At 59.1% G+C, this 57096-nt stretch carries 54 protein-coding genes and 1 pseudogene (1 of these 55 only partly in view); 26 read left to right on the forward strand and 29 right to left on the reverse strand.

Annotated elements, in window-relative coordinates; translation table 11 throughout:
- From thiC to thiH, 6 genes are all read left to right on the forward strand, one after another.
- Positions 1-1849: phosphomethylpyrimidine synthase ThiC (gene thiC / locus AACR14_RS03650; RefSeq protein WP_026034910.1), on the forward strand; the 1849-nt coding region annotated here is incomplete at its 5' end.
- Positions 1846-3453 (forward strand): thiamine phosphate synthase, encoded by a 1608-nt coding sequence (thiE, locus tag AACR14_RS03655; protein ID WP_019445159.1) that lies wholly within the window; start codon positions 1846-1848, stop codon positions 3451-3453. The genes thiC and thiE, both read left to right, overlap by 4 nt.
- Positions 3443-4219: a HesA/MoeB/ThiF family protein gene (locus AACR14_RS03660; protein WP_019445160.1), complete on the forward strand. Its 777-nt coding sequence runs from the start codon at positions 3443-3445 to the stop codon at positions 4217-4219. Before thiE ends, AACR14_RS03660 begins: the two co-directional genes overlap by 11 nt.
- Complete coding sequence (thiS, locus tag AACR14_RS03665) at positions 4216-4422, forward strand: sulfur carrier protein ThiS (RefSeq protein ID WP_005357774.1); 207 nt, start codon at positions 4216-4218, stop codon at positions 4420-4422. Before AACR14_RS03660 ends, thiS begins: the two co-directional genes overlap by 4 nt.
- A 1-nt stretch (position 4423) precedes the next feature.
- A complete protein-coding gene (locus AACR14_RS03670) occupies positions 4424-5191 on the forward strand; it encodes a thiazole synthase (RefSeq protein WP_019445161.1) in 768 nt (255 codons plus the stop codon).
- 35 nt (positions 5192-5226) lie between these two features.
- Positions 5227-6444 carry a 2-iminoacetate synthase ThiH gene (gene thiH / locus AACR14_RS03675; protein WP_026034911.1) on the forward strand — a complete coding sequence of 406 codons (1218 nt, stop codon included), beginning with the start codon at positions 5227-5229 and terminating at the stop codon, positions 6442-6444.
- Positions 6445-7125: 681 nt separating this feature from the next.
- Here the strand turns inward: thiH and AACR14_RS03680 are convergent.
- The 5 genes and pseudogenes from AACR14_RS03680 to AACR14_RS03700 all read right to left on the reverse strand — a co-directional run bounded on the left by AACR14_RS03680 (position 7126) and on the right by AACR14_RS03700 (position 10725).
- Positions 7126-8523 (reverse strand): AAA family ATPase, encoded by a 1398-nt coding sequence (locus AACR14_RS03680; RefSeq protein ID WP_237714689.1) that lies wholly within the window; start codon positions 8521-8523, stop codon positions 7126-7128.
- A 226-nt stretch (positions 8524-8749) separates the two neighbouring features.
- Positions 8750-9292 (reverse strand): annotated as a pseudogene (locus tag AACR14_RS03685) (GNAT family N-acetyltransferase).
- The gene (locus AACR14_RS03690; protein WP_019445165.1) at positions 9292-9720 is read right to left on the reverse strand and encodes a GNAT family N-acetyltransferase; all 429 of its coding nucleotides are present in this window, start codon (positions 9718-9720) and stop codon (positions 9292-9294) included. The pseudogene AACR14_RS03685 and the gene AACR14_RS03690 overlap by 1 nt, the downstream one beginning before the upstream one ends.
- Before the next feature lie 28 nt (positions 9721-9748).
- Positions 9749-10384, reverse strand: coding sequence for a Vat family streptogramin A O-acetyltransferase (locus AACR14_RS03695; protein ID WP_019445166.1), 636 nt, complete (start codon positions 10382-10384; stop codon positions 9749-9751).
- 23 nt (positions 10385-10407) lie between these two features.
- Complete coding sequence (locus AACR14_RS03700; protein WP_019445167.1) at positions 10408-10725, reverse strand: DUF6968 family protein; 318 nt, start codon at positions 10723-10725, stop codon at positions 10408-10410.
- 348 nt (positions 10726-11073) lie between these two features.
- Between AACR14_RS03700 and AACR14_RS03705 the strand changes: the two genes are divergently transcribed.
- A complete protein-coding gene (locus AACR14_RS03705; RefSeq protein WP_019445168.1) occupies positions 11074-11964 on the forward strand; it encodes a sensor domain-containing diguanylate cyclase in 891 nt (296 codons plus the stop codon).
- A gap of 471 nt (positions 11965-12435) precedes the next feature.
- Positions 12436-13710: an amino acid permease gene (locus AACR14_RS03710; RefSeq protein ID WP_019445169.1), complete on the forward strand. Its 1275-nt coding sequence runs from the start codon at positions 12436-12438 to the stop codon at positions 13708-13710.
- Positions 13711-13776: 66 nt separating this feature from the next.
- On the opposite strand, the gene AACR14_RS03715 is transcribed toward AACR14_RS03710, so the two are convergent.
- On the reverse strand, positions 13777-14415 hold the full coding sequence (locus AACR14_RS03715; RefSeq protein ID WP_019445170.1) for an exopolysaccharide biosynthesis protein: 639 nt from the start codon (positions 14413-14415) through the stop codon (positions 13777-13779).
- 249 nt (positions 14416-14664) lie between these two features.
- Between AACR14_RS03715 and AACR14_RS03720 the strand changes: the two genes are divergently transcribed.
- On the forward strand, positions 14665-15288 hold the full coding sequence (locus AACR14_RS03720) for an outer membrane beta-barrel protein (RefSeq protein ID WP_026034912.1): 624 nt from the start codon (positions 14665-14667) through the stop codon (positions 15286-15288).
- A 90-nt stretch (positions 15289-15378) separates the two neighbouring features.
- Here the strand turns inward: AACR14_RS03720 and AACR14_RS03725 are convergent, their stop codons facing one another.
- Entirely contained in the window at positions 15379-16302 is a 924-nt protein-coding gene (locus AACR14_RS03725) for a GGDEF domain-containing protein (protein ID WP_019445172.1), read from the reverse strand.
- 505 nt (positions 16303-16807) lie between these two features.
- Between AACR14_RS03725 and amt the strand changes: the two genes are divergently transcribed.
- Positions 16808-18235 carry an ammonium transporter gene (gene amt, locus AACR14_RS03730; RefSeq protein WP_005355035.1) on the forward strand — a complete coding sequence of 476 codons (1428 nt, stop codon included), beginning with the start codon at positions 16808-16810 and terminating at the stop codon, positions 18233-18235.
- Positions 18236-18317: 82 nt separating this feature from the next.
- Here amt and AACR14_RS03735 read toward each other — a convergent pair whose 3' ends face one another.
- The 9 genes from AACR14_RS03735 to AACR14_RS03775 all read right to left on the reverse strand — a co-directional run bounded on the left by AACR14_RS03735 (position 18318) and on the right by AACR14_RS03775 (position 26452).
- The gene (locus AACR14_RS03735; protein ID WP_005340126.1) at positions 18318-18785 is read right to left on the reverse strand and encodes an outer membrane lipoprotein; all 468 of its coding nucleotides are present in this window, start codon (positions 18783-18785) and stop codon (positions 18318-18320) included.
- A gap of 97 nt (positions 18786-18882) precedes the next feature.
- Positions 18883-19380 (reverse strand): GNAT family N-acetyltransferase, encoded by a 498-nt coding sequence (locus AACR14_RS03740; RefSeq protein WP_019445173.1) that lies wholly within the window; start codon positions 19378-19380, stop codon positions 18883-18885.
- A 112-nt stretch (positions 19381-19492) separates the two neighbouring features.
- Positions 19493-19897 carry a nitrous oxide-stimulated promoter family protein gene (locus AACR14_RS03745; protein ID WP_026034913.1) on the reverse strand — a complete coding sequence of 135 codons (405 nt, stop codon included), beginning with the start codon at positions 19895-19897 and terminating at the stop codon, positions 19493-19495.
- An 87-nt stretch (positions 19898-19984) separates the two neighbouring features.
- Entirely contained in the window at positions 19985-21787 is a 1803-nt protein-coding gene (locus tag AACR14_RS03750; protein WP_019445175.1) for an aminopeptidase P family protein, read from the reverse strand.
- Positions 21788-21820: 33 nt separating this feature from the next.
- Positions 21821-22486: a GntR family transcriptional regulator gene (locus tag AACR14_RS03755; protein ID WP_019445176.1), complete on the reverse strand. Its 666-nt coding sequence runs from the start codon at positions 22484-22486 to the stop codon at positions 21821-21823.
- Between the two features lie 193 nt (positions 22487-22679).
- A complete protein-coding gene (pckA, locus tag AACR14_RS03760) occupies positions 22680-24305 on the reverse strand; it encodes a phosphoenolpyruvate carboxykinase (ATP) (RefSeq protein WP_005340139.1) in 1626 nt (541 codons plus the stop codon).
- Between the two features lie 149 nt (positions 24306-24454).
- A complete protein-coding gene (gene hslO / locus AACR14_RS03765) occupies positions 24455-25339 on the reverse strand; it encodes an Hsp33 family molecular chaperone HslO (RefSeq protein ID WP_019445177.1) in 885 nt (294 codons plus the stop codon).
- A 77-nt stretch (positions 25340-25416) separates the two neighbouring features.
- Positions 25417-25815, reverse strand: coding sequence for a ribosome-associated heat shock protein Hsp15 (gene hslR, locus AACR14_RS03770; RefSeq protein ID WP_005340141.1), 399 nt, complete (start codon positions 25813-25815; stop codon positions 25417-25419).
- Between the two features lie 256 nt (positions 25816-26071).
- Positions 26072-26452 (reverse strand): hypothetical protein, encoded by a 381-nt coding sequence (locus AACR14_RS03775; RefSeq protein WP_005340143.1) that lies wholly within the window; start codon positions 26450-26452, stop codon positions 26072-26074.
- A 185-nt stretch (positions 26453-26637) separates the two neighbouring features.
- Between AACR14_RS03775 and AACR14_RS03780 the strand changes: the two genes are divergently transcribed.
- Both AACR14_RS03780 and ydiK read left to right on the forward strand, forming a co-directional pair.
- Positions 26638-28026 (forward strand): bifunctional NUDIX hydrolase/phosphatase PAP2 family protein, encoded by a 1389-nt coding sequence (locus AACR14_RS03780; RefSeq protein ID WP_019445180.1) that lies wholly within the window; start codon positions 26638-26640, stop codon positions 28024-28026.
- Complete coding sequence (gene ydiK, locus AACR14_RS03785; protein WP_005356525.1) at positions 28023-29108, forward strand: AI-2E family transporter YdiK; 1086 nt, start codon at positions 28023-28025, stop codon at positions 29106-29108. The genes AACR14_RS03780 and ydiK overlap by 4 nt, the downstream gene beginning before the upstream one ends.
- A gap of 380 nt (positions 29109-29488) precedes the next feature.
- Here ydiK and AACR14_RS03790 read toward each other — a convergent pair whose 3' ends face one another.
- Positions 29489-29836: a DUF7674 family protein gene (locus AACR14_RS03790; protein ID WP_019445181.1), complete on the reverse strand. Its 348-nt coding sequence runs from the start codon at positions 29834-29836 to the stop codon at positions 29489-29491.
- A gap of 98 nt (positions 29837-29934) precedes the next feature.
- Positions 29935-30189: a hypothetical protein gene (locus AACR14_RS03795; RefSeq protein ID WP_019445182.1), complete on the reverse strand. Its 255-nt coding sequence runs from the start codon at positions 30187-30189 to the stop codon at positions 29935-29937.
- A 575-nt stretch (positions 30190-30764) separates the two neighbouring features.
- On the opposite strand from AACR14_RS03795, the gene dhaR reads away from it, so the two are divergent.
- Entirely contained in the window at positions 30765-32666 is a 1902-nt protein-coding gene (gene dhaR / locus AACR14_RS03800; protein WP_026034914.1) for a dihydroxyacetone kinase operon transcriptional regulator DhaR, read from the forward strand.
- Between the two features lie 95 nt (positions 32667-32761).
- Here the strand turns inward: dhaR and AACR14_RS03805 are convergent, their stop codons facing one another.
- The 8 genes from AACR14_RS03805 to AACR14_RS03840 all read right to left on the reverse strand — a co-directional run bounded on the left by AACR14_RS03805 (position 32762) and on the right by AACR14_RS03840 (position 40463).
- Complete coding sequence (locus tag AACR14_RS03805; RefSeq protein WP_019445184.1) at positions 32762-33844, reverse strand: glycerol dehydrogenase; 1083 nt, start codon at positions 33842-33844, stop codon at positions 32762-32764.
- 144 nt (positions 33845-33988) lie between these two features.
- The gene (gene dhaM / locus AACR14_RS03810) at positions 33989-34705 is read right to left on the reverse strand and encodes a dihydroxyacetone kinase phosphoryl donor subunit DhaM (protein ID WP_019445185.1); all 717 of its coding nucleotides are present in this window, start codon (positions 34703-34705) and stop codon (positions 33989-33991) included.
- A gap of 1 nt (position 34706) precedes the next feature.
- Complete coding sequence (gene dhaL / locus AACR14_RS03815) at positions 34707-35336, reverse strand: dihydroxyacetone kinase subunit DhaL (RefSeq protein WP_019445186.1); 630 nt, start codon at positions 35334-35336, stop codon at positions 34707-34709.
- A gap of 15 nt (positions 35337-35351) precedes the next feature.
- Positions 35352-36422, reverse strand: a complete 1071-nt coding sequence (dhaK, locus tag AACR14_RS03820; RefSeq protein ID WP_019445187.1) for a dihydroxyacetone kinase subunit DhaK — start codon at positions 36420-36422, stop codon at positions 35352-35354.
- A gap of 238 nt (positions 36423-36660) precedes the next feature.
- Positions 36661-38019 (reverse strand): NCS2 family permease, encoded by a 1359-nt coding sequence (locus AACR14_RS03825; protein ID WP_019445188.1) that lies wholly within the window; start codon positions 38017-38019, stop codon positions 36661-36663.
- A 305-nt stretch (positions 38020-38324) separates the two neighbouring features.
- On the reverse strand, positions 38325-38537 hold the full coding sequence (gene cspE / locus AACR14_RS03830) for a transcription antiterminator/RNA stability regulator CspE (protein ID WP_005316548.1): 213 nt from the start codon (positions 38535-38537) through the stop codon (positions 38325-38327).
- Between the two features lie 592 nt (positions 38538-39129).
- Complete coding sequence (yjbD, locus tag AACR14_RS03835) at positions 39130-39414, reverse strand: DUF3811 domain-containing protein (protein ID WP_005340165.1); 285 nt, start codon at positions 39412-39414, stop codon at positions 39130-39132.
- Between the two features lie 146 nt (positions 39415-39560).
- Positions 39561-40463 (reverse strand): cation diffusion facilitator family transporter, encoded by a 903-nt coding sequence (locus AACR14_RS03840; RefSeq protein ID WP_019445189.1) that lies wholly within the window; start codon positions 40461-40463, stop codon positions 39561-39563.
- A 460-nt stretch (positions 40464-40923) separates the two neighbouring features.
- Between AACR14_RS03840 and AACR14_RS03845 the strand changes: the two genes are divergently transcribed.
- On the forward strand, positions 40924-41049 hold the full coding sequence (locus tag AACR14_RS03845; protein ID WP_019445191.1) for a hypothetical protein: 126 nt from the start codon (positions 40924-40926) through the stop codon (positions 41047-41049).
- A gap of 72 nt (positions 41050-41121) precedes the next feature.
- Here AACR14_RS03845 and AACR14_RS03850 read toward each other — a convergent pair whose 3' ends face one another.
- Positions 41122-41865: a substrate-binding periplasmic protein gene (locus tag AACR14_RS03850; RefSeq protein WP_026034915.1), complete on the reverse strand. Its 744-nt coding sequence runs from the start codon at positions 41863-41865 to the stop codon at positions 41122-41124.
- Between the two features lie 149 nt (positions 41866-42014).
- Positions 42015-42602 (reverse strand): single-stranded DNA-binding protein, encoded by a 588-nt coding sequence (locus AACR14_RS03855; RefSeq protein WP_005340181.1) that lies wholly within the window; start codon positions 42600-42602, stop codon positions 42015-42017.
- Between the two features lie 426 nt (positions 42603-43028).
- Between AACR14_RS03855 and AACR14_RS03860 the strand changes: the two genes are divergently transcribed.
- The 9 genes from AACR14_RS03860 to AACR14_RS03900 all read left to right on the forward strand — a co-directional run bounded on the left by AACR14_RS03860 (position 43029) and on the right by AACR14_RS03900 (position 52849).
- Positions 43029-43676 (forward strand): LuxR C-terminal-related transcriptional regulator, encoded by a 648-nt coding sequence (locus AACR14_RS03860; protein WP_019445193.1) that lies wholly within the window; start codon positions 43029-43031, stop codon positions 43674-43676.
- On the forward strand, positions 43676-44119 hold the full coding sequence (locus AACR14_RS03865; protein WP_019445194.1) for a curli production assembly/transport protein CsgE: 444 nt from the start codon (positions 43676-43678) through the stop codon (positions 44117-44119). Before AACR14_RS03860 ends, AACR14_RS03865 begins: the two co-directional genes overlap by 1 nt.
- An 11-nt stretch (positions 44120-44130) precedes the next feature.
- Positions 44131-44532 carry a curli assembly protein CsgF gene (locus tag AACR14_RS03870; RefSeq protein WP_019445195.1) on the forward strand — a complete coding sequence of 134 codons (402 nt, stop codon included), beginning with the start codon at positions 44131-44133 and terminating at the stop codon, positions 44530-44532.
- A 7-nt stretch (positions 44533-44539) separates the two neighbouring features.
- Entirely contained in the window at positions 44540-45379 is an 840-nt protein-coding gene (locus AACR14_RS03875) for a CsgG/HfaB family protein (protein WP_005355003.1), read from the forward strand.
- Positions 45380-45565: 186 nt separating this feature from the next.
- Positions 45566-46087 (forward strand): curlin, encoded by a 522-nt coding sequence (locus AACR14_RS03880; protein WP_019445196.1) that lies wholly within the window; start codon positions 45566-45568, stop codon positions 46085-46087.
- A gap of 34 nt (positions 46088-46121) precedes the next feature.
- Positions 46122-47711, forward strand: coding sequence for a curlin (locus AACR14_RS03885; RefSeq protein ID WP_019445197.1), 1590 nt, complete (start codon positions 46122-46124; stop codon positions 47709-47711).
- Between the two features lie 110 nt (positions 47712-47821).
- Positions 47822-48136 (forward strand): hypothetical protein, encoded by a 315-nt coding sequence (locus tag AACR14_RS03890; protein WP_236285060.1) that lies wholly within the window; start codon positions 47822-47824, stop codon positions 48134-48136.
- A gap of 89 nt (positions 48137-48225) precedes the next feature.
- Positions 48226-51054 (forward strand): excinuclease ABC subunit UvrA, encoded by a 2829-nt coding sequence (uvrA, locus tag AACR14_RS03895; protein WP_019445199.1) that lies wholly within the window; start codon positions 48226-48228, stop codon positions 51052-51054.
- A gap of 121 nt (positions 51055-51175) precedes the next feature.
- On the forward strand, positions 51176-52849 hold the full coding sequence (locus AACR14_RS03900) for a diguanylate cyclase (RefSeq protein WP_019445200.1): 1674 nt from the start codon (positions 51176-51178) through the stop codon (positions 52847-52849).
- On the opposite strand, the gene AACR14_RS03905 is transcribed toward AACR14_RS03900, so the two are convergent.
- Entirely contained in the window at positions 52846-52977 is a 132-nt protein-coding gene (locus tag AACR14_RS03905) for a hypothetical protein (protein ID WP_019445201.1), read from the reverse strand. The genes AACR14_RS03900 and AACR14_RS03905 overlap by 4 nt on opposite strands.
- A 329-nt stretch (positions 52978-53306) precedes the next feature.
- On the opposite strand from AACR14_RS03905, the gene AACR14_RS03910 reads away from it, so the two are divergent.
- The 3 genes from AACR14_RS03910 to AACR14_RS03920 all read left to right on the forward strand — a co-directional run.
- Positions 53307-53900: an OmpW family outer membrane protein gene (locus AACR14_RS03910; protein WP_019445202.1), complete on the forward strand. Its 594-nt coding sequence runs from the start codon at positions 53307-53309 to the stop codon at positions 53898-53900.
- Positions 53901-54122: 222 nt separating this feature from the next.
- Entirely contained in the window at positions 54123-56102 is a 1980-nt protein-coding gene (locus AACR14_RS03915; protein WP_005341553.1) for a HAMP domain-containing methyl-accepting chemotaxis protein, read from the forward strand.
- Positions 56103-56110: 8 nt separating this feature from the next.
- Positions 56111-57096, forward strand: the 5' portion of a protein-coding gene (locus AACR14_RS03920) for an ABC transporter substrate-binding protein (RefSeq protein ID WP_019445203.1). It continues 484 nt past the right edge of the window; the window shows 986 of its 1470 coding nt (coding positions 1-986); it begins with the start codon at positions 56111-56113; the stop codon falls past the right edge of the window.

The following is a 57096-nucleotide window of genomic DNA, read 5'->3' on the forward strand; positions in this document are numbered from 1 at the left end:
GGTGCCGCTGAGGGAGATCCAGCTGGCCGACACCTTCGTCGGCGGCACCAAAGAAGATCCCAAATTCGAACCCAACGAGCCGATCCCGGTCTACGACACCTCGGGCCGTTACGGGGAGGAGGGGGTCGCCATCGATGTGCGCTGCGGTCTGCCGCGCCTGCGGGAGAACTGGGTGCTGGAGCGGGATGACACCGACGAACTGCCGGGGCTCAGCTCCACTTTCACTCAGGAGCGTCTGGCGGACGAGGGGCTCGACCACCTGCGCTTCGAACATCTGCCAAAGCCGCGCCGTGCCAAGCCGGGCCGCCGGGTCACCCAGCTCCACTACGCCCGTGCCGGTATCGTCACTCCCGAGATGGAATTTATCGCCATTCGCGAGAACATGGGGCGCGAGCAGGTGCGCTCTGAACTGTTGCGTACCCAGCATCCGGGCCGCGATTTCGGTGCCCGTTTGCCCCTGAACATCACCCCCGAATTTGTGCGCGATGAGGTGGCCGCCGGTCGCGCCATCATCCCCAGCAACATCAACCACCCGGAAGCGGAGCCGATGATCATCGGCCGCAATTTCCTGGTGAAGATCAACGCCAACATCGGCAACTCGGCGGTCACCTCCAGCATCGAAGAGGAGGTGGAGAAGCTGGTCTGGTCGACCCGCTGGGGCGCCGACACCGTGATGGATCTCTCCACCGGCCGCTACATCCACGAGACCCGCGAGTGGATCCTGCGCAACAGCCCGGTGCCCATCGGTACCGTGCCCATCTATCAGGCGCTGGAGAAGACCAACGGCATCGCCGAAGAGCTCACCTGGGAGCTGTTCCGCGACACCCTGCTGGAGCAGGCCGAGCAGGGGGTGGACTACTTCACCATCCATGCCGGCGTCCTGCTGCGTTTCGTGCCGATGACAGCCAAGCGCCTCACCGGCATCGTCTCGCGCGGCGGCAGCATCATGGCCAAGTGGTGCCTCTCCCACCACAAGGAGAACTTCCTCTACCAGCACTTCCGAGAAATTTGCGAGATCTGCGCCGCTTATGACGTGGCGCTGTCGCTGGGCGACGGTCTGCGTCCGGGCTCAATCTATGACGCCAACGACGAGGCTCAGTTCGCCGAGCTGCGCACCCTGGGTGAGCTGACCAAGATCGCGTGGGAGTATGACGTTCAGGTGATGATAGAGGGCCCCGGCCACGTGCCGATGCACATGATCGAGCGCAACATGACCGAGCAGCTGGAGCACTGCCACGAGGCGCCTTTCTATACCCTGGGCCCGCTCACCACCGACATTGCACCGGGTTACGATCACTTCACCTCCGGCATCGGTGCCGCGCTCATCGGCTGGTACGGCTGCGCCATGCTCTGCTACGTCACTCCCAAGGAGCATCTGGGGCTGCCCAACAAGGAGGATGTGAAACAGGGGCTGATTACCTACAAGATCGCCGCCCACGCTGCTGACCTTGCCAAGGGCCACCCGGGCGCTCAGATCCGCGATAACGCCATGTCCAAGGCGCGTTTCGAGTTCCGCTGGGAGGATCAGTTCAATCTTGCGCTCGACCCCGACACAGCCCGCGCCTACCACGACGAGACCCTGCCGCAGGAGTCCGGCAAGGTGGCCCACTTCTGCTCCATGTGCGGGCCCAAGTTCTGCTCCATGAAGATCACTCAGGATGTGCGTGACTATGCCGCAAAGCTTGAAGCGGTGGAGATCAAGCTGGTCGGCATGGATGGCCAGCAGGAGCAGGTAGTGGCCGAGGTGGAGAGCGGCATGGCCCGCATGGCAGAGACCTTCAAGGAGACCGGTGGCGAGATCTACCATCAGGCGGCGGTGCTGAAACAGGCCGCAGGGGAGGAGGCGTGAGCAGCGCAAGCGGGGCTGTCAGCCCCGCCGATCTGCTGCCTGTGACGGACTCCCGCCCAGTTGTCTGGACCATCGCCGGTTCCGACTCCGGCGGTGGCGCCGGCATTCAGGCCGACTTGCACACATTGCACGACCTTGGCGTGCACGGCTGTTCGGTTATCTCCGCCATCACTGCCCAGAACTCGGTGGCGGTGAAGATGGTCGACCCCGTACTGATGCAGACCTTCACCGCCCAGATCGATGCCCTTGGCGTCGATCTGCCGCCCGCCGCCATCAAGATCGGCCTGCTGCCGACCCGGCTTCACGTCGAGGTGCTGACCCGCCGACTGGCGGCCATCGAGACCCCCTTTGTGGTCTACGACCCGGTGGCCATCGCCAGCACCGGCACCCCGATGGCGGAGCCCAATATGCTGGAAGCGGTGCGCGAACAGCTGTTGCCACGTCTGTCGCTCATCACCCCCAACGGCCCCGAACTGGAAGCCCTGACTGGCATCCCGACGACCAGCCCCGGGCTGTTGCGGGCGGGTGCCGCGCGGCTGCGCGAACTCGGCGCCCGCGCCGTGCTGGTCAAGGGCGGCCATCTTGCGTGGAGCGGGGAGCTGTGTCTGGACTACTACCAGGACGAGACCCGCGAATTCTGGTTGGCGGCGCCGCGCCTCGACACCCGCCATGGCCACGGCACCGGTTGCTGCTACGCCAGCGCCATCGCCGCCGTGGTGGCGCAGGATTATCCGGTGGAGGACGCCATCACCCTGGCGCGTGCCTACCTGCAACAGGGCTTGGCGGCGGCGCAAGGAGTGGGCGCAGGCCCGGGGCCTATCGCCCATCTTGGCTGGCCAGCCGATCTTGCTCACTTCCCCCGTGCCGTACTGGCAGGGTCTGCCCTCGACCGTCGTTTCGGACTTTATGAGACAAGCAGCGCCCGCCTGCCGGATGGCCCCTTCGCGCCGACCGAACACAACCTCGGCCTCTATCCGGTGGTGGATTCGGTCAAGTGGCTGCGCCGCCTGCTGGGGTCAGGGGTCAAGACCATCCAGCTGCGGATCAAGAATCTGCCTGCCGCAGAGGTGGTACCGGCCATTCGCGATGCGGTAGCGCTCGGTCGCCGCCATGGGGTGCGGCTTTTTATCAACGACTACTGGCAGCAGGCCATCGAGGCGGGTGCCTGGGGCGTGCATCTGGGGCAGGAGGATATGGAGACCGCCGATCTCGCCGCCATTCAGGCGGCCGGGCTGCGCCTTGGCATCTCTACCCACGGCTACTTCGAGCTGATGCGGGCCCGCGAGCTGGCCCCCTCCTATATGGCGCTGGGCCATATCTTCCCGACCAACACCAAAGCGATGCCTTCGCGCCCGCAGGGGCTGGTGCGGCTGCATCGCTACCGTGCCCTGATGGCAGACTGGCCGACAGTGGCCATCGGTGGCATCAGCGAGGAGCGGGTGGCGGCGGTCAAGGCAAGCGGGGTCGGCAGTATCGCGCTGGTCTCGGCCATTACTGGAAGCCGAGATTGGCAGGGGGCGACCGAGCGGCTGCTCGCGGCCGTGGGGGCGGGGGATGAGCCACGCTCGGCCACCGTTATACGGGAGGCAGAACATGCTCTCTGATGCGGAATACCTCAGATATGGCCGCCAGCTGATGCTGGCGGAAGTCGGTGAAGAAGGGCAGGCACGGCTGAAAGATAAATCCGTGCTGATCGTCGGCCTCGGCGGGCTCGGCTCGCCGCTCGCTCTCTATCTGGCTGGCGCCGGGGTGGGCACCTTGTGGCTGGCCGATGGCGATACGGTGGATTCCAGCAATCTGCCGCGCCAGATCCTGTTCGATAGCGAGGCGGTCAATCACTCCAAGGCGGAGCTGGCCCGCGAGCGCTTGGCTGCCCACAACCCGCTGGTGGAGCTGATTGCCATCAACCAGCGGCTCGATGCCGCCAGCCTGCCGGAGTTTGTGGCCGAGGTAGATCTGGTGATCGACTGCTGCGACAACCTCGCCACCCGCCAGGCCATCAACGCCGCCTGCGTGGAGCAGGGCAAGCCCTGGATCTCCGCCGCCGCAGTGGGTTGGCAGGGGCAGCTGATGGCGCGCACCAGCAGTGAGCACGCCTGCTATGCCTGCCTCTATCCGCTGGATACCAAGGTGAGCCAGAGCTGCGAGACCAGCGGCGTCACCGGCCCATTGGTCGGGGTGATGGGCTCTTTGCAGGCGCTGGAGGCACTGAAACTGCTGCTCGGGATGTCGAGCCCGGTCGCTGGCACTCTGCGCCGTTTCGATGCGTTGACCCATCAGTGGCAGACCCTCACTCTGGCTCCCGACCCCGATTGCCCGGTTTGCGGGCAGCGCCGATGCCCGACACTCGATAAGGAGATCACATCATGACCCTCACCATTCGACTCAACGATAAAGCCCAGCCGCTGGCGGCAGGGCAGAGCGTGGCCGACCTGCTGGCGGCGCAAGACGTTAATCCACAGGGGGTGGCGGTGGCCCTTAACGGCGCCGTGCTGCCCCGTGGCCGCTGGGCCGAGACCCGTCTCAATGACGGGGATGAACTTCACCTCTTCACTGCCATTGCGGGAGGCTGACATGCTGAAAATTGCCGATCACACCTTCTCATCGCGCCTATTTACCGGCACCGGCAAGTTTGCCCGCCCGGATCTGATGGCCGCCGCCATCGAGGCGAGTGGCTCCCGGCTGGTCACCATGGCTATCAAGCGGCTCGAACCGGGCAAGGCCCACGACGATATCCTGAGCCCCTTGCTGCAACTCGGGGTCAAGCTGCTGCCCAACACCTCTGGCGCCAAGACCGCCGCCGAGGCGGTGTTTGCCGCCCACCTCGCCCGCGAGGCGCTGGGGACGAACTGGCTGAAGCTGGAGATCCACCCCGATCCGCGCTATCTGCTGCCCGATCCCATCGAGACGCTGAAAGCCGCCGAGCAGCTGGTGAAAGAGGGCTTTGTGGTGCTGCCCTACTGCGGCGCGGATCCTGTGCTCTGCAAACGGCTGGAAGAGGTGGGCTGCGCCGCCGTGATGCCGCTCGGCGCACCCATCGGTTCCAATCAGGGGTTGGTGACCCGGGAGTTTCTCTCCATCATCGTCGAGCAGGCCAATGTGCCTGTGGTGGTGGATGCGGGGATCGGTGCGCCGAGCCACGCCGCCGCCGCCTTTGAGCTGGGCGCCGATGCCGTGCTGGTCAACACCGCCATCGCGGTGAGCGGCGACCCGGTCGCCATGGGCTGCGCCTTTGCGCTGGCTTGCACTGCCGGTCGCAGCGCCTATGAGGCAGGTCTCGGCGCGCGCGCCCTGCAGGCGCAAGCCTCCAGCCCGCTCACCGATTTTCTGGGGGCGTTATGAGTCATGATGCTGGCTCAGGGCAAGAGCCAATGGCCATGTCCTCTTTCTCGGTTTCTCCCGAGGCTGATGTGTTTAGCCCCCCTCTCGGCTCTTCACAAAATAAGGGAGAGGGGCTGGGGGGGAGGGCTGATGCGCCATCCTTTATCAGCCGTTGGCAGGAGCTGGAGTGGGACGATATCGGCATGCAGATCCGCGCCAAGACTGCCGCCGATGTAGAGCGGGCGCTGGGTTCACCGCGCCGCACCCTGAGCGATTTTATGGCGCTGATCTCGCCAGCCGCCGAGGCGTATCTGCCGCAGATGGCGGCCGAGGCCGAGCGGCTGACCCGCCAGCGCTTTGGCAACACCATCGGCTTCTATGTACCGCTCTATCTGTCGAACCTCTGCGCCAACGACTGCACCTACTGCGGCTTCTCCATGAGCAACCGCCTCAAGCGCAAGACATTGAATACAGAGGAGATTGAGCGCGAGTGTCTGGCCATCAAGGCGCGCGGTTTTGACAGCGTGCTGCTGGTGACCGGCGAGCACGAGCACAAGGTGGGGCTCGCCTATTTTCGCGAGGTGATGCCCATCATCCGCCGCCACTTCAGCACGGTGGGGATGGAGGTGCAGCCCCTCTCGCAGGCCGAATATGCCGAACTGAAGAGCCTCGGCCTCGACGCTGTCATGGTCTATCAGGAGACCTACCACGCCCCCACCTACGCCCGCCACCACCTGCGCGGCAACAAGCGGGACATCGCATGGCGCCTTGCCACGCCGGATCGGCTCGGCCGTGCCGGTATCGACAAAATCGGCTTGGGGGCGCTGATCGGTCTCTCCTCGGACTGGCGCGCCGACAGCTACTTTGTCGCCGAGCATCTGAGCTGGCTTGAGCGTCACCACTGGCAGAGCCGCTACTCGCTCTCCTTCCCGCGCCTGCGCCCCTGCACCGGCGGGCTGGAGCCTGCTGTGGTCATGTCGGATCGCCAATTGGCCCAGCTTATCTGCGCTTGGCGCCTCTTCTCGCCGACGCTGGATTTGTCCCTCTCCACCCGCGAGTCAGCCACCTTTCGCAACGGCGCGGTGCGCCTTGGCATCACCCAGATGTCGGCCGAGTCACGCACCCAGCCGGGGGGCTATGCCGAAGGGGATAAAGAGGAGCTGGAGCAGTTCGCCATCCACGACGACCGCCCGGTGGGGGAAGTGGCCGCCGCCGTGCGGCAGGTGGGGTTGCAGCCGGTGTTTAAAGATTGGGAACCCTTTCTGGGCCGATAGGGGCGGCCACGCCCCCCTTTGCCTGCCGTATCCGGGCGTCCGGCAAGACTCCGTGCCTGTGGCAAGCAGGCACGGCTGCGCCGTGCAATCGTAGGGTCGATTAGCCGGTAGGCGTAATCGTCCGTTCCGAGATATGGCGTTGGCGGCAGGAGCCGTTGTGTGGTGGCGCGGCTTTGCCGTGCAGGACGCGAGGCCGCTGGCCTCGAAGGGGTTTCGCCCGCCCTTCGGGCTTGGGCGAGTAACTTTTCTTTGCGTGGCCAAAGAAAAGTCACCAAAAGAAAGGCCACCCCCGCTAATTCGCCCGACTTTGTCGGGTTCCTTCGGCTCACCCGCTTGTCCGACGGCACGCGCCGACGGGTCATCCATGGCCCGGCGCCGCTCGCTCGACATCCTGTCTCGCGGCCTGGACAAGCGGACTCGCCTCAGCGAATAAGAGGGGGAACCAAAACCGTGCCCGCCATAACCTCAGGGAGTGGTCGTAGGGTGCAATTCACTTCGCTTATTGCACCCTACGGTAATACCCCCTGTGAGGACGACATTTAAGCATCTATTTCTCTTAAATCTTCGATTATTGGGGTGAGCCATTCAACAACTTGAGAAGTGAAACGCGCCCATGAAGGATGTTTAGATGCAAGGTCTACAATCCGAGTTAAACCTACGGAGCGTTCAATTCCCAAGAAGTTAATTTATTTGCGTTACATAGTTATGTGAGTCTTGTTCAAAAATAATAGTTCTTGCGATATCTACTATTTCTTGGTAATCGTTACCCAACTCATTGTCATTAATTTCAACAAGCATAGAGTGAATGTATCGCTCTGGATTGAACTCCTCAGGCAAAGTAAACTCTGAAATTTTTTCTAAAGCTCTAGCTCTCAGGTCAATAGCTCTTTGATCATTGCCAGTAATTACTTTTTTGATGGCGTTTTCTTTTTGTGCCCGTAGACGACAAACATCACCATCTAATACATATATATTTTTACTAACATCTTCACCTCTAAGTAAAGCCCCGCCTAAAATTGTGAAGGCGTTAGATGAGGCACCATATTTTATAATCTGAACATGCTTGGATGCCTTGAGGGATGAGCATAATTTACTTACAACCGCAGCAGCTACATCATCCTCAACATAGATTTCTACGGAGGTCCTTCTCTCCCCAGTTAGACGAGTTATTGAATCTGGCTTAGTATCTTCGAAACAATATGTTCTATCAGAAAAATTCAATATATGTCTAATGTTAACCATGTGCGACATGGTGGTTATTACTTCTCTGTGAGTTGTAAAAATTATTTGTATTTTATTTTCTGTTGCATGCTGAGAAAGAACAACTATAAGTCTTTTCAGTGCGCTATCATGTAGCAATAAGTCAATTTCATCAATTAAAATCAAAGCGTATTTATCAGCTTTTAACACGGTCTCAAGAATTAAAAATATCTTTTGCTCACCAGCGCTCATGCTGAGAGATGAATACCTCATCCCATTCGCTTCTACACCGATCATCTTTTTTCCATTCGGCTGGAGATGGCTATTTAGAGATGTATATCTTTTGTTTAAAATTTGAGATGCTTTATTCAGGATGGTTTCCACTAAAGCGTTGGTTACATTGGATGTCACATATTGCACAGAGTTCTTTTTCTCTGATTCAATCATTGGGACACACTTATCTATTCCAAGATAATAAACTTCTCTTAACGGACGTCTAGCGTATATTGGAACCCATCTTGAACCTCTAGCCTCAGATTTTCCATAGCTTTTTTTCTCGTCATCTATTAATTCTCTTCCTCTCCTATATGACATAGAAATTAAAAAACTACTGCCATTCCACTCTGAATCTGGACTTCTAGGAAAAAAATCACCTAGTTTGTTGTCTTCGCCTGGAAAGTCCTTTTCTGGCATATAGACACCTGCGAGGGCATGTAAGATGGATGATTTCCCACTTCCATTTGGCCCTAAGATCGCGGTCAATGCATGAGGGGTAAATGTCAACTCATTTAAATCGTTTAGGCATTTTAATTTTTTAATATTTATGGAGTTTATAGTTTGCCCTGTAATGGTTTTTACCGTGTTAGGTTGTTTTGCCACAGTTTCAGTCCTGTTTATTAGTTTTAAAAAATTAAAATGCTATTTGTATGTGAGAGAGTTTACTCTTGTGGAGACCCGTAGGGAACTTTTATAGGCTTGTTGTGAATCTTGAGTAAATCGGTCATTCAGTAATTTCCGTAATGGCGACCGGTCCATAGTAATTTTTTGACTCAGGTTACATGCTGCCTCAATTTAGATAGCGCTACAGGCTACGTCCTGACAGATATCAGCCTGCGGGAACAAGGGCATAGATATGTGCATCCATAGGTTGGCCATGAAGAAAGATGCGATTTCTAGCCCGGCACTCAAAGGTGGCCCCGGTAGTAATGGCAACAGCTTCGCTGGAGCTGTTGCCGATTCCCATCACGATCTCCAGCCGAAATAGTCCCTACTGCTGAAAGCCAAAATCACGGAGCAGGGTGACCGCCTGTCGGGCGATACCGCATCCTTGGCGGGATTGGCGTACCCAATAGCCGATATTGCCGTAGCGATGATGGGGCGACAGCTGGTTGATACCTGTACCACCCAGCAATTGGCCGGTGGTGGCGTAGAAGATGCCCATGTCAAAGGCACGTCCCGCCGAGCGATCCTGCTCGCAGCTGGCAAACCACTCCAGTGCGCTCTCCCGAGTAAATGAACGGGAGCACCAGCTCATCCATTTGCCGACTGTCTCGATCGATTCGTGGGCCGCGCGGACAAACTCATCGGCATCGGCTGGTTCGAACGGGCGGATCACGATATTGGCATTGGCAAGGCGCTGGAATGTCATCACTTGTCCTGCTTTTTCAGAAAGTAACTGATATGCCCCGGCGGCATATCGGGCAGCTGACCAAAGACCTCGTAACCCTGCTTCTGGTAGAAGGGGAGGGCCTGAAAACTGGTGGTTTCCAGATGGTAGTTGCTGATGCCCTTGCTTTGGGCGTATAGCTCTATGGCGCCGAGCAGGCGGCCACCCCAGCCGTCGCGGCGGATGCTTTCGTCGATCCAGAGCCAGTCGACGTGCAGCCAGCCCCACTTGATGTCGGCGATGATGCCGCCGTGTACCTTGCCCTCTTCATCCTTGATAAAGCTGGCGATCCGCTCGCGCCGAAGTTCGAACAGTTGAGGGCCTGCCTGGCTTACGTTGTAGCCCGTCAGGCCAATGCGCAGCGCTTCAACATCATCGTCCTGAGGCGGTTGGGGTGGGGTGAGTTGCATAGTGCTTCCTGCTTGATGGTGGTTGTCTCTAACGGGTTGCCGCTTCCAGCGCGGCTATTTCACCGCCGCTGATGAGCGGCAGGTTGCGGCTGATCTGCTCCACCGGCCAGTCCCACCAGGCGATGACGTTGAGACGGGCGATGGTGTCGTCGTCGAAGCGGTAGCGGATCACCCTGGCGGGGTTGCCGCCGACCACGGCGTAGGCGGGCACATCGCCGGTGACCACGGAGCGGGCGGCGATGATGGCGCCGTTGCCGACTTTTACTCCCGGCATGATCAGGGCGTCATAGCCAATCCAGACATCGTTGCCGATGACGGTGTCGCCCTTGTAGGGGAGGCTGCCCGGGGCGGGGGCGGCACTCTCCCAGCCGTTGCCGAAGATAAAGAAGGGGTAGGTGGAGAAGCCGGAGGTCTGGTGGTTGGCGCCGTTCATGATGAACTTCACCCCGCGGGCGATGGCGCAGAACTTGCCGATGATGAGCTTGTCGCCGATGAAGGGGAAGTGGTAGAGGACGTTGCGCTCAAAGCCCGCCGAATCCTCCGGGTCGTCGTAATAGGTGTAGTCACCCACTTCGATATTGGGCCCCTTGATGGTGTTCTTGATAAAGCACACCTGGGGGAAGCCGTTCATGGGGTGGGGATTGGCGGGATCCGGTCCGTGCATCTGGTCTCCTTGGATGGGTCGGGCTAGAGCGCCGGGAAGTAGCAGGCGCTCATGTCGATGGGGTGATCGGGGCAGTCGGGCAGATAGAACTGCCAGCCCGCATCGGAGAAAGCGCGCAGCTCGGTTTCGACAAACTTGATGGCGAGGCTCAGGGCCTGCAGGCTGTCGATGCCGTAGATAAAGGTCTTGTCGCTCAGCCCCGCCAGCTTCACCTTGCAGCGCCAGTCACCGCCAGCCGAGCGTGGATCCGGCTCGGGGGCCTTGATGGCGATTTTGAGGACGAGCTGTTCCCCTTCGGTGCTGATGGCGTCGAAGCGGGCGTTAACGATGGCGTTTTTCATCTGGCGATTCCTTTTCCGTGGTACAGCCCCTGCGGTTGCGGGTGGCTGGCTCCCTGATGGCTGATGCGGTGAAAACTGGACTCAGGACGGCCAGCGTAAATGAACTTGTGAGTTGAAACAATGGGATATGCGTGACCGGGTGAGAGGGCTTTCGCCGCCGTGAGCGAGCGCAGTGGCGGGAGTAGCAACGCGCTGGCCACCTGTGGTGGCCGAGAGGCTGGCAGGCTGCTAGATGTAAAGGATTGTTGGCTGTGGCCGCAGATTTTTCTGTTCTGCCGATGAGGGCGCGTGAGTCCTCTTGAGGCAGAATATCTCCCCCCTGTTTGACGTTGAAGTACAGGAGTCTCCGTGGCGCTTTCGGTAACCCAGCTTTATGAAGTGATGGCCCAGCTGCCAGATCCCGTCTTTATTCTCAGTGAAGATGGCTATTACGTGGAATATATCGGCGGCATGGAGCAGCAATCCTATCACGATGGCAATCCGCTGGCGGGCAAGCAGTTGGCCGATGTGCTGCCACCCGAGATGGCCATATGGGTCAAGGCGCAGGTAGCCGAGTCGCTGGCGAGCGGTCAGGTGCGAGTGGTGGAGTATGAGCTCTCCGCCGCCGAGGTGGGGGGGATTAATGCCGCCGCCGGGCCGCAAGGGATACAGCGTTTTGAGGGCAAGATTGCGCCGCTGCCCTCCCTCTATGACGGCAAGCGGGCGGTGGCCTGGGTGACCCGCAATATCACTCGCCAGTACGAGTTGCAGCAGCGACTGCTGCGCCAGAGTGAAACCGACCAGCTGACTGGCCTCCATAACCGCCGTTTCTTCTTCGAGCACTGCCAGCCGTTGCGGGCAGGAGATGCGCCCTGCGGTCTTATCATGCTCGATATCGATCACTTCAAGCAGATCAACGATCGTTACGGCCACCAGCAGGGAGATCGGGCCTTGCAGCGCTTCAGTAGTTGTATCGATGCCCTGTTGCGGGCAGATGATCTGTTTGTGCGCAGCGGCGGCGAGGAGTTTCTGATCCTGCTGCCGCGGACCGATGAAGCCGGTTTGCTGCAGATGGCGGAGCAGATCCGTGCCGCCGTCGAAGCGTTGCCTGCCGATCCGGTCGCCATCACGGTCAGTCTGGGCACAACCCTGGTGCAGCCGGAGGAGGAGATCAATCAGGCGCTGGCTCGGGCCGACGAGTGGCTCTATCGGGCCAAGCGGGCAGGCCGCAACCGGGTGGCGCACTGCCCGGCAGGTTGAGAGTGCCGCCCCGGTCGCTGTCGGAAATAGCCTGCGCTTTTACTCTGAATAAATTGGCTGACATCACTGTCAATTAGTAGAAAAGTTGGCCGTATTATTTAACTCATATTCCACAGCTTAAGGTGTTAATATTATCGGCCTGATCGCTGGTCTTATTTGTGTTGTTGGGCAACAGCATGAGGTTTTATCGGTATGTTATCAAACAGGCGTGAATCTGGTTTTGGGTGACGAATGTGATACATCCTGTTGTCTTTTGAAACATTCCGATTCAAACAGTCATGAATTATTAACCTTGACCCGGATAGCGATTTCAACGATGGTAGCGTGGCAGCTCCGTTTCTCTCCGGTGGCCCTGTTGGCCGCTGGCGGCGTTGTTTTTTCATGTGCAGGGGGATATGCAATGACATATCTCCAGCCTGTTATTCGGGCCAATAAAAATAATGATGACAGACTAATAAGGTATATATTGCAATGAGTGTTTCTATTGCTGAAAAGAGTAACCCTGTTTCAAAATTGAAATGGGAGAAAAGCGATTCGGTATGGACCATGGGCCTATATGCTACTGCTGTCGGTGCCGGTACGTTATTTCTCCCTATTACTGTTGGCAGTAATTCCCCGGTTATTTTGCTATTTATTTTATTGCTGGCTTTTCCGCTCTCTTATTATTCCCACCGGGCATTGAGCCGCTTTGTGCTCTCCAGCTCCCACAAGGAGGGGGATATCACCCATGTGGTGGAGGAGCACTTCGGTGCCAAGGCGGGCAAGCTGCTGATGCTGGTCTATCTGATGGCTTTCTACCCCATCATTCTGGTCTACAGCATCTCCATCACCAACGCGATCCAGAGCTTCGTGGTTCACCAGCTGGGGGATGCCGAGCTGCCGCGCGGCTTGCTGGTGCTGGGGGTGATGCTGGGCCTGCATCTGGTGCTGCTGGCCGGCAAACAGATCGTGGTGTCGGCCATCAGCGTGCTGGCGCTGCCCATGGTCGCCTTTCTGATTGGCCTCTCCATCTATCTGCTGCCCCAGTGGAGCCTCTCCTATTTCAGCGAGAGTCAGCCAGTGGAGTGGCGTGATCCGGCGTTCTGGAAATCCCTCTGGCTGATCGTGCCGGTGATGGTCTTCTCCTTCAGCCATGCGCCCATTATTTCTTCCTTCAGCGCGGCGCAGAAAAAGCGTTGTCAGGAGAGTGCCGACCTGCGCGCCAAGCGGATCATCAAGTACAGCAGTATGCTGATTTGCGGCAGCGTGCTCTTTTTCGTGGTGAGCTGCGTGATGAGTCTGAGTCAGGCCGAGATGGCGCTGGCCCGCACCGACAATATCTCCGTGCTGTCGGCGCTGGCGAACAAGTTTTCCAATCCGCTGATCGCCTATGTGGGGCCGCTCATCGCCATTCTGGCCATGTCCAAATCCTTCCTCGGCACCTCCATGGGGGTGAGCGAGGGGACGGTGAGCATGGTGAGCGGTGCCTGTCAGGGGCTGGGGCTCTCCCTCAAGGAGTCAACCATCGCCCGGGTGTCATCGGTGATCCTGTTTATGGTGACCGCCGTCATCACCTATCTGAACCCCAATGTGCTCGACATCATCGAGCGCGTCAGTGGCCCGCTGATCGCGGTGATCCTGTTTCTGCTGCCTGCCTGCTCCATCTATCGCTTGCCCGCACTCAAGCGTTATCGCGGGCCGAGTACCCTTTTTGTGTTGGTGATGGGGCTGCTTGCCATCTCGGCCCTTATCTACGATCTGCTTTGACCGGGCGGTATCCCGCACAAATCAAAAAGGGCGACCATCTGGTCGCCCTTTTTCTGTGCATCGGGGTTAGGCGAGCAGGCCGCTGGCGCTCTGGCCCGCCATCAGCAAGCCGATGGCCAGCACGCTGAACCAGACCAGGGTTGCGCTTACCAGCAGATAGCCGCTGGCGACGAACAGACCGTCCCGCTGCAACATGCCGGTGGCCAGCAGCAGGATGGCCCAGGCAGGCATGGCGTTGGTAAACGGGATGGCGCCCAGGGGCAGCATCAGCAGCAGGGCGGCCAGCATGATCAGCAGGCCGTTGCAGCGGTTGACCGTGTTGCTGCCGGTCAGCACCAGCAGGCGCGGGCGGATAACGCGATCGACCCGGGCCAGCAGATCCGCCCCCTTGTGCAGGGTCGTCTTGAGCTGGTCGGCAGCGAAGCGGCGCTCCATCAGCATGGCGGGCAGCCAGGGCACCCGATTGAGGGTGATGCCGATCCCGATAAAGAGGATCAGCAGGCCAAACGGGGTGCTGACCCCGGGAATGGAGACCGGCAGCAGGAAGGGGACGGTGAGCAGCACGCAAAACAGCAGCATGCCCTGCTCGCCCACCAGCGCGAGCATCTGGCGCAGGCTGATGTGGCTCTCGTCGATGGCGTGCGCGGTGGCCCGCAGGGTATCCGCGAGGGTAGTTTTGGGGTCGTTGAGTTGCGCGGCAACCATTCCCTGATGTCCTTTTGAGTGGTGATAACGGGTCCCGATGACCCGATTTGGCGCCAGCATACGTGGCAGAGGTTAACCGTCGATGAATGGTGGCGGGGCGCATAACGGCGCCAGTGGGGCGGTGCGGCAGGGTTCAGGCGAGAGGGAAATCCCGCGATGAAAGTGATCCGGTACAGCCGCCGTTTAGGATGGGCCTAGGACGCCTCTGGTATGCTTTCTGCACAATCACACAGGGAGCAGGGGATGATGATGAAGAGAGCCGGGATAGTGATGATGGGGCTGTTGCTGCCACTGGGGCAGGCCTGGAGTAGCGAGGCCGCGACCACATCCGGTTGGCAGGTGACGCCATTTTTCGGCTACAGCTCAGCCATCGACTTCGAGAAGAGTGACGATGTGGTGCAGCCGGTGCCGCTTTCTGCATCGTTTGATTCACTGCAGGGACAGAGCTCCGGCAGCTGGGGCTTCTTTATCAGCAAGGAGGTGGATGATCCCGGCATGATTGAGCTGCTCTACAGCCATCAGTCCACCACCCTCTCTCCCGACCAGCCTGACCGCCTGACGGTGGACACCCTGCACTTTGCCGGTGCGCTGACCCTCTCTGACAACCTGATGGCGCCCTACATCGGCGCCGGGATCGGGGTGACCCGCTTTGCCGCCTACGACAGCGAGGTGACTCCTTCCATGTCGCTGGCGCTCGGGGTGCAACCGCGCCTCGCCGAGCATCTGGCCCTGCGGGCCGAGGTGCGCGGTTATGGCTCGCTGGTCAACGACAACAACCAGTTTCTCTGCAACCCGGAGCAGTGCGTGTTCAAGGTGCGCGGGGAGCTGGTAACCCAGTGGCAGGCCAATATCGGTCTTACCTTCCGCTTTTAGGCGAGGGGATTTTCCCTATGAAACAGGGGCCCTTGGGCCCCTGTTTCAGCAGCAATGTTTCGCCGTTATCGGCAATCAACCTGCAGATCTTCATACCTCCTTGTTAGTCGGCATCGCCCATACCGCGCAGTTTCTGCCCGCCTCCTTGGCGCCATAAAGCGCCTGATCCACCCGTTTGAACAGCGAGACTGCTGGTTCCTTGGGCTCGCGGATCCCCACTCCCAGACTGACTGTCATGGTATGGGTCGGGTCGGGGGCTATGGTGCGGGTCGCAGTGAGCAGGGTGTTGGCCAGTTGCTGCAGCTCGGCTTCGTGGGCGATGGGCAGCAGCAGGGCAAACTCTTCACCCCCGACACGGGCCGCCAGCGCACCGGGCGGGCAGTGCTGTTGCAACAGCTCGCCAAACTGCTGCAACACCCGATCCCCGATATCGTGGCCGTAGTTGTCATTGATCACCTTGAAGTGATCCAGATCCAGCAGGATGAGGGCGTGGCAAATCCCTTGTTCCAGAAACAGCTGCTGATGAAAGTAGCGCCGGTTTGGCAGCCGGGTCAGATCATCGAACAGTGCCTGTTGTCTGAGCTGGGTATTGATGTGAAAGAGATGGTGCATGGTGCTCAGGATGCCGATGCTGCTGAGCAGGATGCCGCTGGAGCGCAGCAGATCCTCGGCATAGATGGCGAGCCAGAGTGGCTGCGCCACCAGCTCATCCATGATGTCGGCGGTGGCCCCCATGATCCACAACATCAGACCGCAGGAGAGCATGCGGTAGGTATGGGTGGGCAGGTGGGCGCACTGCACCACCCAGAACAGGAACAGCATGGTGAGCCAGTTGATCACCTCGAAGCCAAAGCTGACGGCGTAAAAGCGCTCGTAAGGGAAGTGGGGCAGCAGCAACAGATGAAGGGCCATGATGGCCAGCATCACTATCCCCAGCAGCGCAATGTGGGCGCGATGCTCCCGGTCGAGGTGACGGTAGTGGGAGAGGCTGATGTCGAGACGATCGAACTGCATGGTGTTCCTCGGATTGGGACTGCCATCAGGTTGCAAACAAGAGGCTGCGTAATGGCATGCCGTGGTCGGATAACAGGAAACGGCTGGTCTGTCAGTGTAAACGAGCGGGCCCGCAGCGCGCGATATCGATGACGTCAGCTTGTGGGCTGGCTCAGGGTTTGCGCACTTCTGGTGCGTGACGTATCGCCTGCCCTGCGACAGGGCGACCCTGGGCAGGTTAGCGCAGCTCATGCGCCAAATTGGTGCATTGATGATGCGAGCTCCTATTAATGCCTTGATTTTAAAGGATTTAAATTTGTGGCCCGCTTTATGCTTTTTACATGTCAGACGGTCTCTTGCGGTCATCGACGGCAGATGCAGTGATGAGGAAGTGGCAAGAGGCATCCCCGTGCCGGGCGCGGGTGTGATTCTGGCGGGTTGCAGCAACACCTTGCGGTTCGCCACAGATTCAATCAGGGAAACGGAGCCGGTCTTGTACCGGTACGACAGGGAAGGAGAGTGCTCTATGGTCAAAAAATGGATGATGGCGGGTCTGACGATGTTGCCTGCCTTGCTGGTTACCCCAAGTTGGGCCGAAGAGGTCGCTCAGGTACAGGCGGCGGTGGCACCGGTTGCCGCCATGACAATCAACAAGGGTGACAACACCTGGATGCTGCTCTCGGCGGCGCTGGTGATCCTGATGTCGATCCCCGGTCTGGCCCTCTTCTACGGTGGTCTGGTGCGGGCCAAAAACATGCTGAGCGTGCTGATGCAGGTCTTTACCCTGTTCTGCCTCATCTGTGTGCTCTGGGTGATCTACGGCTATTCGCTGGCCTTTACCGAGGGGGGCAATTTCTACGGCTCCTTCAGCAAGGTGCTGCTCAAGGGGGTGACCCCTGACTCCATCGCTGCCACCTTCAGCAAGGGTGTCGGGATCAGCGAGCTGATCTATGTGGTGTTCCAGGGGGCCTTTGCCGCCATCACCTGCGGCCTTATCGTGGGGGCGTTCGCCGAGCGTATCAAATTTGCCGCCGTGCTGCTCTTCTCGGTGATCTGGTTCACCTTCGCCTATATCCCGCTGGCTCATATGGTGTGGTACTGGGCGGGTCCGGATGCCTATACCAGCGCCGAGGCTGCGGCCACAGCGACCGCCACTGCCGGCTATCTGTTCCAGCATGGTGCGCTGGATTTTGCAGGCGGCACAGTGGTGCACATCAACGCCGCCGTGGCGGGTCTGGTGGGTGCCTATCTGGTGGGCAAGCGTCTGGGCTACGGTCGTGATCCCATGACCCCCCACAGCCTGACCATGACCATGATCGGCGCCTCCCTGCTCTGGTTCGGCTGGTTCGGTTTCAACGCGGGCTCCGCGCTGGAAGCCAACGGTATCGCCGCACTTGCCTTTATCAATACCTGGGTGGCGCCGGCTGCGGCAGCTCTCTCATGGACGCTGGCCGAGTGGGTGATGAAGGGACGTCCCTCCCTGCTGGGGGCCGCCTCTGGTGCGGTGTCCGGTCTGGTGGTGATCACCCCGGCAGCCGGTTTCGTCGGTGTGGGCGGTGGTCTGGTGATGGGCCTTATCAGTGGCGTGGCGGGTCTGTGGGGCGTCCATGGTCTCAAGCGCCTGCTGGGGGCCGATGACAGTCTGGACGTGTTTGGCGTACACGGGGTGTGCGGCATTCTCGGCGCCCTGCTGACCGGCGTCTTTGCCAGCCCGGATCTGGGCGGCACCGGGGTGTGGGACTATGTCACCAATCAGGTGGCCGAGGGGTACTCCATCCTGACTCAGGTGAAGATCCAGGCTATCGGAGTCGGTGTCACTCTGCTCTGGTCCGGTGCCGTGGCGGCGATTGCCTTCAAGGCGGTCGATATGCTGGTGGGTCTGCGGGTGAATGGCGATGCCGAGCGGGAAGGGCTGGATGTCACCTCCCACGGCGAGAAGGCTTACAGCATGTAATCCCGAATGCCAGACAACAAAAAACCGCCGGGATCGGCGGTTTTTTTATGACTCTAAAGCTGCAAAACCTGAGTTCACACTCTTAGTTCACGACGGCCACGTTGATGCTGCCATTGCCCTGGGTCATGCGTACACGGGCGCCCGGGGTGAAGGTGGGGCTGGCTTTTTGCACCACCACGATGGCTTCGCCGTTCTCTTTCTTGATCTCCAGCTCGACGCCGTCGACCTGATTCATCTTGTTGCCGATGGCGTTGCCTGCCGCTGCACCGGCGATGGCGCCGCCTGCGGCTGCGATGTCGCGTCCGGTGCCGCCACCCACAGTGCTGCCCAGCAGGCCGCCGACTACGGCGCCGCCAATGGTGCCAATCAGGGAGTTTTCATCGGCCTGGATCTTCACCGGGCGGGTGGAGATGATGGTGCCGTAGCTGACGGTCTGCACCTGTTTGGCGCGGTCTTTGGTGTAAACATCGCCAGAGTAAACGTCACTGTTGGCGCATCCGGTGATGGTGGTCGCTGCCAGCAGGGCAATAAGGGTCATACGCTTCAACATGGTGGGCCTCCTGGGCTGCACGTAATTTGAACAATCCGGTTGATGAGTGAACTTTACTCCAACCCCGTCACACATGAAATCGGCAAAATGTAACCAATTATGCGTTCTGTAACCGGTTTTGTCCTTGAATCGCAGCTGTACCGGAGAGGGTTTTAACCAGCAGCAGACGGTCTTCTCCGGGGCCGAAATAGTCGGCTACTTCTGCCTGCAATGTGTAACCGAGCCGGTAGTAGAGGCGCTGGGCCGGATTGGCCGGATCGACCGTGAGCCGCAGTTCGCTGATCTGCAGCGCCTGCTGGTTGGCCTCCATCTGGCGCATCATTCGCTCGGCCAGACCAAAACCGCGTGCCTCGGGCAGCACCGCCAGCGAGAGCACCCAGCCTTGCGACCGCTCCTGACCGAATCCCCCCAGCACATAACCCACCAGCAGCCCCTCGTATTCGGCCACCAGCAACAACTCGGGCCACAAATCCATCGCCTGACGGAAGAAGAAGGCGGGATAGACATCTTCGCCAAACACCTTGGCATCGATCTGCCAGATGGCGTGCATGTCATTGTGGGTAGCGGTGCGTAGCAGGGGCGGGTTGTGGTGCATCAGGACTCCATTGGCAGCAAACGGATCGGCAACGCCGCTGACCTTGGGGTCAACGGCAAAAAAGGAGTCATAGGGTAGTGGTCATCCCCTGCCGGATGCAAGGGATTGGCGGTTATGGCGGCAGGGGGCGGCTCTGGGGCAGTTTGGGAGCCTTGCGCAAGCCGTCGAGCAGGTGGCGGAGGGTGAGCCAGGGGTGGCGCAGCAACATGCGCAGGCCGCTCCACTTCATCACCTGCTGGATCTGTTTGCGCATCGCCGGGGCGTAGCAGTGGATATTGCAGTTGGCGCAGGTGGGTTTGTGGCCGTGGCCATAACGGCAGCGACGTAGGCGCCGATGGGCGAAATCCCGCAATTGGCGACAGTGGCGGCAATGGGGATCCTGATGATGGTGCTGGCAGTAGAGGCGGATCATGGCGCTGACCGTCTGCTGCTCGCGCATGAGTCTGGGATGGTCACTCGCCTTTTTGCTGGCTGCGGCGTGTGAGCCCCGGGCTGGGCTGGCATGATGACTTTTCATGGCCGCCATTCTCCTGACCTGCTCGCTTGGGGTGTTGATACAGGTCAAAAGGGGGGATAAAAAACAGGGCCCGCAGGCCCTGTGTCATCAGATGAGGCTGGTTGCCTGCTCCAGCCAGGCGAGATCCTCGCCCTCGAGCAGCGGGCTCAGGCGGCGGAACACCTCGACATGGTATTCGTTGATCCAGCGGAATTCGGCCGGGCTCAGCAGGCTGCGATCGATCAGGCGGGTATCGAACGGCACGTAGGTCAGCCGCTCGAAGCCCAGCATCGGCAGCTCGCCAACCTGTTCCAGCTCGGTCACGACTACCAGGTTCTCGCAGCGGATGCCGAAGCCATCTTCGCGGTAGTAGCCCGGCTCGTTGGAGAGCACCATGCCCGGTTGCAGGGCAACCATGCTCCCTTTCGGCGCGATGCGCTGGGGCCCTTCGTGGACACTCAGGAAGTGGCCGACGCCGTGGCCGGTGCCGTGGTCATAGTTGTAACCGGCTTGCCACAGCGGCATGCGGGCCAGCACGTCGAGCTGGATACCGGCGGTGCCGCGGGGGAAGCGGGCCTGATCCAGCGCGATATGGCCCTGCAGTACCCGGGTAAACATCGCTTTCTGCTCGTCGCTCACCTCACCCACCTTGATGGTGCGGGTGATGTCGGTGGTGCCATCCATATACTGGGCGCCGGAGTCCAGCAGATAGAGGCTGTCCTGGCCAAACGCGCGCGGGGTGCCGTTGGTGTGGTGGTAGTGGCACATGGCGGCGTTGGGGCCGAGCGCGGAGATGGTATCGAAGCTCGGCTCGACGTAGTGCTCCTGCTCGCGGCGGAACGCTTCCACCTGATCGGCCAGAGTGCCTTCATCCACCCCCTCGAACTCGCCGGTGGCGACCAGCCGATCCAGCCAGGCGAGGAAGCGGGTCATGGCCACGCCATCACGCAGGTGAGCGGCACGCATGCCGGTCAGCTCGATCTCGTTCTTGCACGCTTTCGGCAGCATGGTGGGGTCTTGTCCTGCCACCAGAATGGCGCCCGCCTCTTCCATGACGAGCTGGGTCCAGGCGTTGGCGCTGTCCGGATCGGCCAGCACCTTCTGCTGATCTTCACCGATGCGCTGCAACACGTCGCCCAGCTTGTCGATGGGGTAGACGGAGACATCTTGGCCAACGTGTTGGGTGAAGGCGAAGCAGTCAATCTTGTCGGTATCGACGAAGAAATCCATGCTGGTGTTGGCGTAGAGCACCGCAAAGCCCAGCACCACCGGCAGCCGGTCGATATCGCGGCCGCGCAGGTTGAGCAGCCAGTTGATGGGCTCGGCCTGGGTCAGCAGTACGGCATCCAACCCGCGCTTGCGCAGGTCGGCCGCCAGCTGTTCACGTTTGGACTGGCTGGACTGGCCTGCCAGCTCCTCGCTGTAGAGGATGACCGGGCTCTTGGTCGGCTCCGGGCGATCGCTCCAGTTCAGGTCGATGGGGTTCTGCTCGACACGGATCAGCTCGATACCGCGATCGGCCAGCACGGCCTTGGCGTTCTTGTACCAGGTCAGGCTGTGCAGGCGGGCATCAAAGCCAACCCGGGAGCCTGACGGCAGCTGCTCGGCCAGCCACTGTACATGGGGATTTTCAATGAGGTGGAGGAATTCGAACAGTTCGGCGGGAGTTTGCATCCGCGCCTGCACCGTATAGCGACCATCGACAAAGAGGGCTGCCCGCTGGGCCATGATGATGGCGACCCCTGCAGAGCCGTTGAAACCGGTGATCCAGTCAAGCCGCTCGGCATAGGCGGGGATGTACTCGCCGAGGTGCTCATCATCGTGGGGGACGATAAAGGCGTCCAACTCCTGCATGGCCAGCTCGGCCCTGACTTGGGCGACGCGGGTTTCAATTATCTCGAAATTATTCATGTCGTTAGTGCCAGATGGTTGCTATATGAGTGTTCAGTTTTTATGGCCGCTGGCCAAGATCCGCTTGATCGACTGACCTGCCGCTTCGATATGCTGCCTGAGCAGCACCACCGCCTCGTGCTTGCGCCGGGCGCGGCACAGTTCCAGCAATTGGGCGTGTTCACGCTCCGCCTTGTCCACCCCATCGCTGGCAAAGAGCAGCTCGAAGCGGACATAGCGGTCACAGCTCAGATTGATCTGGGCGATCAGTTCAAGTGCCTGGGGGCGACCGGCTGCCTGATAGAGGGTGGCGTGAAAGCTGTGGTTCAACTCGGCCCAATGTTCGATCTGGGTGCCTGACTCCAGGGCGTGATCAAACTGGGCGAGGATCGCCTCCGCTTGTGCGAAGGTGGCTTCCGTCATCTTGTCGACGGCGTGAAACAGGGTATCGGCTTCCAGCAGCGCTCGCAAATAAAAGAGCTCGTCGATGGCTGCGGCGTCCAGCATGGTGACCACGGCGCCGCGATGGGCTTCGAACTTCACCAGCCCCTGCGCTTCCAGCTGCATCAGGGCTTCGCGCACCGGAATGCGGCTCACGGCCAGCTCTTTGGCAATGGCATCCTGACGCAAGGGGGCGCCAGCGGGGAACTCCCCACGGAGGATCCGGCCACGGAGGTTTTCCATCACCATCTGGGTTCGGGTCTTGTAGGGTGGGGTCATGGTCGGGTCACGATTGGGCGTTACAGAATTGTATATTGTATAAAGTTTGGCTGAATCTAACCTGTCACAATGGGCAAAGGCAAGGTTTTGGCCCCTTGAATGGGGCCGATGGCGGCGTTCGAGGCTCCACAAAAACAAAAATGCCGATCAGCGTGGCTGACCGGCATGATGTCACTGATACGAAGCGAGCCTGTTACAGCTGCGGGCCTGCCGCAACCAGACGTTTGCCTTCGTCGTTATCGGTGAAGCGCTCGAAGTTCTTGATAAAGCGCCCTGCCAGATCGACGGCCTTGGCATCCCACTCGGCCTTGTCGGCGTAAGTGTCGCGCGGGTCGAGGATCGCCGGGTTCACATCGTGTAGCGCGGTCGGGATCTCCAGATTGAAGATCGGCAGCACCTTGGTCTCGGCCTTCTCGATGGAGCCATCCAGGATGGCATCGATGATGGCGCGGGTATCCTTGATGGAGATGCGCTTGCCGGTGCCGTTCCAGCCTGTGTTGACCAGATAGGCTTCTGCACCTGCCGCTTCCATCCGTTTCACCAGCTCCTGACCGTACTTGGTCGGGTGCAGGGAGAGGAAGGCTGCGCCGAAGCAGGAGGAGAAGGTCGGAGTCGGCTCTGTGATGCCGCGCTCGGTACCGGCCAGTTTGGCGGTGAAGCCAGACAGGAAGTGGTACTTGGTCTGCTCCTTGGTCAGTTTGGAGACCGGAGGCAGCACACCGAAGGCATCGGCAGTCAGGAAGATCACCTTGGTGGCGTGACCTGCCTTGGAGACCGGCTTGACGATGTTGTCGATGTGATAGATCGGGTAGGAGACGCGGGTGTTCTCGGTCTTGGAGCCATCATCGAAGTCGATGGTGCCATCGGCAGCAACGGTCACGTTCTCCAGCAGCGCATCGCGACGGATGGCGTGGTAGATGTCCGGCTCGGCCTCTTCGGAGAGCTTGATGGTCTTGGCGTAGCAGCCCCCTTCGAAGTTGAACACGCCGTGGTCATCCCAGCCGTGCTCGTCATCGCCGATCAGCTGGCGCTTGGGATCGGTGGAGAGGGTGGTCTTGCCGGTGCCGGAGAGGCCAAAGAAGATGGCGACGTCGCCGTCCTGACCCACGTTGGCGGAGCAGTGCATGGAGGCAATGCCGCGCAGGGGCAGGAAGTAGTTCATCATGGAGAACATGCCCTTCTTCATCTCGCCACCGTACCAGGTGCCACCGATGAGCTGCATCTTCTCGGTCATGTTGAAGGCAACAAAGTTCTCGGAGTTGAGACCCTGCTCCTTCCAGTTCGGGTTGGTGCACTTGGCACCGTTCATCACCACGAAGTCAGGCTTGAAGGTTTTCAGCTCTTCATCGCTCGGACGGATGAACATGTTTTTCACGAAGTGTGCCTGCCAGGCCACCTCGGTGATGATGCGCACGGCCAGGCGGGTATCCGGGTTGGCACCGCAGAAACCGTCGACCACAAACAGGCGCTTGCCGGAGAGCTGTTTGGTGACCAGCCCTTTCAGATGTGACCACACTTCCGGGGTAATGGCTTTGTTATCGTTTTTACCCTGGTCAGACCACCACACAGTATCCTGGGTAGTGGCATCTTTGACGATATATTTATCTTTCGGGGAGCGACCGGTGAAGATACCGGTGTTTACGTTGACGGCGCCCAGCTCGGTCACCACACCGCGCTCGAACCCTTCCAGGTCAGGGCGTGTCTCTTCCGCGAAAAGCTGCTCGTAAGAGGGGTTGCGAACGATTTCTTGGCTGTTTTTGATGCCGTACTGGTCCAGTCCTAATTGTTGGGCCAGGGTGGGTTCTGCCACGATTGTCATTGTATTCTCCTGGGTTCAGAGGTTGGTAGGGTTCTATCTGACGGTCATCCTATCACTTAGGTGGTAGAGTTTAGCGATCGCCATCAAACTTTATAAAATAGGGTATTTTTTTGTTATTAAAGTTAAAGGCGGGTTTTGCCCGCCTTTAATTAGTGTAACTGGTTTGCATCATTGCCGGGAGCCCTGCTGAACAGGGTTTCGACATCGATCCCATTAAATTGGTACTGGGCGCCGCAATAATCACAGTGCATGTCGATCTTGCCGAGCTCCTGCACCATCTCCATGACCTCTTCCTTTTCTATCTGCAACAGGGCCCCTTCGCAGCGCTCGCGGGAGCAGGTGCAGCGGAACTCGACCGCCTGCGGATCGAACACCCGCACCTTGTCCTGATGGTAGAGACGGTAGAGGATCTCTTCTGCCTGCAGGCCGAACAGCTCTTCATCCTTGATGGTGCTGGTGAGCTGGGTCAGGTGATCGAAATCGTTGCTGTGATCCTCGCTCTGGGCGGGCAGCTCCTGCAGCATGATGCCGGCAGCGCGCGGTTCGCCTTCATGGTAGCCGGTGCGGATCCACAGCTTGGTGGCCAGCTGTTCGGAGCGGGCGAAGTAGTGCTCCAGGCAGCCTGCCAGGGTGTCGGCGTCCAGCGCGATGATGCCCTGATAGCGCTCGCCCTGCTCCGGGGTGATGGTGATGATCAGCTGGCCGTTGCCAATCAGGCTCTGCAGCTTGCCATCGCTCGGCAGCTCGCCTTCATAGCGGGCCACGCCGCGCAACTGCTGGTTGTTGTCACCGTTGATCACGGCCAGACGCACCGGGCCATCGCCCTGCAGTTGCACCGTGATGGAGCCTTCAAACTTGAGGGTGGCGGTCAGCAGGCTGGTGGCGACCAGCAGCTCGCCCAGCAGTTTTTGCACCTGCACCGGGTAGTTCTGGGCTTCCACTACGTGGCGGTAGGTGTGATCCAGCTGGACCAGCTCGCCACGCACTTCGTACTCTTCAAACAGATAGCGATACAGCAGATCTTGGTTGCTCATCATGTATTCCTGGCTTTTCGGTGAGGTAAATCGGGCGGGCTGGGGTTGATGCCAGCCCGGTATCAAATCGGGGTCGGTCAGTACTGTTTGACCTTGAGCAACTGGCGTCGCTCCTGCTTGTCGGGGCGGCGCTCGGGGCTGGGGGCAAACTGGCTATTGAAGCGGCGCGCCTCGCTGTTCTCGGCCCGTTTTTTCAGGCTCTCGGCGGTCTCTTCATAGAGCTGCTGGGCCAGCGGGGCCGATTTGCGCTGCTCGCTCAAGGCCAGCACCCGCACTTCGCGTTCGTCCTGCCCCTGCCAGAAGCGGATCAGTGCACCCACTTCCACCTGTTTGCCCGGTTTGCTGCGCTGACCATTGTAGTGCACCTTGCCCCCGTCGATCTGATCCCGCGCAATGGAGCGGGTCTTGTAGAAACGGGCCGCCCACAACCACTTGTCGAGACGAACCTCGAGGGCACTTTCTGCATGATTGGGCATGAACAGGCTCCATAACGGGGAAAAGAGGTGGTCGATTATACCAGAGCACGGGGTCGGGATAGAAACCGGGCAGCCGCTGCGCGGGGCGCAAACCATGTCAAGGTGATGCAACATATGGGCAGTTTGCTGATTCACAAGGGAAAGCCGCTGCTTTATCGGGTACTAATGGGGGCAGGGAGGGGCCTTCATACCGCGCATATAAAGCTGCCGCCCCGGTTGGGGGCGGCAGCGTTCAAATCCGTTGACCATGTCAGAGTCAGAAGTGATCGTGCTGATCCGGCTTCTTCTGGTCGTGGGGGCCTTCGCTGTGGGCGATGGCGGTACGGATGAGGTCAACCCCGGCACGGATAATCAGCACCCCCATGTTGACCAGCTTGACGCAGACCCACATGAAGGTGATGAGCAGGATCAGCTTGAGCACGGTCTGGAACGCTTCCAGGAAGTTCTGCTCCAGCTGGGCGGTCAGGCCGTTGGCGCTGGTCATCAGCCAGGTGTAAACCTCGCGCACGAACGGGATGCGGCTTGGCATCTCCAGTACATCCAGTGCGGCAGGAAGCGCCTGGAAGATGACGATGCTGCCGAACAGGATCAAAATGACACCGATGGCGATGCCGAGGAAAAAGCCGAACTGTCTCATGGAGGGCTCCAGCGTTTGCTGCATGAAATTGAAGATAGCCGCCAATAGTAGGGAGTGCCCTGCTTCATCGCAATCTTCCGTGTACCGCCTGCGCGGCGGGAACGGCAGCGATCCGGCCGCTACCGTTGCCCAACTATCTGATTTCTGGGAGGCTTGTCGCCATTGTGCATAGGGAAAGCAAATTGATGTCGAGAACCCTCTTTTTACTCTTGCTGGCGTTGTGTGCCGCTCTGCCAGCCCTGAGCGCCGAACCGGCGGCTCCCTCGGCAGCCGCCTGCGCCATCCGCCATCAGGATCAACTGCTGCTGGTGCAGGATCGCATCTCCTCCCGCTACAGCCTGAGCGGTGGCTATATCGATGGCGGCGAGCGCCCCGAGCAGGCGGCGCTGCGCGAACTCTTTGAGGAGACCGGCTTGCAGGGGGAGGTGGTGCAGGAGCTGGGTCGCTGGCAGCGGGCGGTTATCTTCGCTTGTCGCACTCTGGAACCGATTGTCGCCCAGCAAGATTCCGATTTTGTCTCGCTGCTGAAGGCCCCCAATCTGGGCGGGGAGATACTCAATGCCAGGCTGATCGCGGTGGACAAGCTGCCCCGCGAGCAGCGCCGCTTCCCGGATCAGCTCGACTGGCTGCAATCCCGACTGGATAAGGTGCCCGAGAGCGAGGTGCACTGGCAGGCCGATTTCGTGATGCAGGGCAATGCGCTGCATCAGGTCGAGATCCCGCTGATGCTGCGGCTGCAGCAGTGGCTGGGGCCCGATGTCTGGTGGCTGTCGGTCAGCAATCTGTTTGGTTCAGGCGGCTTTCAGCTTGCCCTGATACCTTTGCTGCTCCCGCTGCTGGGATGGCCGCGGCTGCGCCAGTTGCTGTTCGCCATGCTCTGGCTCGGCTTGCTGGTGCAGGCAAGCAAGGAGGGGATCGGCTGGCCGCGCCCCTTCCATCTGCAACCTGAACTGGCAACCCAGAGTGCGCAAGGCTTTGGCATGCCGAGCGGTCACACCGCCTCGGCCCTGCTGTTCTGGGGGGCGCTGCTTGGCTGGCTCTGGCCTGCCCGGCGGGGGCTGGCCTATTCGCTGGCCTTGCTGCTGGCGCTGACCACAGGTCTGGCGCGGGTCTGGCTCGGGGTGCACTTTATCTCCGATGTGGCGGCGGGGTTGCTGATCGGCACCTTGCTGCTGGCGGTTCGTCCCTGCTGGCGTGCCGACAGGCAGTCGGCGGCTTGGCTGCTGCTGATTGCATCTGCGCTGGCGCTCGGGGGGCTGACCCAGTCGGCCCATCTGGCCGGGATCGGCATGGCGGCCCTCGGGCTCTGGGTTGGCGGTTTGCTTACCCTGACTCGCGGCGGTTATCCCCCCATTGTGACCGGCGCGGTCACGTTGGCGGGGGGCGCGGCGATAGGGGCGGGGCTCTGGGCGCTGCCGCTGCTGACCAGCAGTTCGCTGGCCATACTGCTTGGTCAGTTTGTGCTCTTTTTCGGGCTGGGGCTCTGGTTGAGCGCTGGCCTCTGGTGGATACTCTCTTTCTTGAAATGCGACACACGACCCAAGGGCAACGGCTCTGACAAGGGAACTCTATGAATGTGAAAAAAGTGGATTTGGCCAAGATAACCCTGGGGGTGCTGTTTCTCAGCATCCTGATTATCTCCTGTTTCCTGGTGTTGCAGCCCTTCCTGCCTGCGCTGGTGTGGGCCACCATGATCACCATCGCCACCTGGCCGCTGATGTTGATGGTGCAGCGCCTGTTGTGGGGCAAGCGCACCCTGGCGGCCCTCTTTATGACGCTGGTGCTGCTGCTGATGTTCGTTATCCCGCTCTTTATGACGCTGGCCAATGTGGCTGAGAAGGCCCCCATGCTGATCGAGCTGGGTACCCATATCAGCCAGTCACCGCCGCCGGAGCTGCTCTGGCTGCAACAGATCCCGCTGGTGGGCGACAAGCTCTATGACTTCTGGCAGCAAATTCTGGCGAGCGGTGGTCAGGTGCTGTTTGCCAAGCTGGCCCCCTATTTCGGTCAGACCGCCCGCTGGCTGGCCTCTCAGGCCGGTAATCTTGGCTTGCTGTTCGTTCACTTCCTGCTGACGGTCGGTATCTGCGGTGTGCTCTATCACTCGGGTGAAGTGGTGGCGACCGGCATTCGCCGCTTTGCCCACCGGCTGGCGGGTCAGCGTGGTGACAATGCCACCGTGCTCGCTTCACAGGCGATCCGTGCCGTGGCGATGGGGGTGGTGGTGACTGCGCTGGTGCAATCCTCGGTAGCCGGTGTCGGCCTGCTGATTGCCGGTATCCCCTACGCCATGGTGCTGGTGGTGGTGATGTTCCTGCTGATCGTCGCCCAGATCGGCCCCTTCCCGGTGCTGCTGGCCTGTATCGGCTACCTCTACTGGAGCGGCGACACTACCTGGGGCACCTTCCTGCTGGTGTGGTCACTGATTGCGGGCACCATGGACAACTTCCTGCGCCCCTTCCTGATCAAGCGGGGCGCCGACTTGCCGCTCATCCTCATTCTGGTGGGGGTAATCGGTGGCTTGCTGACCATGGGGATCATCGGTCTGTTTATCGGCCCCGTGGTGCTGGCGGTGGGCTACACCCTGCTGGATGCCTGGATCAAGGAAGATGACCAACCGGCGACCGCTGCGGTTGAAGCGCCCAAAGCCCAATAACGATTCAGTAAAAAGACGATTTGGTAACAAGACGATTCAGCCATCCATCGCTGATGCCAGGAGCCGCCCATAAGGGCGGCTCTTTTATTTGTGGTGATTATGATTATGGCGATCGTGTCAGATTGGCTGATCCGCGCCAGCCTCCATATCCCACATATGACCGTCTCATGTAGGTTCGATTAGCGAAGCGTAATCGGACGATCGAGATGCCGCTGTTCTGGTTTTATCCGTGAATCAGCGGCATCTGGCAGAGGGGAAATATGGATGGCCGTTATTGCGGGGAAATAGATTTACGCGAACGTCCGATTACGCCTGATAGCTAATCGAGTCTACGGGCTGATTTCACTCACATTACCCCAAAATTGCTCTAGTGCGTGCCATTACATAGAGGATTGGGGGCCCAGAAATCGAATTAACGCATTAGGGGGGGCGGGCCCCATTAGATTCGTATTTTGCAGGTCCTCGAGTATTCCGACGCGTGTCGCTTCTCTAACATAGTCGTCGCCCTCTGTACACCAACGTTCGATAACAGAAAAGATATCACGAAGCTCATTTTCACAACCCTCCTGATAGAGCGAGGAGACCAGCCGTGCGATGTCGCCAAAAAATAAATAAAGAGGAAGAGCTACACCATCATCCCGCCAATCTTCGAGAAAAGCGGACCACAGCGGCTTTACCCTAGGGCAAACAGTCAGCAAAGGTCCCATCATTTCGTTGCGGTTGATCATTCAAGTACCATCTAATGCCGCGCTCTGCGGCAATTTAGAACACAGCAGAAAGTTAGCCCTGCTGCAAAAAAGACATCCGTATTGTCCGTCACGGCATACTAGCCATTGCCCAAACAAGCCAAGCATTGTAAGCCGTCTCGGTAGCGGTATTCAGCCTTCCAGTAATGGCTAATATCGAGTTCGGCAAATTCCACATACTTTTCCAGTTCATATCGCCGATTGAAAGACCGTTTGAGAACAATAAGTAACTGACATTTAGGCTGCCAATCTGAAACTTCTTGAATGGAGTTTCCCAATGCCAGTTCCGCCTCGAGGATCTTCTTTAGCGGTGCAGCGATAAGTTCGATGTTCATGATTTCCTTGCCACCTAGCACTGTTGAGATAAAAGGCGATACGAATCCGTTAAGAGATTGCTCTATATAACGCTGACATACCCAGAAAAATTTACTTTAAATCAAGATATCACCAACCATTCTTTGGTGCTAAGCGCATTCGCTTTGCGTTGTCTTTTGGCCCTGCTTTTTACTGCCGAGCAAAAATACACTTAAGGAGCGCCCATGGAAAGCGCCACCCAGTTTCAACTTTTTGAATAACTAGGGAGTGTGATCGCGGTGATACCCCATATGGTATTGCTGGCCAATATGCGGAACGGTGGCGGATCAGGGGCCCGTGGTTAACAGAAATGGCATGAATAAATAACCTGGGGCGTGGCAACACCCCGGGTTATCAGTGGGTAGATGAGGGTCAGGCTGGCTGGTGCAGGGTGATGCAGCGAATTCCACCACTGGCGACGACCTTGTCGTCAGATTCGGAGGCGAACCCGACCAAGAGCAGAGCGGGCTTGCCACCCTCTGAGGTAGGTCACTGAATCGGGGGCGCTGGCGTGGTTAAATGGTCGGCTCACATCTTGCCGGATATTGCTGTGACCATGCCATCTGACCTTCAGCCATTGCAGCCCAGGCCTGACTATCTGCAGGCATCCTGGCTGCGCTGCGCCCACCAGACCAGTGCCACCCTCTGGCATCCGCCCCACAGCGCCAAGGGGCAGACCTTGCAGAGCCTGCGCCAGCGCAAGCGCGACCTGCTCACCACCGGCGAGATGGCCCTCGAAGATCTCTACGAATTTATGGAGGGGCGCCCCTGCGCTCTGCTGCTCACCGACGAGAGCGGCTGCCTGCTGGCCCAGACCGGCCACCCCGACACCCTGCGCGAGCTGGCGGTGCTGGGGTTTGGCCCCGGCGCCTTTTTCAGCGAGGGGCGCATCGGCACCAATGCCATCAATCTGGCGGCGCTGGAGGGCGTGCCGCTCTGCGTCAGCGGTGCCCAGCACTTCAACCAGACCCTCCATCCTTGGCACAGCTGCGCCAGTCCGGTCTACAACAGCAATGGCCGTCAGGTCGCCATCATCGCCTTGATCTGCAAGGTGGAGGAGGCGAGCGCCGGCGATCTGGCGCTCACCGTCAGCGCCGGGCGCGAGCTGGCCCATCTGCTGCAGATGGAGACCCTGATGCAGGAGTCCCAGCATCACCTGAGCGAACTTTATGCCCTGCTCGACGGTATGGATGACGGCGTGCTGGCCTGGGATCCGCAGGGCCGCTTGCGCTACCTCAACGCGCTGGCGGCCCACCGGCTGTGGCTCGATCCCGCGCTCTGTCTTGGTCAGCCGCTGGAGCAGCACCTGCTGCTACCCCAGCGGTTGCAGCTGGCCATCAGGGGGCAGACGCCGCTCAGCCATGTGGAGGTGACGCTGGAGCGGCTTGGTGCGCAGGAGGGGGAGTTTATCAATGCGCTGGTGAGCCTCAAGCCGTTGCCGGGGCCGGAGGGGGTCAGCTTTATCGCCTTGCTGCACCCGGTCGATCGGCTGCGGGCCATTCATCAGCTGCGCCAGACGGTGCCCGAGCTGTCGGCGCTGGTGGGGGAGTCGAGCGCCATGCGCAAGCTGCTGCGCTATGCCCGGCAGGCGGCCCAGAGTCAGGGGCCGATCCTGCTGCGCGGCGAGGAGGAGGTGGGCAAGGCCCAGCTGGCGGAGGCGATCCACTTTGGCAGCGAACGGGCCGCCGGGCCCCTTATTACCCTCAACTGCAAGGCGCTGCCGAGCGAGCGAATGGCGCTGGAGCTGATGGGCTCCGACGAGGCGGGGCAGGAGCGGGCGGGCAAGTTCGAGCTGGCCCACGGCGGCACCTTGGTACTGGAGCAGGTGGAGTGCCTCTCTGCTCCTATGCAGGCGGCGCTGCTGCAACTGCTCAAGACCGGTCGCATCCAGCGCTTTGATTCGGCCCGCATCCTGCCGCTCAAGGTGCGGATTATCGCCACCAGCAGCGCCCCGTTGGAGCAGCTGGTGCAGGAGGGATTGTTTGGCCGCCAGCTGCTCTATGCCTTGCAGGCGTGCGAGCTGTGGCTGCCGGGATTGCGGGAGCGCGCGGCCGATCTGCCGGGCCTGATCAGCCAGCAGCTGACGGCGCAGGGGCGCGAGCCGGTGCGCCAGTTCAGTCCGGCGGCTCTGGACTGTCTGCTCGCCTATCCCTGGCCCGGTAATCTGGGGGAGCTGCGCAGCGCGGTCGAGCATGCGCTGCTTCACGCCGGTCAGGGGCCGATCCCGCCCGAGGCGCTGCCCGCAGCCATTCGGCACGGCTATCAGCAGGTGGCGGACGAGGTGGTGGGGCAACCGCTGCTCACCCTGGCGGAGCTGGAGCGACAAGCCATCTTGCGCTGCGCCCATGCCAGCAAGGGGCAGGTGAGCCAGATGGCCCAACATCTTGGCATCAGTCGCACTACTCTGTGGCGGCGGCTCAAGCTGCTCGAGATCGATCCCGCCGACTATCACGGCTGATAGTTATTCAGGCTGTTGCGAACCGGCCCGTAGAAAATGAAAAGGCCCCGCAGTTGCGGGGCCGTTTTTATATGGAAGGGTCAGCTGTGGTGCAGTTACAGCCCAAGCTGGTGGGCGGTGACGATAGCCGCCAGCACATCCTCGGCGGTGACCTTGAACGGCATGTTGTGGATGGTCTCGCCCTCGGCTGTGGAGGCTTTGGCCACCTCCATCAGGCGCGCCATATCCAGCTCCTTGACCCCCATCATATGCAGGTTGGTCGGCAGGCCGATCGAGCGGCAGAACGCCAGCACCGTCTCGATCTCCGCCATCGGCGCATTCTCCAGCACCAGCTGCACCAGGGTACCGAATGCCACTTTCTCACCGTGATAGAGGTGGTGACACTCGGCGAGCTGGGTCAGGCCGTTGTGGATGGCGTGGGCGGCGGCCAGTCCGCTGCTCTCGAAGCCGATACCGCTCAGGTAGGTGTTGGCCTCGATGATGTTCTCCACCGCCTTGGTGCAGAGCCCCTGTTCCACCGCCAGCTTGGCCTTGTAACCGTCGGCCAGCAGGGTCTTGTAGCAGAGCTCGGCGATGGCCTGCGCCGCCAGCGTCGAGGCACCACCGGCCATGGTCTGGCAACCGGAGACCTTGTTGGCGCGCGCCTCGAAGTAGGTGGAGAGCGCATCCCCCATGCCGGAGACCAACAGCCGTACCGGAGCGCGGGAGACCACGCCGGTATCCATGATGACCATGTTGGGGTTGGTCGGGATCATCAGGTATTCGCTGAACTGCCCTTCCGGGGTGTAGATGACCGCCAGCGCACTGGTGGGGGCATCGGTGGAGGCGATGGTCGGCACTATGACCACCGGCACCTTCTGGTAGAAGGCGACCGACTTGGCGGTATCCAGCGTCTTGCCGCCGCCGATGCCGATGATGACGTCAAACGGGGTCAGCTTGCAGCGGGCCAGCAGACGGTCGATCTCGGGGCGGGAGCACTCGCCGTTGAAGCAGTCGAACTCCGGCTTGATACCGGCGCCGTGGAAGCTGGTGGCCACGGTATCGCCTACCAGCTTGGTGACGAAGGCGTCGGCCAGAATAAGCGGCTTGCTACCGAGTGCTTTAACGTAGTTGCCGATATTGGCGAGGGCCCCGTTGCCTTGCACGTATTTGCTGGGGCTGATGATGATGCGGTCCATATTCTATCCCTCTCTCTAGTTCATAAGACGTCTTTTGAAACTAACAGGGGCGAAGGGGCGGCAGTGCCGGGGACTCCTTCGTCTTGAATGAAGCTGCACAGGCTCAGCGAGCGAGTGCAGCCCTTGAAACAGTGGTGTGCGGCGTCAGTCGCCGAAGCGCTCGTCGGCCAGCTGCTGGAAGCAGGTCAGTGCGGCGCTGGCATCCTCCCCGCGTGCCAGCAGGGTGAGTTGGTCGCCCTGACGCACGTTGAGCATGGCGAGCCGGGTCAGGCTGCGGGGATTGGCCTCTTTATCCCCCTTTTGCAGCTTGAGTTCGGCGGCAAAGGGCTTGAGGGCGGCCACCAGCCGGGCGGCGGGGCGCACATGCAGGCCGTGGGGGTTATCCACCACCACCTCGCAGCGCAGCCAGCCGTCGTCGGCAACGGGGGCCGTCTCGGTGGCGGCCTGCGCTGCGCTGGCTGGCAGCATCGCCTGTTTCGGGCCCAGCGCGCCGAGCGCCTCGGCGGCTACCTCATCCAGCGTCAGGCCGGAACCGGCCGCCACCACGGCGGCCAGAGTGCCTTCGACCAGCGGGGCCGGGCAGAGCCGCACCCGGGCGCTCAGCTCCGGGGGCAGCAGTTCGAGGGCGGTTTCGGCGCTCAGCAGGGCGCTGCCCAAGTCCATCAGCACCAGCACGCCGCTGCCGTCATCCGCCTCTTCAATCGCACTCATCACGGCGATGGCATCGGTGCCGATGGGGTGGTCGGGGTCATCGACCCCAGCCGCCAGCAGCAGGCGGGCCGGGCTGCCGAGCTGGTCGGCCAGCGCTTTCAAGCCGGCGGCCAGCATGGCGCTGTGAGAGACAACTACGATTCCGATCATGTCACAACCTCGCTCTGTCACGCAGGGCGGTCAGCAGCAGCAGGGTCGAGGTGGCCCCTGCATCCTGATGGCCGATGCTGCGCTCGCCAAGATAGCTGGCGCGCCCCTTGCGGGCCTGCATCTGGATGGTCGCCTCGGTACCGGCCGCAGCGGCTGCCACCGCCTTGTCCAGCGCTTCGTTGAGGGGCAGCTCTTGCTGCTGCGCCTGTTGCAGGGCGGCCAGTGCCGGCCACCAGGCGTCGCACATTGTCTTGTCGCCCGGCTCGGCACGGCCGCGGGAGACGATCCCCTCCACCCCGTCACTCAGCATTTTGCACAGCTGGCTGAGGCTCAGGCTCTGGCAGGCATCGCTGCTGGCCGCGGCCCGGATAAAGAAGGTGCCGTAGAGCGGTCCGCTGGCGCCGCCGACCGAGGAGAGCAGGGTCATGCCGGTGGTTTTCAGCACCTGCCCGATGTCCTTGTCCGCCACTGCCGGCAGCTTCTCGGCCACCTTGGTAAAGCCGCGCTGCATATTGAGGCCGTGGTCGCCGTCGCCGATGTCGGTATCCAGCGCGGTGAGGTAGTCACGCTGCTCGGTAAAGATGTGTTCGCAGTCGAGCAGCCAGTTGACGATTTGGTGTTTGCTTAGCATGGCTATCGGCACTCCTTAGCAGCCGCGACGTAGGGCGGGGGTGTGAACGGGGGCATCCCACAGGGTCATCAGCTCGTCATCCACCTTGAGCAGGGTGATGGAGATGCCGGTCATGTCGAGGGAGGTGCAGTAGGGGCCGATCAGGTTGCGCACCAGATGGATGCCCGCCTCTTCGCAAAGGGTGGCAAGGCGACCATAGACGCCATAGAGCTCGGAGATGGGGGTACCACCCAGGCTGTTGACCAGCGCGATAACCCGATCGCCCGCATTCAGCGGTTCGATAAAGGTGTGCTCTTCCTGCCAGCTGCCGCTGGTGCGATCCCAGTGACGCAGGGTGCGGCCATAGGGGGTATTGTCAGCAAGCTCGCTGAACATGTCGTCCACCAGGGTATTGAGGTCGGTGAAGGGGCGGCGCTCGATGCCCGGTTCGCCGTGGATACCGACGCCGAACTCCAGCTCGTTGTCCGCCAGAGTGAAGAAGGGCTTGCCAGCGGCAGGCACGGTGCAGGCATGCATGGCCACGCCTATGGTGCGGCTCTGGTTGTTGATGCGACGGGCCAACGCCTCGCAGCGCGCCAGATCGTAGCCCGCCTCGGCGGCGGCACCGACCAGCTTCTCGCACAGCACGGTCGTGGCAACGCCACGGCGACCGGCGGTGTAGAGGCTGTCTTTGACTGCCACGTCGTCATCGATCAGGGCGAAGCCCACTTTTACACCATCGCCATGCAGCAGCTCGACCGCGGTCTCGAAGTTGAGTACGTCGCCGGTGTAGTTCTTCACCAGAAACAGCACGCCTGCGCCGCCATCAACGGCCTGACCGCACTCGTACATCTGATCCGGGGTCGGGGAAGTAAAAATCTCGCCGGGGCAGGCGCCATCCAGCATCCCTTTGCCCACCAGACCGCCGTGCATCGGCTCGTGGCCGCTGCCACCGCCGGAGACCAGCGCCACCTTGCCCATCACGGGGGAGTCGGCGCGGGTGATGTAGTGGGGTTCGATACGTACCTTGAGCTCGGGGTGGGCGGCTGCCATCCCCATCAGTTGTTCACGGACCACGGCATCGACGGCATTGATCAGTTTCTTCATGGCTCACTCCTTGGCTTGCCACCGCTCGGGTGGGCAAATGGTTGATGGAGCCAGTCTAACGACAGAAAAAGGGATAAAAATGACGGTCGGTTTGGTTCGGATTTGAAACAGCAGGAGGGTGATGGATGTTTCAATCTGAAACGGCGCAGGGCAAGCGAGCGGGAAACTGTTAGCTGACTCACAGCCATGAAAAAGGGCCCCGCAGGGCCCTTCGCTATAACCGGAATATGTAGACGGGTTAGATGGCCCAGCCACCGGCGTAGAAGACCACCAGCGCCACGGCGATGATGACGGTGCCGACGTTCAGCTTCTTCCACTCGGCAGCGAACAGACGACCGATGACCAGCGCTACGAAGCCCAGCATGATGCCGGTCACGATGTTGCAGGTGAGCACGATAAAGACGGCGCACAGCATGCCGGAGAGCGCATCGACCGAGTCGCTGAAGTCCAGCTTGGTGACGTTGCCCAGCATCAGCAGACCGACGTACATCAGGGCCGGTGCGGTGGCGTAAGCCGGTACCAGATAGCTCAGCGGGGAGAGGAAGATCATCAGCAGGAACAGCACGCCGACCAGCGCGGCGGTCAGACCGGTCTTGCCGCCAGCTGCGGTGCCTGCGGCAGACTCGATGTAGACGGCAGCCGGAGCGCCACCGACGGCGCCTGCCACCATGCTGCTGACGGAGTCGGCAGTCAGGGCCTTGCCGCCGCTGATGATATGGCCACGCTCGTTGATGAGGCCCGCCTGACCGGCCACGGCACGGATGGTGCCGGTGGCGTCAAACACGGCTGTCATCACCAGTGCCAGTACGGTCGGAATGACCACCGGATTGAGGGCGCCCAGCAGATCCATGCTGCCTACCAGCGAGCCCTTCTCGCCAGTCAGGCTCGGCATGGCGAAGAAGCCCTGCCAGGTCACTTTGGGGTCGAAGATAAGGCCGAGGATGGAGATGGCGATGATCACCATCAGGATGCCGCCCGGCACCTTGCGGCGCTCCAGACCGAAGATGGCAGCCAGACCCAACACCGTCATGATGACCGGGAAGGAGGTTACTTCACCCAGTTGCACCGGCAGACCGGCCCCTTCGTTCTTAATCACCATGCCGACGCCGTTGGTGGCGATCAGCAGCAGGAACAGACCGATACCGATGCCGGTGCCGTGAGCGATGCCGGAGGGGAGGTTATCCAGGATCCACTGGCGCACGCCGGTGACGCTGATCAGGGTAAACAGCACCCCCATCAGGAAGATGGCGCCCAGGGCGACCGGAATGCTCAGTCCCTGACCCAGCACCAAGCTGAATGCGGTAAATGCGGTCAGAGAGATGGCGCAACCGATAGCCATCGGCAGCTTGGCCCACAGGCCCATCAGCAGGGAGCCGAAGGCGGCGATCAAGCAGGTGGCAACAAACACCGGGCCCTGCTCAAAGCCGGCAGCACCCAGCATGTTAGGCACCACTATGATGCTGTAGACCATCGCCAGGAAGGTGGTCAACCCCGCGACCAGCTCCTGACGCACGCTGCTGCCGCGCGCAGAAATGGAAAAATAAGAGTCCAGAAAGCCGCCAGTCCCTGTTTGGGCGGCCATATCTTGCTTTGCCATAACTAATCCTGAAAGTGTGAAGGAAATCGTTTGCGTTGGTGGCGCGCAAAATAGCAAGAATTCGCGGCAAATACAGCGGATAGCCTGACTTTTTCGTCACTATTCTACATTTTGAGTCCATTCGGAGCTCATTCTAAGACTCAAGCGGTGAGAGCGTGTAAGGGAGGGATCAAGCGGTCGGGGGAGGGGAGATCTGTGAGGAAAAAGCGGGGAAAAACAAAAAACCCGCCTAAGCGGGTTTTTTTAAATTCTTGCAGAGCTGTCAGCAGTTGGCATGAGCCATCAGCAGCATGCTCTGGCTTGAATTACAGACCAACTACGTTGGCAGCAGCCGGGCCTTTCTGACCTTGCTCGATGGTGAACTCAACGCGCTGACCTTCGTCCAGAGTTTTGAAGCTGGTGGACTGGATAGCGGAGAAGTGTACGAACACGTCTTTGCTGCCGTCAGCCGGGGAGATGAAACCAAAACCTTTCTCAGCGTTGAAGAACTTAACGGTACCAGTCATTTTGTTAGACATAATAATTTCCTTAAATAGTGTTGAATGCCACCTAAATGGCAATTTTTGATTTTTCGTCAGCAATACGTATGGGGAGCACTAAAGAAGGAGAATTATTTGATAAGAGTTATCCGAGGATAACGCTTATGCTAATCACTGCTTTACTAAAATGACTGCCTAACATAATCAGGTCTGAACTGCCGAACCATCGAGAAAGATTAAAACACGCTCTCATTTTTAAAGCAAACTTTATCTCGATATTAATGTTTTGTAACAGCCAAAAATATCATTTTTTATAGTAAACATGATGCATTTCAACGGCATAGAAAAAGCAGTGCAGACTCATATCACCCTGTAGCAAACCGGATTCGGCTTTTTTGTCCTGACTATGTAGCCAGTCTGGCAAAAAATATGAGAAAAAATGAAAAGGTGGCGATAGATGGGATTGTCAGTGAGCGTTCTCTCTAACTCACAATGTAAATCACTTCTTTGCTGCTGCGATTAGCTTCTGAGCGGCAAATCAATGGCAGCGCCAAATCTGGCGCATCGAGCATCGCCCAGACATGCAAACGCCCGCAGGCACAAGTGCCAGCGGGCGTTTTGCAAGAAGGGATCAGCGCTTGCTGCGAAACTTGTTGCTGACCGAATCAATCCAGCTGAAGGTTTCCGGCAGTACCTGATTCTTGGCGCGCTCTTTGGCTTTCTCGCGAGCCAGCTTGGAGGCTGCCTTGGCCGCTTCGGCGCGGTCGGCCACAATTTTCAGGCGACCCTCTTCGCGGATCTTGTTCCGCTCTCCGTTGGTCAGCTGGTGGTCTGCATTGGCTTGTGCCTTTTGCAATAACAAGGCTATCTCGGCTTTTTCGGCCTCGGTCAGATCTTTCATTTCCAGCTTTTTCACGGCGCGCTCCTGCGGCAGGGTGGTTAGACACCCTAACACAGTTGTGCCGATCACTTCTTATGCAATCGGCTTTCCTGCAGTAAAAATGCGGGTTTGTGCCAACTTTCCGTTATTTCGCTGCCACTTTCCCGCCTGTTTGCCACATTTCAATTTATGGCGAGCGGTGAGTGCAGCTCTTGCTCCTCCGGCTCGACGTGGATAAGCACGATGGCGTGGGGCAGCTGCGCCATGATGGCGTGTTCGATGCGATCACAGATATCGTGGGCTTCTCCGATGCTCATCTCCGGGGGCAGGGTGAGGTGGAAGTCGATATGGCGGCGGCGTCCGGCACGACGGCTGCGCAGATCGTGGAAACCACTGGCGGCAGGGCAGCATTCGGTGATGATGCGGCTGGTCATCGCCAGCTCTTCCGGGCTCATGCTCTGGTCGATCAGCGGCTGGAAGGCCTCGTTGAGCATGCTGATCGCCTCTCTGACAATAAAGATGGCGACCGCAATGGCGACCAGCGGGTCGAGGATGGCGAGGGAGTAGCCGAACAGACCGGCCAGCCAGATCCCGCCAAGACCGACGGCGACACCGGCTGAAGTGAGTACATCCGCCTTGAGATGAAGCGCATCGGCAGCCAGCGCGACCGACTCCTCCTCTCGGGCCACCTTGTAGAGGTAGGCCGAGACACCGCTGTTGACCAGCGCCGAGATCACCATCACCAGCACGCCCCAGCCAATGCTTTCAATCGGGCTGGGGGTGATCAGCTTGTCGACGGCTTCGAAGATGATCCAGCCCGCGGCCAGCAAGATAAGCAGTGCTTCGATGACGCCGGAGACATTTTCAATCTTGTCGTGACCATAGGGGTGGCGTTCATCGGGCGGGAGATCGGACTTTTTCACCGCGAACAGGGCGATCAGGGCCGCCACCAGATCCATGGCGGAGTGGATCGCCTCCGAGATGATACTGACCGAGCCGCTGGCGAAACCGGCCACCATTTTCATGATGATCAGACTGATATTGGAGCAGACCGACACCATGGCGGCTCTGGTTTTTCTGTTCATGTCACAGCTTCCTGAATAAAACGGATATTTCGGTGCGGCGCGCATTATATCCGTCTGACCGGAAATAACCTATTCGGTGTTGTAACCTGATGTTTCCGATGATATTGCGAATGCTTATTAAAATGGTGGCTTCTTGAACGGCAATAAATAATGAGATGGATTTATATTTATCCGTGAAAATATCTAGCCCACGATGGATTAATATAAGCGTGACAACATTTAATAATGCGAATTACTCTTTTTTGGTCTTTCCTGTCGAGGTCGTTTGGCCTCCGCGCTCAGGGGGCGGAGACCGGCATTTTTTGGACGAGAATGAGGCTGGATCCGGATGCCGCTGGAGGGTATGCTGGGTCTGGTGATGGTCTTGCACCATCCCACCAAGCGTACTGAAGTTGATGATTCGGATGGCATGCTGGCTCCCATGAGGAGCCAACTGTCTGGGTAACATTTTTGGAGTTTGATGATGAGTAACAAAGAACATCACAACGGCAAAGATGCCAAGAAAAAACCGCAGATGTCACTGAAAGAGAAACGCGAAGCCAAACGTCAGAAAGCAGAACTGAAAAACGGCAGCGCAATGAAGTAACGCTCCCCTACTGCTGTTCCTTCGGAGCCAGTACAAAGCCAGCCCTTACCGGCTGGCTTTTATGTTTGTGGCTCACGGCGTGGCGCCGTAAGCCGCGAAAATCTGGTGATAACGACCATCCTGACGCATCGCCTCAAGGCGCTTATCAAACAGATTGCGGGCATCGGCCGTTCGGAAGGCAAAGTGATAGACGGTGGGCGGGAAGAGGTCTGCTTGCCTGACCTGATTGCGCTCGTAGTGCTCGCCTGCCTGAGCGGTGGCAATCAGCTGGTCGAGGTAGTAGTAGAACACCCGCTCCTCCAGTACGACTGCATCTACCCTGCCGCGCATTAGCTGATGTACCTGCACCTGCTGCTTGGCTACCTCCTCATAGTGGGGATTCTGGTTGGCCATGGTGGCGAACGCGCCCCCCAGAATGATCCTTGCCCGTTGAAAAGCGGTGACCCGTTTTGAATGCAGGTCGTCCAGAGTACTGATGTGGGTGCTGCGCAGGGTGAAGATCCGGTTATGGAAGGTGATAACGGGCTGGGTCAGAACGTGAGGATCAACCATACCGGGTCTGACGTTGATGATGGCATCCAGCTTTCCTGACTCGAACAGGCGGAAGGTACGCTCCAGTGGCAGAAATTCAAAGCTGGGCTCATAGCCGCTGCCAGCGAACGCCTCTTTCAGCAGATCCAGCTCGATGCCGCGATTCTCGCCTTCGATGACATAAGGGGGGATGGCAAAGCTGACCCCGACCTTGAGTGGCTTTGCCTGCAACTGGCCGGAGAGCATGCTGGTCAGCATTAGCAATAAAGGGGTGAGCAGTTTCATTGCACTTTTCACAAAGCGCTCCTGTGGAGAATATCCATCACTGTAGGGGAGGCAACCAAAAAGCGTTATATCCCTTTCGGGCTGAGAGGTTCAGCCTGAGTGCATAAAAAAAGACCCTGAGTTATCAGGGCCTTTTCAATATTCTGTTCTTAGAACGGGATATCGTCGTCGAAATCCATCGGCGGCTCGTTATATACCGGCGGCGCAGATTGCGGCTGCTGGGCAGGACGGCCATAACCGCCTTGCGGCTGCATGTTCTGCTGCGGTGCCGGTGCCGGGCGCTGCTGATTCATCGGCTGCTGGGCAGGCATGCTCTGCTGCGGCTGACCCCAGTTACCCTGGGATTGGCCGCCCATGTTCTGGCCCATGCCCTGACCGCCTTGCGGACGGCCACCCAGCATCTGCATCACGCCAGTGAAGCTGTCGACCAGCACTTCAGTGGTGTAGCGCTCCTGGCCGCTCTGATCCTGCCATTTGCGGGTTTGCAGTTTGCCTTCCACATAGACCTGGGAGCCCTTCTTCAGGTACTCGCCAGCCACTTCGGCCAGCTTGCCCATGAAAACGACACGATGCCATTCGGTACGCTCTTTCTGCTCACCGGTCTGCTTGTCGCGCCAGGTTTCAGAGGTGGCCAGAGTAATGTTGGTCACAGCACCGCCACTCGGCATGTAGCGTACTTCCGGGTCTTGCCCGAGGTTACCGATCAGAATGACTTTATTGATGCCTCGACTGGCCATAATCTCTCTTCCACCTTATTTACCGGCCAGGTCGAAACCTGGTCCAACACGACTAGATACCTGATTAGTTGCTGTGTGCGGGGCACAATGTCCCGCAGACGCATGTGACGGTCATAGTAACAGTTGCGAAGCGGATTGGCAGCATCCTTAACCTGCTTGATGTGCCAAAGGTAACTGTTGGCTCCTGCTGCAGTGATGGTCGGGTTGCAGCTGTTTCCGGCGCGTCCGGCATCACATTTCTGCCATATATTCCTGTTATGCTTGCTGATTGGCGAATTGTAATCGGTTTTTAAATCGACTAAAAACATATGGTTACGATATTTATGAGATCCATTCTCATACTTTTTTAATATTGTGCTCCCATACCTCCTTGGTAGGCTCAGTCGGCCAGATTAGGTGGTTTACAGGTTCAAGGAAGAGCACACAATGAAAGCCGCATGCCCGATCGCACTGGTCACTGAAAATAATGTGCAGGCCAGCACATTTGCTGCATACCTCATCTCTCATTTGAGCCGTCCCGTCCAGCTAATCCACGAGATTAATCAGCTAGATAACCAGTGTGACGGCACGCTGTTTCTCATCGATCTCGACTATATCCGCTCTGGCCAGTCACTGGGCTGGAACCGGGCGATCTCCGAACGCTTTGGCATGGCGACCACTGTGCTGCTCAATGCTCCCACTGCGACGGATCGCGACCTGTTGCTGATGTGGCCGCAGATCTGCGGTCTGTTTTTCCGTCAGGATCCGCTCGACAGACTGGTTGCCGGGTTGCAGAAAATCCTGTTGGGCGAGTACTGGATGCCGCGCCACCTGCTGTGCGAGCTGGTCGAATACTATCGCCAGGGCAACAGTTATCTGCTGCGTAACGACACTCTGCTGACCGCCAGAGAGCAGGAGATCATCCGTTATCTGATGACGGGCGCCTCCAATGTCGAGATCGCCGACAGCCTGTTTGTCAGCGAGCACACCGTCAAATCCCACCTCTATAACGTCTTTAAAAAGCTGAATGTGAAGAACCGGATCCAGGCGGTGAGCTGGGCCAAAGAGTATCTCGATACTCCGGACTCCCACTGATGAAAGCGCTCTCTGTGGCGTGTTGCCTCGCGCTGCTCTGGGGCTGCACGACCGTTGTGGCGGCCGAGGCCGATGCACCGCTGGAGTCGGTACAGCCGGAGCAGGAGAGTGATCGGCTGGATGTGGATGGTCTGGTACTGGATCGCACCTTTACCCGTTTCGGTCAGGGCTTTTATAACGAATTTACCCGGTTGCGCAGCGATGAAGACCCGGATGCCAGAGAAAATCTGACGATTCATGAGCGCCCGACAGCCCGCTGGGGCAGCCTGATCTGGATCACCCATAACCGGAAAGTGATTTTTAAAACCGCACTCTCTCCTGGCCGCAATCAGCAGGAGCAGAGCGCCAAACTGGCTTGGTCACAGGTCAGGCAGACCCTCGAACAGCAGCAGATAGCGACCCTGTTCATGGATACCTTCGATTTGGAACATGATGAACTATAAGGATATTTTTCATGCGTGCCCGGTTATGGCTAGTTGCTGCACTGATAGCGCCAACGCTCCATGCGTCGGAGCTTGTCTATCGCCCCGTCAACCCCAGCTTTGGGGGTAACCCTCTCAACAGCAGTCATCTGCTTGGCACCGCCAATGCGCAGAATGATTACAAGGATCCCGCCAGTGGCAGCGGTAGCAGCGGCACCTCGGCGCTGGATCGCCTGACCTCCAACCTGCAATCCCGCCTGATCAGCCAGCTGTTGGCCGATATCGGCAAGGATGGCAGCCAGAGTGGCAGTCTGGTGACCGATGATTTTGCCATCAATGTGGTGGATGAAGATGGCACCCTAGTGGTTTCGATCACCGACCGGGTGACCAACCAGACCACCATGATCGAAGTGAATGGCCTGATTGCCGACTGAGGGCGCGATGAAACGACAACTGTTATTGATAGTGCCCCTGCTTGCGCTGGCTGGCTGTGCGACCCATATCGGCTCACCCGTTGCCGATGAGAAGGCAACCCTTATGCCGCGATCCGTCTCTTACAAGGAGCTGATCAGTCTGCCCAAGCCAAAAGGGAAAATTGTCGCGGCCGTCTACGATTTTCGCGATCAGACCGGTCAGTACCTGCCTGCACCGGCGTCCAACTTCTCCACGGCGGTCACCCAGGGTGGGGTGGCCATGCTGAGCACGGCCTTGTGGGACTCTCAATGGTTTGTGCCGCTGGAGCGAGAGGGGCTGCAGAACCTGCTGACTGAACGCAAGATTGTGCGGGCGGCCCAGAACAAGCCCAACGTTCCCGGCAACAATGCCAATCAACTGCCCTCTCTGGTCGCCGCCAACATCCTGATCGAGGGGGGGATAGTCGCCTATGACAGCAATGTACGAACCGGCGGGGCGGGGGCCAAGTATTTCGGCATCGGTGCCAGCGGGGAGTACCGCGTCGATCAGGTGACGGTCAATCTGCGAGCCGTCGATATCCGTTCTGGCCGGATCCTGAACAGTGTCACCACCTCCAAGACTGTACTGTCGCAACAGGTGCAGGCCGGGGTATTCCGTTTCGTCGAGTACAAGCGCCTGCTGGAGGCCGAGGCCGGTTTCAGCACCAATGAGCCGGTACAGATGTGTGTCATGTCGGCTATCGAGTCCGGGGTGATCCGGCTAATAGCCAATGGCGTGCGGGACAATCTGTGGCAACTGGCCGACCAGCGGGATATCGACAATCCGATCCTGCAGGAGTACCTGCAAGACAATGCCCCGCTACTTTGAGTTTTCCCGCTCGTGCAATGCCCTCCCTGGTGGAGGGCATTTTTTTGGCCTCCATCGAATACGAATTAAGACTTTCTGCTCAGCGACAGGGCGGCGCTTTTCATCCTCGAATCAGCGGAGTGCCTGATAGGCCGCCTCTGGTCTGACAGGGATACTGTGGGCGTTTTCCAACAAGGCGATGGCGCGATGAAACACCTGTTGAGTGCTCTCTTTTTCCTGCTGATATCGGGCGCCCCGCAACTCGCCGCAGAGCCTGCCGTCTTCGACGAGCTGGCGATGGCAAGCGAGCTGGATTCCGGTCTGCAGAACGATGGGAATCAGGCGCTGTTGTGGCAACTCGGTGGCGAGCAGCAACTGCACCTCACCCAGCAAGGGGGGCTGAATCAGGCGCGCCTGCTGCAACAGGGTTGGGCCAATGAGTTGGCACTCTCCCAGGTGGGAGATGAGAACTGGGTCAATGGTGCGCAACTGGGCGAGGGCAATAGCGCCGAACTCTATCAGGCGGGCATCAATAACCGGATTTGGCTGCTGCAACAAGGCAGCGGCAATGAAGCCTGGATCAGTCAGCAAGGGGCAGACAATCAGGCCCGGGCGATCCAGCTGGGTGATGGCAATCAGGCCAGCATCGAACAAAACGGTAACGGATTGGCGGCAACCGTTATTCAGACGGGAGCCAATCAGCAAGTAAATGTCGTTCAAACCAACTGAGCCTAGGCTCAACCATTAGCACGAGAGGGAAATCATGTTTAAACGTACCATCATTGCCTCGGCAGTTCTTCTGGCGACCAGCACCGCTTGGGCTGCATCTACTGGCAATCAGGCTGAGGTTACTCAGGCTCAATTCTCCAGCGGCAACCTGGCGTACATCCAGCAGGTCGAGGAGAGCACGGCTAACAAGGCGGCGATCTATCAACAGGGTAACGACAACCTCGCCTTGACCGAGCAGCGCAATACCGGTGCTTCCACTGCTGATATCAAGCAAGCCGGTGGCCAGAACGAAGGGGAGGTATTGCAGCAGGGGGTGACCAATAAATCGACCGCGACCATTGATACCAGCGGGCAGCTGAACAAGGCCTCGATTACCCAGCAGTACTATAACGGTGAGGCCACTGCCCGGGTGAGCCAGCTCGGTGACAGTAACAATGCTCTCATTAAACAGGATGATGGTAACGGCGCCATTTCAGTGATTGAGCAGCAAGCGGATGGTAACAGCGCGCAGATCAATAACTACTGGTCTGATTATGCCAGCGCGACCATTACCCAGTCAGGAGAAGGTGGGCATATTGCGGATGTCGATCAACGCGAATCCGATGGTGCCGTTGCCAGCGTGGCTCAAGAGGGTGGCAATAACACGGCCTTAGTCGCACAACGTACAAGCAACTTCGGTTACGGCGCAAACGAGGGCACCTCTGCGGTCGTCAAGCAAAGTGGCAATGACAACACTGCCGAGGTCACTCAGCTGGGGCTGGCCAACGTGGCAACAGTGGAGCAAAGCGGGACCGCTGGCAGCGTGACAGCCCAGCAGTCTGGTGCAACCGCCGGACAAGGGAACAACCTGCTGGCCAAGCAGGCTGGTTCCGGTGAAACCGCCCTTCTGACCCAGACCGGGAGTCGTAACCAGATCGACTCTGAGCAGAGAGGTTCTGAGGATCTGTTGACCATCACCCAGAATGGTAACGAGAACATCGCCAATGCCAGACAGAGCGGAACTGGTGAAACGGCGGTCGTGACTCAGCTGGGTAATGGCAACCAGGCCGATACCAACCAGCAGGGGTCTGGCAACACTGCACAGGTCACTCAGAATGGCAGCAATAACCAGGCAGTGGTTGATCAGCTGGCCAGCAGCGTGGGTGGGTCTGTCACTATCGATCAGTTGGGTAGCGACAACTATGCCAATGCAGTGCAAGAGGAAGGTAGTCGCAACAAGGTCGATATTGACCAGAACGGCACTGGCAACCAGGTTGCCGCCGCGCGTGGCGTTGAGGGCAAAGGAGCCTGGACCTGGGGCTCGGACAACGAGCTGGTCGTGGCTCAGAAAGGCACTGACAACTGGGCTTATGCCGATGCGTCTCACTCTGACTCTGTGGTGACAGTGACTCAGGATGGGAAACTGAACAGCGCCAAGGTCGAATCCTATCTGGGGAGCGACAACACGCTCACCGTGAGCCAGTTCGGTGAAAAACACGTGGCCAACGTTTACGTCAATGGCGGCATGGGCGGTGGCAATAATGAAGTCGACGTAGCACAAACCGACAGCCTCAACACTGCCAATGTGACTGTCTATGGCAGCGATAACATGGCCTATGTCTATCAGGGTTCTGGTAGCAACTGATGGTCATCTCCGGATTCAGGGGCCTGCGGGCCCCTCTTTTATTGGCGCTGCTCTGTGGGTTGATGCTGGTTCATCGCGTCGCGTCACCAGCAAGCGCAAGAAACACCGAGGTGGAACCCGATCCGTCGATCCGCTTGTCCCTCAATATGGTGCAGAGCGAACAGGGGCTGTCACTTGCACCGACGCTGCTCAGCAAGCGCAACTTGAAGGTGAGCTTCAGGTTGCTGGTGTATGGCGAAGGGGCCGCCGGGAGCACGACTCAGCGCCAGAGCCGTAATCTGTCGCTGCAGGCTGGAGTGGTCATGGCGGCTGGCAAAATTGGGCTGGGTTTGCGTTGCCCCTATCGGGTCGAGGTCACCGCCAGGATATGGCAAAACGAGCGGCTGCTGGTGGAGAAAAAAGAGCAGATGGCGTGCGCCGGATGATGCGCATTTCATCTCATGACTGTCTATTCATCCAGTAGTCTCTATGCCATACTGACTCGCTCAGGTTTCCGTATCGAGCGTGCAACAAGATGGAAAAGATCGTGGTCCGGGGTGCTCGCACCCACAACCTCAAGAACATCAATCTGACCCTGCCCCGCGACAAGCTGATCGTGGTCACCGGCCTCTCCGGTTCGGGCAAATCCTCTCTGGCGTTCGATACCCTCTATGCCGAGGGGCAGCGCCGCTATGTGGAGTCCCTCTCCGCCTATGCCCGCCAGTTCCTCTCCCTGATGGAGAAGCCGGACGTCGACCATATCGAGGGACTCTCGCCCGCCATCTCCATCGAGCAGAAGTCCACTTCCCATAACCCGCGCTCGACCGTCGGCACCATCACCGAGATCTACGACTACCTGCGTCTGCTGTTCGCCCGGGTCGGTGAGCCGCGCTGCCCGACTCACGCCATCCCGCTCGCCGCCCAGACCATCAGCCAGATGGTGGATCAGGTGCTGGCCCAGCCTGAGGGGAGCAAGCTGATGCTGCTGGCCCCGGTGGTGCGCGATCGCAAGGGGGAACACACCAAGCTGCTGGAGAATCTGGCGGCTCAGGGCTACATCCGTGCCCGCATCGATGGCGAGGTGTGCGATCTCTCAGATCCTCCGACTCTGGAGTTGCACAAGAAGCACACCATCGAGGTGGTGGTGGACCGCTTCAAGGTGCGCGATGACCTTGCCTTGCGTTTGGCCGAGTCGTTCGAGACGGCGCTGACCCTCTCCGGCGGCATCGTGCTGGTAGTGCCGATGGACGGGGAGGAGGGGGTTGCCCCCATGACCTTCTCCGCCAACTTCGCTTGCCCGGAGTGTGGCTACTCCATGTCGGAGCTGGAGCCGCGCATCTTCTCTTTCAACAACCCGGCTGGTGCCTGCCCGACCTGCGACGGTCTTGGGGTGCAGCAATATTTCGATCCCGCCAAGGTGATCGGCGATCCGGCCATCAGTCTGGCCAACGGCGCCATCCGTGGCTGGGACAAGCGCAGCTTCTACTATTTCCAGATGCTCAAATCCCTCTCCGAGCACTACAAGTTCGATCTGGAGACGCCGTGGGAGGATCTGCCGCCGAAGACTCAAGAGGTGATCCTGCGCGGATCCGGTCGCACCGAGATCGAGTTCCGTTACATGAACGATCGCGGCGACGTGGTGGTGCGCAAGCACCCGTTCGAGGGGATCCTGCACAACATGGAGCGGCGCTACCGGGAGACCGAGTCCAACTCGGTGCGTGAAGAGCTCTCCAAATACATCGCCAACAAATCCTGTGCCAGCTGCGGTGGCAGCCGACTGCGGGAGGAGGCGCGCCACGTCTTCGTCGACAACCGCAACCTGCCGGCCATCGCCGAGCAGTCCATCGGTGATGCGCTGGCCTTCTTCGAAGGGTTGAATCTGACCGGCCAGCGCGCCCAGATCGCCGAGAAGATCTTGAAAGAGATCGTCGAGCGGCTCGGCTTCCTGGTGAACGTTGGCCTCAACTACCTGAGCCTGTCGCGCAGTGCCGAGACCCTCTCCGGCGGTGAGGCGCAGCGGATCCGGCTGGCCAGCCAGATCGGTGCCGGTCTGGTAGGTGTCATGTATGTGCTGGACGAGCCTTCCATCGGCCTGCACCAGCGTGACAACGAGCGGTTGCTCAAGACCCTCACTCACCTGCGTGATCTTGGCAACACGGTGATCGTGGTGGAGCACGACGAGGATGCCATTCGCCTCGCCGACCATGTGCTCGATATCGGCCCGGGGGCCGGAGTCCACGGCGGTGCCATCGTCGCGCAGGGCACGCCGGAAGAGATCATCAATAATCCCGAGTCGCTGACCGGTGACTACCTCTCCGGTCGCAAGCAGATCGCCATTCCCGCCGAGCGCACGCCGCTTACCGGCAACTGGTTGAAACTCAAGGGGGCGAGCGGCAACAACCTGCGCAACGTCAACCTGGATCTGCCGATCGGGGTGATGACCTGCGTGACCGGCGTCTCCGGCTCTGGTAAGTCGACCCTGATCAACGACACATTGTTCCGCATCGCTCACCGCGAGTTGAACAAGGCCACCGAATCCACCCCGGCGCCCTATCGCAGCGTGGAAGGGCTGGAGCATCTGGACAAGGTGGTGGATATCGACCAGAGCCCTATCGGCCGTACCCCGCGCTCCAACCCGGCCACCTATACCGGTCTGTTCACTCCGATCCGCGAGCTGCTCTCCGGCACCCAGGAGGCGCGTTCGCGCGGCTACCAGCCGGGCCGCTTCTCCTTCAACGTGAAGGGGGGCCGCTGCGAGGCGTGTCAGGGGGATGGCGTCATCAAGGTAGAGATGCACTTCCTGCCGGATGTCTACGTGCCGTGCGATGTCTGCAAGGGCAAGCGCTACAACCGCGAGACCCTGGAGGTGAAGTACAAGGGCAAGAATATCCACGAAATCCTCGAGATGACGGTGGAAGATGCCCGCGAGTTCTTCGATCCGGTGCCGGCGGTGGCGCGCAAGCTGCAGACCCTGATGGACGTGGGCCTCTCCTATATCCGTCTCGGCCAGTCTGCTACTACCTTGTCGGGCGGGGAGGCGCAGCGGGTCAAGCTGGCGCGGGAGCTCTCCAAGCGGGATACCGGTCAGACCCTCTATATTCTGGATGAGCCGACCACCGGCCTGCACTTCCACGACATCCAGCAACTGCTCAAGGTGTTGCACCAGCTGCGGGATCGCGGTAACACCATCGTCATCATCGAGCACAACCTTGATGTGGTAAAAACTGCCGACTGGATTGTCGATTTGGGGCCAGAGGGAGGCGCCGGTGGTGGCCGCATTCTGGTGACGGGGACGCCGGAGGAGATTTGCGCTAATAAAGAGTCTCATACAGCTCGTTTTTTACGACCGCTATTGGCGCGATAAGCCGTTATAATCGAGGGGCCTTTGGCCCCTTTTTGTTATAAAAATCGGGAGCATAGGGGGAAGCTCGTCAAGTGTGGGCAGGCTTGGCATCTCAGCATCATGGTAATGGATATATCGGGTTATGGCTCAGGCTCCGCGCACGATTGATCATCAGTTGGCTTACTCCATGTTCCCCATCTGGCTGGGGGCGATCCTGCTATTGCTGGTCCTGCTGGCGTGGGCCCAAATCCCGGCTGCCAGCCGGATTGAAGAGCAGCGAATGAAGGAGCATCTGCTGCGCGTGACCAAGGCGGTGCAGGCGGATGTGGCCGCTCTGGATGCATTCAGTCGGGATTGGGGCATCTGGGATGACAGTCACCGTTTTATGGACAACAAAAGCAGGGCGTACATCGAATCCAACCTGTTCAGTGATATGCCGATGCGGGATTTTAGTCTCAACCTGATGAGCTTCATGGATCTCACCGGCTACGAAATCTGGACGCGCACCCTGCTACCCGATGCGCCGGGGATCAATCCGGACCAGTTTCCCTACTTCCTTGATGAACTGAAAAAGCAGTTAAGGGCGCGCTCGGTGGCGCAAGGGGGCATCAATCTGCACGGGATCCGTGCTTCCCAGTGGGGGCCGCTGATGTACTCGTGGCAGCCGATCAGAAACAGTGACGAGTCGGCACCGTTCAACGGTTTCTTGCTGGTTGTACGTTGGCTCGACAAGGCCTATCTCGAGCAGGTATCGGAGCGTACCGCGCTGCCTCTGGCGATTTCCCACGCCAATCTGGATATCACCGCTACCTTCAAACAACTGAAACCGCAAATAACGTATCGCCTGATCGACCTTGGGCTCACCCGGCTTAGGGGAGAGGTGCGACTGCTCAACAGCGATAACCAGCCGGTGCTGACTCTGGTGATTGAGGAGGAGAGAAAGATCTTGAGTGGTGTCATGGAGGGGGCGCTCTGGACCTTTATCGGCATGCTGTTTATCAGTTTTATCTGCGTCATGATCGCCATGTATCGGCTCAATAGCATTGTGCTTACCCCGTTGCAGCAGCTGGTGTCGGCGCTGCAACGCTTTGGCGATCGGCCAGATGCCACCTTGATCCCCTATATCGACAGCAGCGCCGAGATGGCGACCCTGAGCGGCAAGTTCAAGGAGATGGCCAGCAAGGTCAGTCAGCAACACGATGATTTGTTGGAAAAATCCAGCCAGATGGAGATGGCTGCATTCACCGACCCCTTGACCCGTTGTTTCAATCGTCGCTATCTCGATGGTTGGTTGCAGGCCAACCGGGCCAAACCTTGTCTGTTATTGCTGCTGGATCTGGATCATTTCAAGCGGATCAATGACCGCCTTGGCCATGACATCGGGGATCTGGTGCTGAAACAGTTGGCGGATCTGCTGCGCAAGGTGGTGACAGGAGAGCGCGAGCCGATCATCCGGTTGGGCGGGGAGGAGTTCTTGTTGCTGCTACAAGTGGATGACGAGCAAGAGTTGGCGTTGCGGGTCGAATATCTGCGCCAGCGTGTCGCTCAGCACCGCTTTGGCAGAGAGGATGCGCCACTCAGGTTGACGGTGTCGCTGGGGTTCTGCCGCTATCCGTTGCACCCGGAGTGTCCGGATTCATTCTGGAGTCATAGCTTCAAACTGGCTGACATGGCGCTGTATCAGGCCAAAGTCGGCGGGCGAAATCGGTGGTGTGGCTACGCAGGTAGCCTCTCTGCTGAGGGAATGGGCCAGACTCCGGAACAGCTTGCCGAAGGGGGGCATATCACCCTGCTGCACTCTATCAATCCGGATTAACCCTGCCGTACCAATACCAGATAGGCCAGGGCGACAATAAAACCGAGCAGGATAAAGAGAAAGGATCCGATTCCCCACACGGCTGCGAGAAAGGCCCCCACCTTTTGCCATTTCGACTCATTTTTCATAAATAAACCATTACTTCCCAGTAACTTGTATGGCGCAAAAAATACGCTGATTTGCCCATATTAACAACAATTAATAGCCGCTCTGCCGCGCAATAAGGTGTGGTTTGTTTGCTCCTTTTGGCGCTGGGTGCGGGTAGTTACAACCTGTCGAAACAGGTATTTCGGCTTGTTTTCTGGGGACTCAACGAGATTGGGATGGTGCGCAAAGATGTCACACCAATCGATTTATTTCTGTGCAACCTTTGCTCCAAGTCAATAACTTTGCATTTACAAGGGCATATAGTCAGCGGGCTTACAGCATCAAATGAAAACAAAAAAGGGATTACGTGATGAAAAAATTACTTCCTCTGATGATTGCCGCTGCAGTGACCTCTCCTTTCGCCATGGCCCATCAGGCTGGCGATATTCTGGTTCGTGGTGGTTTGGCTGTAGTGTCTCCACAAGACAGTGGTAACAGCTTTGAAATCAATGACAATGCTCAGCTGGGTTTGACTTTGACCTATATGGCTACAGATAACTTCGGCGTTGAGTTGCTGGCTGCTACCCCATTCTCCCATTCAGTGAAGATTGGCGATACCGAAGTAGCCAAGGTCAAGCATCTGCCGCCAACCCTGATGGCTCAGTACTATTTTGGCGATGCCCAGAGCAAGGTTCGTCCGTACGTCGGTGTTGGTGTTAACTACACCAATTTCTTTGACGAGAAAGGTCGTGGCCCTCTGACCAACAGCGATGTGAGCCTGGATGATTCTTGGGGTGTTGCTGGTCAGGTTGGTATCGATATGGCGATCACTGACCGCTGGTTTGTCAACGGCTCAGCCTGGATCATGGATATCGACACTGATGTGCATGTAAACGGTGGAGATGGAATCAAAACCAAGATTGACCCAATGGTCTTCATGGTTGGTGCGGGCTACCGCTTCTAATGATTCTGACTGCGGTTCTGAACGGACCGCGGAAGATAGCAAAGTACGTCTCTTTCAGCCCGGCTTGTGCCGGGCTTTTTTCGTATGGCTGATTTTGTCTGTACTGTGATCCAACCCGATACAAATCAATTAAATACCTACCGCTTTATTTCAGTTATTCGCCACCCCTGCCGATAGTGACTATGTTCACTTTACCTTCCCCCAATGAGTGAGGATGTCTCCATGGGTTTATCTATCGTGCAGCGGATCATCGCCGGATTCGTGTTGATGCTGCTGTTGCTGATCCTGCTTGGTGTGATCAGTACCTTTAAAATCAAGGGTATAAATGACGGCCTCTCTGCCGTATCTGACCGGGCAACCCCGCTGGTCGTGGCTGTCGCAGGCCTCAAGGGGGCACTGCAGGATAGCAACCGCTGGGTGCTGGTCTACCGCACCAGTGAAGATGCCGCCCAGTTGCCGCAGCTGGCCAATCAGTTCAAGGAGCAGCAGAACCGCTTCGCCCAGCTGAGTCAGGAGATGGGTAAATTTACCGATGTAGCGGATGCTCGTGCCCGCTTCCAGCAGGTCGAGAGTGCTACCACCCAATTTTATGGCTTGGCGGATCAGGTGTTGGCCCAGCATCGGCAGTGGGTCAGTGCACTGGAGCAGCGCCACAAGCTGGAGATGGAATTTATCCGCCTTGAGGATACCTACCAGTGGGCGGCGGATTTGCTGCTGCAACAGACCGCCAGCAAGCGCTCCATGCGCAACAAGGCGGAGCTTATTACCTCGGGTATCGCCCGCGACCTGAAGAATATCCGCCGTGCCGATGCCAAAACCGACCTGAACGAGCTGGAAAAGGTGTTGAGCAAGGACATCGAGATGGCCCGCAAGCGGTTGGAGCGGGTGCTGGTGCCCGATGATGTGAAAGCGCGCTTTGTCTCCAATCTGGATCGGATGCAGGAGCTGGCACTTGGCGCTCAGGGCTTGCTGGCAACCATGCGTCAGGCTCAGCAACTGGCGCTGTCGCTGGCCACGCAAAATCAGCAGCTGGATGCCAGTCTGGTCAACAGCCTCAATTTGCTCGATGAGATGGGCAAGTCTGCCGGAGCCATCGCCAGCGATAGCCGGATCAATGCCGATGCAGCGGTCAGTAGCGCCAGCTTCTGGATCCTGGTGGTTGCCGCGATGTCGGCCGCTGCCGCACTGGTGATCGGCTATACCACGGCGCGCAGCATTCAGCGCCCGTTGCAGATGATCAACAAGGAGCTCGATTACATGGCGGCCGGTGACATGACCCGCCGCATCAACTACCGCAGCAGTTGCGAATTTGGCAGCCTCTCTCGCTCCATCGATACGCTGGCGGGCAAGACCGGCGAGCTGCTCTCTCAAATCAATGCAGGCTCCCGCCATCTGGTGGATGAAGCGAGCCGCGCCGCCGAGATCAGCGAACGGGCCATGTCCCGGGTGCAGGAGCAGAAGAGCCAGACCGATCAGGTGGCCGCCGCCATTACCGAGCTGGAAGTGAGCGCCACCGAGGTGGCCCGCTCTACCGATGGTACCAAGCGGGAAGTGGATCTGGCCGATGAAGAGGCGCGCAATGGGCGCCAGAAAGTGGCCACCACTCGCCGGATCACCGAGCAGTTGGCTGGTGCCATGGAAGAGGCGGTCGGGATCACCTACAAGCTTGGGGAATTCAGCAACAACATCGGCAGCATTCTCGATGTGATCCGCAGCATCGCCGAGCAGACCAACCTGCTGGCGTTGAACGCCGCCATTGAAGCGGCCCGTGCCGGCGATGCCGGTCGCGGTTTTGCGGTGGTGGCCGATGAGGTACGGGCGCTAGCAAATCGCACCCAGACTTCGACCGAAGAGATCCAGGGGATGATTGAGAACCTGCAAAGCTCCAGCAAGCATGTGGTTGAAGTGATGGGGCGTAGCCAGGAGCAGACCCAGAGCTGTGTCGAGCAGACCCGCGAGATGGATGTGGCGCTGCAATCCATTGCCGATCGGATGGGGGCCATCAAGTCGATGGCGGATCAGGTGGCCCATGCTGCTCAGGAGCAGATCTCCGTCAGTCAGGGGGTTGCTCGTCATATCGCCGGTATTGCCGATGTGGCATACGAGACCGAGCGGGAGGCGCGCGAATCCGCCAGCAGCAGCGAAGTGCTGGCCGACCTGGTCGCCAAACAGCAGCAATTGATCGCACATTTCAAGGTCTAGGAGGGCTTATGTCTAAAAAGTGGATTGGAGCCCTGAGTCTCCTGTTGTGTGGCCAGCTGATGTCCAGCGAGCTGGTGATTGAAAGCTGGCGAACCGATGACAAGGCGTTGTGGGAGCAGAAGATTATCCCGGCGTTTGAAGCGGCTCATCCCGGCATCAAGGTGAGTTTTCATCCAGTGCAAAACGTCAACTACATGCCCACTCTGTGGGAGAGCCTGAAAGGCGGTAAGGCGGGGGATCTTATTACCTGTCGTCCGTTTGATGACTCGCTCGCCCTGTTCAAGGCGGGCCATCTGGCCGAGCTGACCGAAATGGCAGGGATGGAGAACTTCCCGAGTTTTGCCCAGTCACCGTGGCAGACTGACTCCGGAGCCCAGACCTTCTGCGTCCCCATGGCCTCGGTGATCCATGGCTTCTTCTATAACAAGAAGATCTTCAGTGAGTTGGGACTCACCTTGCCGCAAACCCGCGATCAGTTCTTCGCCGTGCTGGACAAGATCAAGGCCGACGGTCGCTATGTGCCGCTGGCCATGAGTGGTTCCGAGAGCTGGGTTGCCTCCGAACTGGGGTTCCAGAACATTGGCCCCAACTACTGGAAGGGGGAGGACGGCCGTCTGGCACTGATCGGCGGGCAGGAGCGGCTGGACAACCCGCAATATGTGAAGGTGTTCGACGAGCTGGCCCGCTGGCGTTCCTACCTCGGTGAAGGTGGCGAGAGCCGCGATTATGCGACCAGTAACGAGCTGTTCACTTCGGGCAAGGCCGCCTTCTACGTGGCGGGCTCCTGGGAGATTGCCCCCTTCACCGGCAAGGTCGATTTTGGCGTCATGCGTCCGCCGGTGGCCAAACAGGGTGATGGCTGTTTCTTTACCGACCACACCGATATCGGTATGGGGATGAATCCGGCCAGCAAGAACAAAGAGGGTGCAATGGCCTTCCTGCAATGGCTGACGACGCCGCAATTTGCCGAGCTCTATACCAACTCGCTGCCGGG

The sequence above is a fragment of the Aeromonas sp. 159 genome, assembly GCF_963862045.1.
Classification (GTDB): Bacteria; Pseudomonadota; Gammaproteobacteria; order Enterobacterales; family Aeromonadaceae; genus Aeromonas; species Aeromonas veronii.

Coding starts and splice junctions, on each gene's coding strand:
- AACR14_RS03660 (WP_019445160.1), top strand. CDS start 3,443: ATGCTCTCTGATGCGGAATACCTCAGATATGGCCGCCAGCTGATGCTG.
- thiS (WP_005357774.1), top strand. CDS start 4,216: ATGACCCTCACCATTCGACTCAACGATAAAGCCCAGCCGCTGGCGGCA.
- AACR14_RS03670 (WP_019445161.1), top strand. CDS start 4,424: ATGCTGAAAATTGCCGATCACACCTTCTCATCGCGCCTATTTACCGGC.
- thiH (WP_026034911.1), top strand. CDS start 5,227: ATGTCCTCTTTCTCGGTTTCTCCCGAGGCTGATGTGTTTAGCCCCCCT.
- AACR14_RS03690 (WP_019445165.1), bottom strand. CDS start 9,720: ATGCAACTCACCCCACCCCAACCGCCTCAGGACGATGATGTTGAAGCG.
- AACR14_RS03695 (WP_019445166.1), bottom strand. CDS start 10,384: ATGCACGGACCGGATCCCGCCAATCCCCACCCCATGAACGGCTTCCCC.
- AACR14_RS03700 (WP_019445167.1), bottom strand. CDS start 10,725: ATGAAAAACGCCATCGTTAACGCCCGCTTCGACGCCATCAGCACCGAA.
- AACR14_RS03710 (WP_019445169.1), top strand. CDS start 12,436: ATGAGTGTTTCTATTGCTGAAAAGAGTAACCCTGTTTCAAAATTGAAA.
- AACR14_RS03715 (WP_019445170.1), bottom strand. CDS start 14,415: ATGGTTGCCGCGCAACTCAACGACCCCAAAACTACCCTCGCGGATACC.
- AACR14_RS03720 (WP_026034912.1), top strand. CDS start 14,665: ATGAAGAGAGCCGGGATAGTGATGATGGGGCTGTTGCTGCCACTGGGG.
- AACR14_RS03725 (WP_019445172.1), bottom strand. CDS start 16,302: ATGCAGTTCGATCGTCTCGACATCAGCCTCTCCCACTACCGTCACCTC.
- amt (WP_005355035.1), top strand. CDS start 16,808: ATGGTCAAAAAATGGATGATGGCGGGTCTGACGATGTTGCCTGCCTTG.
- AACR14_RS03735 (WP_005340126.1), bottom strand. CDS start 18,785: ATGTTGAAGCGTATGACCCTTATTGCCCTGCTGGCAGCGACCACCATC.
- AACR14_RS03740 (WP_019445173.1), bottom strand. CDS start 19,380: ATGCACCACAACCCGCCCCTGCTACGCACCGCTACCCACAATGACATG.
- AACR14_RS03745 (WP_026034913.1), bottom strand. CDS start 19,897: ATGAAAAGTCATCATGCCAGCCCAGCCCGGGGCTCACACGCCGCAGCC.
- AACR14_RS03750 (WP_019445175.1), bottom strand. CDS start 21,787: ATGAATAATTTCGAGATAATTGAAACCCGCGTCGCCCAAGTCAGGGCC.
- AACR14_RS03755 (WP_019445176.1), bottom strand. CDS start 22,486: ATGACCCCACCCTACAAGACCCGAACCCAGATGGTGATGGAAAACCTC.
- pckA (WP_005340139.1), bottom strand. CDS start 24,305: ATGACAATCGTGGCAGAACCCACCCTGGCCCAACAATTAGGACTGGAC.
- hslO (WP_019445177.1), bottom strand. CDS start 25,339: ATGAGCAACCAAGATCTGCTGTATCGCTATCTGTTTGAAGAGTACGAA.
- hslR (WP_005340141.1), bottom strand. CDS start 25,815: ATGCCCAATCATGCAGAAAGTGCCCTCGAGGTTCGTCTCGACAAGTGG.
- AACR14_RS03775 (WP_005340143.1), bottom strand. CDS start 26,452: ATGAGACAGTTCGGCTTTTTCCTCGGCATCGCCATCGGTGTCATTTTG.
- AACR14_RS03780 (WP_019445180.1), top strand. CDS start 26,638: ATGTCGAGAACCCTCTTTTTACTCTTGCTGGCGTTGTGTGCCGCTCTG.
- ydiK (WP_005356525.1), top strand. CDS start 28,023: ATGAATGTGAAAAAAGTGGATTTGGCCAAGATAACCCTGGGGGTGCTG.
- AACR14_RS03790 (WP_019445181.1), bottom strand. CDS start 29,836: ATGATCAACCGCAACGAAATGATGGGACCTTTGCTGACTGTTTGCCCT.
- AACR14_RS03795 (WP_019445182.1), bottom strand. CDS start 30,189: ATGAACATCGAACTTATCGCTGCACCGCTAAAGAAGATCCTCGAGGCG.
- dhaR (WP_026034914.1), top strand. CDS start 30,765: ATGCCATCTGACCTTCAGCCATTGCAGCCCAGGCCTGACTATCTGCAG.
- AACR14_RS03805 (WP_019445184.1), bottom strand. CDS start 33,844: ATGGACCGCATCATCATCAGCCCCAGCAAATACGTGCAAGGCAACGGG.
- dhaM (WP_019445185.1), bottom strand. CDS start 34,705: ATGATCGGAATCGTAGTTGTCTCTCACAGCGCCATGCTGGCCGCCGGC.
- dhaL (WP_019445186.1), bottom strand. CDS start 35,336: ATGCTAAGCAAACACCAAATCGTCAACTGGCTGCTCGACTGCGAACAC.
- dhaK (WP_019445187.1), bottom strand. CDS start 36,422: ATGAAGAAACTGATCAATGCCGTCGATGCCGTGGTCCGTGAACAACTG.
- AACR14_RS03825 (WP_019445188.1), bottom strand. CDS start 38,019: ATGGCAAAGCAAGATATGGCCGCCCAAACAGGGACTGGCGGCTTTCTG.
- cspE (WP_005316548.1), bottom strand. CDS start 38,537: ATGTCTAACAAAATGACTGGTACCGTTAAGTTCTTCAACGCTGAGAAA.
- AACR14_RS03840 (WP_019445189.1), bottom strand. CDS start 40,463: ATGAACAGAAAAACCAGAGCCGCCATGGTGTCGGTCTGCTCCAATATC.
- AACR14_RS03845 (WP_019445191.1), top strand. CDS start 40,924: ATGATGAGTAACAAAGAACATCACAACGGCAAAGATGCCAAGAAAAAA.
- AACR14_RS03850 (WP_026034915.1), bottom strand. CDS start 41,865: ATGAAACTGCTCACCCCTTTATTGCTAATGCTGACCAGCATGCTCTCC.
- AACR14_RS03855 (WP_005340181.1), bottom strand. CDS start 42,602: ATGGCCAGTCGAGGCATCAATAAAGTCATTCTGATCGGTAACCTCGGG.
- AACR14_RS03860 (WP_019445193.1), top strand. CDS start 43,029: ATGAAAGCCGCATGCCCGATCGCACTGGTCACTGAAAATAATGTGCAG.
- AACR14_RS03865 (WP_019445194.1), top strand. CDS start 43,676: ATGAAAGCGCTCTCTGTGGCGTGTTGCCTCGCGCTGCTCTGGGGCTGC.
- AACR14_RS03870 (WP_019445195.1), top strand. CDS start 44,131: ATGCGTGCCCGGTTATGGCTAGTTGCTGCACTGATAGCGCCAACGCTC.
- AACR14_RS03875 (WP_005355003.1), top strand. CDS start 44,540: ATGAAACGACAACTGTTATTGATAGTGCCCCTGCTTGCGCTGGCTGGC.
- AACR14_RS03880 (WP_019445196.1), top strand. CDS start 45,566: ATGAAACACCTGTTGAGTGCTCTCTTTTTCCTGCTGATATCGGGCGCC.
- AACR14_RS03885 (WP_019445197.1), top strand. CDS start 46,122: ATGTTTAAACGTACCATCATTGCCTCGGCAGTTCTTCTGGCGACCAGC.
- uvrA (WP_019445199.1), top strand. CDS start 48,226: ATGGAAAAGATCGTGGTCCGGGGTGCTCGCACCCACAACCTCAAGAAC.
- AACR14_RS03900 (WP_019445200.1), top strand. CDS start 51,176: ATGGCTCAGGCTCCGCGCACGATTGATCATCAGTTGGCTTACTCCATG.
- AACR14_RS03905 (WP_019445201.1), bottom strand. CDS start 52,977: ATGAAAAATGAGTCGAAATGGCAAAAGGTGGGGGCCTTTCTCGCAGCC.
- AACR14_RS03910 (WP_019445202.1), top strand. CDS start 53,307: ATGAAAAAATTACTTCCTCTGATGATTGCCGCTGCAGTGACCTCTCCT.
- AACR14_RS03915 (WP_005341553.1), top strand. CDS start 54,123: ATGGGTTTATCTATCGTGCAGCGGATCATCGCCGGATTCGTGTTGATG.